General features: G+C 74.3%; 55 protein-coding genes and 2 pseudogenes (1 of these 57 running past the window's edge). 23 read left to right on the top strand and 34 right to left on the bottom strand.

The genetic code is table 11. The features are described from left to right. The 4 genes from ACOTKD_RS10045 to ACOTKD_RS10030 form a co-directional block, all read left to right on the top strand. A protein-coding gene (locus ACOTKD_RS10045; RefSeq protein ID WP_424888803.1) for a SpoIIE family protein phosphatase crosses the window boundary here: on the top strand, window positions 1-71 show its end. Its footprint begins 2,344 nt before the window's first position; only the last 71 of its 2,415 coding nucleotides appear in the window; the start codon falls outside the window, past its left edge; its stop codon occupies window positions 69-71. A gap of 134 nt (window positions 72-205) precedes the next feature. After that, the gene (locus tag ACOTKD_RS10040) at window positions 206-793 is read left to right on the top strand and encodes a carbonic anhydrase (protein WP_424888526.1); all 588 of its coding nucleotides are present in this window, start codon (window positions 206-208) and stop codon (window positions 791-793) included. A 101-nt stretch (window positions 794-894) separates the two neighbouring features. Then, on the top strand, window positions 895-1,365 hold the full coding sequence (gene cynS / locus ACOTKD_RS10035; protein WP_424888525.1) for a cyanase: 471 nt from the start codon (window positions 895-897) through the stop codon (window positions 1,363-1,365). A gap of 89 nt (window positions 1,366-1,454) precedes the next feature. After that, on the top strand, window positions 1,455-1,952 hold the full coding sequence (locus tag ACOTKD_RS10030; RefSeq protein ID WP_424888524.1) for a nucleoside deaminase: 498 nt from the start codon (window positions 1,455-1,457) through the stop codon (window positions 1,950-1,952). A 2-nt stretch (window positions 1,953-1,954) separates the two neighbouring features. Here the strand turns inward: ACOTKD_RS10030 and ACOTKD_RS10025 are convergent, their stop codons facing one another. The 8 genes from ACOTKD_RS10025 to ACOTKD_RS09990 all read right to left on the bottom strand — a co-directional run bounded on the left by ACOTKD_RS10025 (window position 1,955) and on the right by ACOTKD_RS09990 (window position 11,356). Then, window positions 1,955-3,247 (bottom strand): benzoate/H(+) symporter BenE family transporter, encoded by a 1,293-nt coding sequence (locus ACOTKD_RS10025; protein ID WP_424888523.1) that lies wholly within the window; start codon window positions 3,245-3,247, stop codon window positions 1,955-1,957. A 107-nt stretch (window positions 3,248-3,354) separates the two neighbouring features. Continuing rightward, window positions 3,355-3,564 (bottom strand): SDR family oxidoreductase, encoded by a 210-nt coding sequence (locus ACOTKD_RS10020; protein ID WP_424888522.1) that lies wholly within the window; start codon window positions 3,562-3,564, stop codon window positions 3,355-3,357. Window positions 3,565-4,341: 777 nt separating this feature from the next. Beyond that, window positions 4,342-5,004, bottom strand: a complete 663-nt coding sequence (locus tag ACOTKD_RS10015; RefSeq protein ID WP_424888521.1) for a lysophospholipid acyltransferase family protein — start codon at window positions 5,002-5,004, stop codon at window positions 4,342-4,344. A gap of 5 nt (window positions 5,005-5,009) precedes the next feature. After that, on the bottom strand, window positions 5,010-5,687 hold the full coding sequence (locus tag ACOTKD_RS10010) for an AIM24 family protein (RefSeq protein ID WP_424888520.1): 678 nt from the start codon (window positions 5,685-5,687) through the stop codon (window positions 5,010-5,012). Window positions 5,688-5,698: 11 nt separating this feature from the next. Then, window positions 5,699-5,920 carry a hypothetical protein gene (locus ACOTKD_RS10005; protein WP_424888519.1) on the bottom strand — a complete coding sequence of 74 codons (222 nt, stop codon included), beginning with the start codon at window positions 5,918-5,920 and terminating at the stop codon, window positions 5,699-5,701. A gap of 44 nt (window positions 5,921-5,964) precedes the next feature. Then, entirely contained in the window at window positions 5,965-6,660 is a 696-nt protein-coding gene (locus ACOTKD_RS10000) for a CHAP domain-containing protein (RefSeq protein WP_424888518.1), read from the bottom strand. A 195-nt stretch (window positions 6,661-6,855) separates the two neighbouring features. Then, on the bottom strand, window positions 6,856-10,743 hold the full coding sequence (locus ACOTKD_RS09995) for a helix-turn-helix domain-containing protein (RefSeq protein ID WP_424888517.1): 3,888 nt from the start codon (window positions 10,741-10,743) through the stop codon (window positions 6,856-6,858). 160 nt (window positions 10,744-10,903) lie between these two features. Continuing rightward, on the bottom strand, window positions 10,904-11,356 hold the full coding sequence (locus tag ACOTKD_RS09990) for a MarR family winged helix-turn-helix transcriptional regulator (RefSeq protein ID WP_424888516.1): 453 nt from the start codon (window positions 11,354-11,356) through the stop codon (window positions 10,904-10,906). Between the two features lie 123 nt (window positions 11,357-11,479). On the opposite strand from ACOTKD_RS09990, the gene ACOTKD_RS09985 reads away from it, so the two are divergent. Continuing rightward, the gene (locus tag ACOTKD_RS09985; protein ID WP_424888515.1) at window positions 11,480-12,520 is read left to right on the top strand and encodes a hypothetical protein; all 1,041 of its coding nucleotides are present in this window, start codon (window positions 11,480-11,482) and stop codon (window positions 12,518-12,520) included. 77 nt (window positions 12,521-12,597) lie between these two features. Here ACOTKD_RS09985 and ACOTKD_RS09980 read toward each other — a convergent pair whose 3' ends face one another. Beyond that, window positions 12,598-12,885 carry a dsRBD fold-containing protein gene (locus tag ACOTKD_RS09980; RefSeq protein WP_424888514.1) on the bottom strand — a complete coding sequence of 96 codons (288 nt, stop codon included), beginning with the start codon at window positions 12,883-12,885 and terminating at the stop codon, window positions 12,598-12,600. 143 nt (window positions 12,886-13,028) lie between these two features. Between ACOTKD_RS09980 and ACOTKD_RS09975 the strand changes: the two genes are divergently transcribed. From ACOTKD_RS09975 to ACOTKD_RS09960, 4 genes are all read left to right on the top strand, one after another. After that, a complete protein-coding gene (locus ACOTKD_RS09975; RefSeq protein WP_424888513.1) occupies window positions 13,029-14,048 on the top strand; it encodes an ABC transporter ATP-binding protein in 1,020 nt (339 codons plus the stop codon). Then, complete coding sequence (locus ACOTKD_RS09970) at window positions 14,045-14,878, top strand: ABC transporter permease subunit (protein ID WP_424888512.1); 834 nt, start codon at window positions 14,045-14,047, stop codon at window positions 14,876-14,878. The genes ACOTKD_RS09975 and ACOTKD_RS09970 overlap by 4 nt, the downstream gene beginning before the upstream one ends. 44 nt (window positions 14,879-14,922) lie before the next feature. Beyond that, window positions 14,923-15,729: an alpha/beta fold hydrolase gene (locus ACOTKD_RS09965; RefSeq protein ID WP_424888511.1), complete on the top strand. Its 807-nt coding sequence runs from the start codon at window positions 14,923-14,925 to the stop codon at window positions 15,727-15,729. Window positions 15,730-16,030: 301 nt separating this feature from the next. Beyond that, complete coding sequence (locus ACOTKD_RS09960; RefSeq protein WP_424888510.1) at window positions 16,031-16,156, top strand: DUF6126 family protein; 126 nt, start codon at window positions 16,031-16,033, stop codon at window positions 16,154-16,156. Between the two features lie 24 nt (window positions 16,157-16,180). Here the strand turns inward: ACOTKD_RS09960 and ACOTKD_RS09955 are convergent. The 5 genes and pseudogenes from ACOTKD_RS09955 to ACOTKD_RS09935 all read right to left on the bottom strand — a co-directional run. Next, window positions 16,181-16,468, bottom strand: a pseudogene (locus ACOTKD_RS09955) (PhzF family phenazine biosynthesis protein); the annotation flags it as partial. A gap of 54 nt (window positions 16,469-16,522) precedes the next feature. Further along, window positions 16,523-18,592 (bottom strand): xanthine dehydrogenase family protein molybdopterin-binding subunit, encoded by a 2,070-nt coding sequence (locus tag ACOTKD_RS09950; protein ID WP_424888509.1) that lies wholly within the window; start codon window positions 18,590-18,592, stop codon window positions 16,523-16,525. Next, a complete protein-coding gene (locus ACOTKD_RS09945) occupies window positions 18,589-19,590 on the bottom strand; it encodes an FAD binding domain-containing protein (protein WP_424888508.1) in 1,002 nt (333 codons plus the stop codon). The genes ACOTKD_RS09950 and ACOTKD_RS09945 overlap by 4 nt, the downstream gene beginning before the upstream one ends. Further along, window positions 19,587-20,120 (bottom strand): 2Fe-2S iron-sulfur cluster-binding protein, encoded by a 534-nt coding sequence (locus ACOTKD_RS09940; protein ID WP_424888507.1) that lies wholly within the window; start codon window positions 20,118-20,120, stop codon window positions 19,587-19,589. The genes ACOTKD_RS09945 and ACOTKD_RS09940 overlap by 4 nt, the downstream gene beginning before the upstream one ends. Before the next feature lie 166 nt (window positions 20,121-20,286). Next, window positions 20,287-21,213, bottom strand: a complete 927-nt coding sequence (locus tag ACOTKD_RS09935) for a LysR family transcriptional regulator (protein WP_424888506.1) — start codon at window positions 21,211-21,213, stop codon at window positions 20,287-20,289. Window positions 21,214-21,302: 89 nt separating this feature from the next. Between ACOTKD_RS09935 and ACOTKD_RS09930 the strand changes: the two genes are divergently transcribed. Next, window positions 21,303-22,223, top strand: coding sequence for a zinc-binding dehydrogenase (locus ACOTKD_RS09930; protein ID WP_424888505.1), 921 nt, complete (start codon window positions 21,303-21,305; stop codon window positions 22,221-22,223). Beyond that, entirely contained in the window at window positions 22,220-23,227 is a 1,008-nt protein-coding gene (locus tag ACOTKD_RS09925) for an alpha/beta hydrolase family protein (protein ID WP_424888504.1), read from the top strand. Before ACOTKD_RS09930 ends, ACOTKD_RS09925 begins: the two co-directional genes overlap by 4 nt. Window positions 23,228-23,351: 124 nt before the next feature. On the opposite strand, the gene ACOTKD_RS09920 is transcribed toward ACOTKD_RS09925, so the two are convergent. From ACOTKD_RS09920 to ACOTKD_RS09905, 4 genes are all read right to left on the bottom strand, one after another. After that, window positions 23,352-23,741, bottom strand: a complete 390-nt coding sequence (locus ACOTKD_RS09920; protein ID WP_424888503.1) for a VOC family protein — start codon at window positions 23,739-23,741, stop codon at window positions 23,352-23,354. A gap of 178 nt (window positions 23,742-23,919) precedes the next feature. Continuing rightward, complete coding sequence (locus tag ACOTKD_RS09915) at window positions 23,920-24,549, bottom strand: MBL fold metallo-hydrolase (RefSeq protein WP_424888502.1); 630 nt, start codon at window positions 24,547-24,549, stop codon at window positions 23,920-23,922. Beyond that, window positions 24,546-25,685 carry an S-(hydroxymethyl)mycothiol dehydrogenase gene (locus ACOTKD_RS09910; protein WP_424888501.1) on the bottom strand — a complete coding sequence of 380 codons (1,140 nt, stop codon included), beginning with the start codon at window positions 25,683-25,685 and terminating at the stop codon, window positions 24,546-24,548. Before ACOTKD_RS09910 ends, ACOTKD_RS09915 begins: the two co-directional genes overlap by 4 nt. A 98-nt stretch (window positions 25,686-25,783) precedes the next feature. Further along, on the bottom strand, window positions 25,784-26,665 hold the full coding sequence (locus tag ACOTKD_RS09905) for a LysR family transcriptional regulator (protein WP_424888500.1): 882 nt from the start codon (window positions 26,663-26,665) through the stop codon (window positions 25,784-25,786). A 313-nt stretch (window positions 26,666-26,978) separates the two neighbouring features. On the opposite strand from ACOTKD_RS09905, the gene ACOTKD_RS09900 reads away from it, so the two are divergent. After that, a complete protein-coding gene (locus ACOTKD_RS09900) occupies window positions 26,979-27,530 on the top strand; it encodes a hypothetical protein (protein WP_424888499.1) in 552 nt (183 codons plus the stop codon). A gap of 76 nt (window positions 27,531-27,606) precedes the next feature. On the opposite strand, the gene ACOTKD_RS09895 is transcribed toward ACOTKD_RS09900, so the two are convergent. The 3 genes from ACOTKD_RS09895 to ACOTKD_RS09885 are packed head-to-tail and all read right to left on the bottom strand — an operon-like array spanning window position 27,607 to window position 29,757. Then, a complete protein-coding gene (locus ACOTKD_RS09895) occupies window positions 27,607-28,344 on the bottom strand; it encodes a dienelactone hydrolase family protein (protein WP_424888498.1) in 738 nt (245 codons plus the stop codon). Between the two features lie 40 nt (window positions 28,345-28,384). Beyond that, window positions 28,385-28,624: a DUF6372 family protein gene (locus ACOTKD_RS09890; protein WP_424888497.1), complete on the bottom strand. Its 240-nt coding sequence runs from the start codon at window positions 28,622-28,624 to the stop codon at window positions 28,385-28,387. Window positions 28,625-28,638: 14 nt separating this feature from the next. Then, window positions 28,639-29,757: a GNAT family N-acetyltransferase gene (locus ACOTKD_RS09885; protein ID WP_424888496.1), complete on the bottom strand. Its 1,119-nt coding sequence runs from the start codon at window positions 29,755-29,757 to the stop codon at window positions 28,639-28,641. A 250-nt stretch (window positions 29,758-30,007) separates the two neighbouring features. Here ACOTKD_RS09885 and ACOTKD_RS09880 point away from each other — a divergent pair, with 250 nt between their 5' ends. Continuing rightward, window positions 30,008-30,211, top strand: a complete 204-nt coding sequence (locus tag ACOTKD_RS09880; RefSeq protein ID WP_424888495.1) for a cold-shock protein — start codon at window positions 30,008-30,010, stop codon at window positions 30,209-30,211. Between the two features lie 21 nt (window positions 30,212-30,232). On the opposite strand, the gene ACOTKD_RS09875 is transcribed toward ACOTKD_RS09880, so the two are convergent. The 3 genes from ACOTKD_RS09875 to ACOTKD_RS09865 form a co-directional block, all read right to left on the bottom strand. Beyond that, window positions 30,233-31,417: a MalY/PatB family protein gene (locus ACOTKD_RS09875; RefSeq protein ID WP_424888494.1), complete on the bottom strand. Its 1,185-nt coding sequence runs from the start codon at window positions 31,415-31,417 to the stop codon at window positions 30,233-30,235. A 61-nt stretch (window positions 31,418-31,478) separates the two neighbouring features. Beyond that, a complete protein-coding gene (locus ACOTKD_RS09870) occupies window positions 31,479-33,863 on the bottom strand; it encodes a glycoside hydrolase family 65 protein (protein ID WP_424888493.1) in 2,385 nt (794 codons plus the stop codon). Then, on the bottom strand, window positions 33,860-34,612 hold the full coding sequence (locus tag ACOTKD_RS09865) for an HAD family hydrolase (RefSeq protein WP_424888492.1): 753 nt from the start codon (window positions 34,610-34,612) through the stop codon (window positions 33,860-33,862). The genes ACOTKD_RS09870 and ACOTKD_RS09865 overlap by 4 nt, the downstream gene beginning before the upstream one ends. Window positions 34,613-34,761: 149 nt before the next feature. On the opposite strand from ACOTKD_RS09865, the gene ACOTKD_RS09860 reads away from it, so the two are divergent. Beyond that, the gene (locus ACOTKD_RS09860) at window positions 34,762-35,280 is read left to right on the top strand and encodes a hypothetical protein (protein ID WP_424888491.1); all 519 of its coding nucleotides are present in this window, start codon (window positions 34,762-34,764) and stop codon (window positions 35,278-35,280) included. Between the two features lie 223 nt (window positions 35,281-35,503). Here the strand turns inward: ACOTKD_RS09860 and ACOTKD_RS09855 are convergent, their stop codons facing one another. The 8 genes and pseudogenes from ACOTKD_RS09855 to ACOTKD_RS09820 form a co-directional block, all read right to left on the bottom strand. Continuing rightward, complete coding sequence (locus tag ACOTKD_RS09855; RefSeq protein WP_424888490.1) at window positions 35,504-37,726, bottom strand: HelD family protein; 2,223 nt, start codon at window positions 37,724-37,726, stop codon at window positions 35,504-35,506. A 176-nt stretch (window positions 37,727-37,902) separates the two neighbouring features. Beyond that, complete coding sequence (locus tag ACOTKD_RS09850; protein ID WP_424888802.1) at window positions 37,903-37,986, bottom strand: MFS transporter small subunit; 84 nt, start codon at window positions 37,984-37,986, stop codon at window positions 37,903-37,905. A 26-nt stretch (window positions 37,987-38,012) separates the two neighbouring features. Beyond that, the gene (locus ACOTKD_RS09845; protein WP_424888489.1) at window positions 38,013-39,383 is read right to left on the bottom strand and encodes an OFA family MFS transporter; all 1,371 of its coding nucleotides are present in this window, start codon (window positions 39,381-39,383) and stop codon (window positions 38,013-38,015) included. Window positions 39,384-39,438: 55 nt separating this feature from the next. Further along, window positions 39,439-40,620, bottom strand: a complete 1,182-nt coding sequence (locus tag ACOTKD_RS09840; protein ID WP_424888488.1) for a thioredoxin family protein — start codon at window positions 40,618-40,620, stop codon at window positions 39,439-39,441. A 61-nt stretch (window positions 40,621-40,681) separates the two neighbouring features. Beyond that, window positions 40,682-41,551, bottom strand: a complete 870-nt coding sequence (locus tag ACOTKD_RS09835) for a hypothetical protein (RefSeq protein ID WP_424888487.1) — start codon at window positions 41,549-41,551, stop codon at window positions 40,682-40,684. Further along, entirely contained in the window at window positions 41,548-42,165 is a 618-nt protein-coding gene (locus ACOTKD_RS09830; RefSeq protein ID WP_424888486.1) for an RNA polymerase sigma factor, read from the bottom strand. The genes ACOTKD_RS09835 and ACOTKD_RS09830 overlap by 4 nt, the downstream gene beginning before the upstream one ends. Before the next feature lie 277 nt (window positions 42,166-42,442). Next, window positions 42,443-43,459, bottom strand: a pseudogene (locus tag ACOTKD_RS09825) (chitinase); the annotation flags it as partial. A 163-nt stretch (window positions 43,460-43,622) separates the two neighbouring features. Beyond that, a complete protein-coding gene (locus ACOTKD_RS09820; protein WP_424888485.1) occupies window positions 43,623-44,042 on the bottom strand; it encodes a hypothetical protein in 420 nt (139 codons plus the stop codon). Window positions 44,043-44,333: 291 nt separating this feature from the next. On the opposite strand from ACOTKD_RS09820, the gene ACOTKD_RS09815 reads away from it, so the two are divergent. Further along, window positions 44,334-44,759 carry a DUF6542 domain-containing protein gene (locus ACOTKD_RS09815; RefSeq protein WP_424888484.1) on the top strand — a complete coding sequence of 142 codons (426 nt, stop codon included), beginning with the start codon at window positions 44,334-44,336 and terminating at the stop codon, window positions 44,757-44,759. Further along, window positions 44,752-46,128, top strand: a complete 1,377-nt coding sequence (locus ACOTKD_RS09810) for an LCP family protein (protein ID WP_424888483.1) — start codon at window positions 44,752-44,754, stop codon at window positions 46,126-46,128. The genes ACOTKD_RS09815 and ACOTKD_RS09810 overlap by 8 nt, the downstream gene beginning before the upstream one ends. A gap of 23 nt (window positions 46,129-46,151) precedes the next feature. Here ACOTKD_RS09810 and ACOTKD_RS09805 read toward each other — a convergent pair whose 3' ends face one another. Together ACOTKD_RS09805 and ACOTKD_RS09800 are read right to left on the bottom strand one after the other, a co-directional pair. After that, a complete protein-coding gene (locus tag ACOTKD_RS09805; protein WP_424888482.1) occupies window positions 46,152-46,466 on the bottom strand; it encodes a putative quinol monooxygenase in 315 nt (104 codons plus the stop codon). A gap of 34 nt (window positions 46,467-46,500) precedes the next feature. Continuing rightward, entirely contained in the window at window positions 46,501-47,511 is a 1,011-nt protein-coding gene (locus ACOTKD_RS09800; protein WP_424888481.1) for a hypothetical protein, read from the bottom strand. Window positions 47,512-47,882: 371 nt separating this feature from the next. Here ACOTKD_RS09800 and ACOTKD_RS09795 point away from each other — a divergent pair, with 371 nt between their 5' ends. The 7 genes from ACOTKD_RS09795 to ACOTKD_RS09765 all read left to right on the top strand — a co-directional run bounded on the left by ACOTKD_RS09795 (window position 47,883) and on the right by ACOTKD_RS09765 (window position 55,290). Continuing rightward, on the top strand, window positions 47,883-48,854 hold the full coding sequence (locus tag ACOTKD_RS09795; RefSeq protein WP_424888480.1) for a glycosyltransferase family 2 protein: 972 nt from the start codon (window positions 47,883-47,885) through the stop codon (window positions 48,852-48,854). Next, window positions 48,854-50,227, top strand: a complete 1,374-nt coding sequence (locus ACOTKD_RS09790; RefSeq protein ID WP_424888801.1) for an NAD(P)/FAD-dependent oxidoreductase — start codon at window positions 48,854-48,856, stop codon at window positions 50,225-50,227. Before ACOTKD_RS09795 ends, ACOTKD_RS09790 begins: the two co-directional genes overlap by 1 nt. A gap of 14 nt (window positions 50,228-50,241) precedes the next feature. Next, window positions 50,242-51,657 carry an aspartate aminotransferase family protein gene (locus ACOTKD_RS09785; protein ID WP_424888479.1) on the top strand — a complete coding sequence of 472 codons (1,416 nt, stop codon included), beginning with the start codon at window positions 50,242-50,244 and terminating at the stop codon, window positions 51,655-51,657. Next, window positions 51,657-52,025 (top strand): hypothetical protein, encoded by a 369-nt coding sequence (locus ACOTKD_RS09780; protein ID WP_424888478.1) that lies wholly within the window; start codon window positions 51,657-51,659, stop codon window positions 52,023-52,025. Before ACOTKD_RS09785 ends, ACOTKD_RS09780 begins: the two co-directional genes overlap by 1 nt. Further along, entirely contained in the window at window positions 52,022-53,506 is a 1,485-nt protein-coding gene (locus ACOTKD_RS09775; protein ID WP_424888477.1) for an FAD-dependent oxidoreductase, read from the top strand. Before ACOTKD_RS09780 ends, ACOTKD_RS09775 begins: the two co-directional genes overlap by 4 nt. Next, complete coding sequence (locus ACOTKD_RS09770) at window positions 53,503-54,750, top strand: MFS transporter (RefSeq protein ID WP_424888476.1); 1,248 nt, start codon at window positions 53,503-53,505, stop codon at window positions 54,748-54,750. The genes ACOTKD_RS09775 and ACOTKD_RS09770 overlap by 4 nt, the downstream gene beginning before the upstream one ends. Before the next feature lie 123 nt (window positions 54,751-54,873). Further along, window positions 54,874-55,290, top strand: coding sequence for a hypothetical protein (locus ACOTKD_RS09765; protein WP_424888475.1), 417 nt, complete (start codon window positions 54,874-54,876; stop codon window positions 55,288-55,290). Window positions 55,291-55,397 lie beyond the last annotated feature (107 nt).

Below are 55,397 nucleotides of genomic sequence, written 5' to 3'. Positions count from 1 at the left end.
TCACCGAGCGCTGGGGCACGCGCTACGGGCGCGAGGGCAAGACGGTCTGGACGGAGCAGCTGCTGCCGTGAGGGCGCGCCCGCGGACGCACCTATAGATGAGGTCTATAGGTTTCATGGGTTCCAACTCTTGGACTCTATAGAGCCTGGTCGTGCATGGTGGAACACGTCAGCCCACGGGGCCGGCAACCACCGAAGGAGTGACCATGCAGGACCTCACCCAGGGCGTCGCGCGCTTCCAGCGGGACGTCTATCCCGCCAAGGCCGGGCTCTTCGCCGGCCTCGCCACGACGCACCGGCCGACGACGCTGTTCATCAGCTGCTCCGACGCCCGCGTGGTGCCGGAGCTGATCACCCAGAGCGAGCCCGGCGAGCTGTTCGTCATCCGCACGGCCGGCAATCTCGTTCCCGCCTACGCGCCCCGTACGGACGGCATCGCGGCCAGCATCGAGTACGCGGTCGCCGCTCTGGGCGTCACCGAGATCGTCGTCTGCGGACACTCCGCCTGCGGCGCGATGACCGCCCTGGCCGAAGGCCACGACCTGGGCACCCTGCCGACGACCGCCGACTGGCTGCGCCACGCGGACGCCGCACGGGCCCGCACCACGGTCGCCGGGGTGGACGCTCTCGTGCGGAGCAACGTCCGCGCCCAGCTGGCGAATCTGGTCACCCACCCGTCGGTGGCCCGCGCCCTCGCGCAGGGCACGGTCACGCTGCACGGCTGGTGTTACGACATCGGCAGCGGAACAGTCGAGGAACTCGACGTCGCGAGCCCCTTCACCGCAGCGGCCTGACCGCTCGTCCATTCCCCTCCGCCGCGCATGACCCGTCATGCGCGACTCCTCACCCACGGATTCCCGCTCACGGACTCCCACCCACGGAAGGAACCCCTCCCATGATCCACGCCCAGTTCGACCCCGCCGCCCGTCAGGCCCTGGCCGCCAAGGCCGTCGAGGCCAAGGTCCGCAAGGACCTGTCCTGGCAGCAGATCGCCGACGCCGCGGGCCTCTCGGTCGCCTTCGTCACCGCCGCCGTCCTCGGCCAGCACCCGCTCCCCGCGGCCTCGGCCGAGGCCGTCGCCGGGCTCCTGGGCCTGGACGCCGACGACGCGACGGCGCTGCAGACCATTCCCACCCGCGGCTCCATCCCCGGTGGCATACCGACCGACCCGACCATCTACCGCTTCTACGAGATGCTCCAGGTCTACGGCACGACCCTCAAGGCCCTCGTCCACGAGCAGTTCGGCGACGGCATCATCAGCGCGATCAACTTCAAGCTGGACGTGAAGAAGGTCGCCGACCCCGAGGGCGGCGAGCGCGCCGTGATCACGTTCGACGGCAAGTACCTGCCGACGAAGCCCTTCTGACGGACCGGCCCTCCCGGCCGTGCGCCCCCCCCCGGCCCCCCGCCGGGCGCGGGCGGACCGCACCGCACCACTCCAGGAGCACGCACCCCATGGACTTCATCCAGCGCACCATCGACATCGCCCGCAGGAACGTCGAGGAAGGCGGCCGCCCCTTCGCGACCGTCATCGTCAAGGACGGCGAGATCCTCGCCGAGAGCCCCAATCTGGTCGCCCAGACCTCCGACCCGACCGCGCACGCCGAGATCCTCGCCATCCGCGAGGCCTGCACCCGGCTGGGCACCGAGCACCTCACCGGCGCCACGATCTACGTGCTCGCGCACCCGTGCCCGATGTGCCTGGGGTCGCTGTACTACTGCAGCCCCGACGAGGTCGTCTTCCTCACCGGGCGCGACGACTACGAGCCCCACTACGTGGACGACCGCAAGTACTTCGAGCTGAACACCTTCTACGCGGAGTTCGCCAAGGACTGGAGCGAGCGCCGCCTGCCGATGCGCCACGAGCCCCGCGACGCCGCCACCGCCGTCTACCGGGCCTGGCAGGAGCGCAACGGCGGCGAACGCCGCGTGGCCGGGGCGCCCACCGCCTGACGTCAGCGGGGCGCGCCCTCCGGCAGGGGTTCCTCCGCCTGCCGGGGCTCCCGCCCCCCTTCCCGTTCCTGCTCCGGCGCCGCGGTCCTCCTGCGGCGCCGTCCGCCCAGGACGAACATGGCCAGCACCCCGGCCAGCAGTCCCCAGAACGTCGAGCCGATGCCGGCCAGGGTGATTCCCGAGGCGGTGGCGAGGAAGGTGACGATCGCGGGTTCCCGCATGCGCTCGTCCGCCAGGGAGGCCGTCAGGGAGGAGCCGATCGTGCCCAGGAGGCCGAGCCCGGCGATGCCCATCACCAGGGCGGTGGGCATGGCGGTGAGCAGCCAGCCCACCACGCCGCCGAACAAGCCCACCGTCACGTAGAACAGACCCGCCCAGACGGACGCCAGGTAGCGCCTGCGGGGATCGCGGTGGGCGTCCGGGCCCGTGCAGATCGCGGCGGTGATCGCGGCCAGGTTCAGCCCGAAGCAGCCGAACGGGGCCAGCACCGCGTTGACGATCCCGGTCCAGGTCAGCAGCGGTGAGACCGGCGTGCGGTAGCCGGCGCCGCGCAGCACGGCCACGCCCGGCAGGTTCTGCGAGGCCATGGTGACCACGTACAGCGGCAGCCCCACGCCGATCAGCACCTGCCAGGAGAACTCGGGGCGCACGAAGACGGGTTCGGCGAGCGCCACGTGCAGCCCCTGCAGCCGCCATTCGCCCCGGACCGCGCTCACCGCGACGCCGGCGGCCAGCGCGCCGATGACCGCGTACCGGGGGAGCAGGCGCTTGCAGGCCAGGTACACCGCGAACATCGGGAACACCACGGCGAAGTCCTGCTGCATCTTCGTGAACAGACCGGTGCCGAACTGCACGAGGACACCGGCCAGGAGCGCCGACGCGAGGGGCACCGGGATCCGGTCCATGACGCGCTCGAACCAGCCGGTCGCGCCGCTGACGATCACCAGGACCGCCGAGAGCAGGAACGCGCCGACGGCCTGCGCCATCGACACGCCGTGCAGACCGGTCGCCAGCAGCGCCGCGCCGGGCGTGGACCACGCCGTGACCACCGGCGCCCGGTACCGCAGCGAGAGCCCGGCGCAGGTGACGCCCATGCCGATGCCCAGGGCGAACATCCAGGAGGTGAGCTGGGCGCTGGTGGCCCCCGCGGCCTGCGCCGCGGTGACGACGATGGCCACGGAGCTCGTGATGCCGATGAGCACGGCGAGGAAGCCCGCCGTGACGGCGTCCGCGGGAGCGGCGGAGCGTATGTGCCGGGAGAGCTTTGTGAGGGGGGTGAGTTGAGGGGAGTGCACGGTGGCGAATCCACTACACGGGTTGATCTTTGTCAACCGGATTGCGGATGCGCCGGGACCGGGGGCCGGTACGGCGACCGGGGCCACGGCCAGGACCCCGGTGAGGGTCAGCCGGCCGGCGAGACGAGGCCCCCGTTGACGTAGACGGTCTGTGCGGTCACCCACCGCGCCTCGGGGGAGGCCGGGAAGCGGACGACGGGGACGTCGTCGTCCGGGTCGCCGATGTCGCCGTTGACGCTCATGCCCTTGAGCCGGGCGATGTTCTCGTCGGTCTCGGCCGGGTGGAAGAAGCTGGTCTTGAGCGGGCCCGGTGCCACGCAGTTGACCGGTCGGCGCCGTCCTGGGCGAGGGCGGTGGCGAAACGCTTCCCGAGATTGGCCGAGCCGCCCGTCACGAGGGCGGCCTTTCCGTCCGGAACACCGGCCCCAGGGCCCTCCTCGCGCTCGTACGTGGCGTCCGGCCCGACGCCGGGGGCGGGGGCGGGCGACGGCGCGCATCCCCGTCGTGCCGGTGCGTGTCACTGGGCCGGGCGGCCGAAGGCGCTGCCGGGGCCCCGCGGGCCGCGGGAGGCCGGGCGGGGCGGCCGTCGCCGGTCGGCATCGCGCTTATCACACTTCGGGCGCGGTGTCTGGTGCCTTCGCTCCAGTTGGCCGATGGTGAAGGCACCAAGGCTCAACTACGGCCGGGCGACCGGCTTCTGACTGCTGCTCGGCAAGCGCCGCAGGCAGGAAGGGGGGTCATGAACTGTCCCGAATGTGGCGCGTCGACCATCAACGGTCCCGACGGGAAGTCCTCGTGCTCACAGTGTTCATGGCAGTCTGGGTGACATGGAAGAGCAGGCATGGCGCTCACACGCCGCACCCGGCGAGCCCTACTACACCACCAACACCTGTAGTGGCTGCGGGTCCGTCGTCCTCGGGGTACACGGCAGGTGGACGTGTGCCTCGTGCGGGACCTGCAGCCCGTACCAGGAGCCCCCCGAGGGCTGGGCCTCGGAGATCGCTCCGGAAGGGAAGGGCGGCACCGGCCAGGGGTGCGACGACCCCCAGGCCAGACGCTAGGCGAGACGCGGCCGGGCGCGGCCCGGGCGGCCCTCAGGCCGCCAGGCCGACCGGCTCTCCTATGCGTTCCGCGGCGGTGCGCCAGGCGCTGGTCACCGCCGTGCGGGCGTGCGCGGTGGCCGACGCCCGGTCACCGGTCAGCCGCACGGGTGCGCCGATGTGCACGTGCAGGGCGGGCCGGCGCACGGGCGCGGTGAGCAGTCCGGCGAGCTGCTTGGGGCGGCTGCCGCAGGTGACGCGCCGGGCCCCCGCCTGGCCGAGCGGCACGACGGGGGCGCCGGTGGTGAGGGCGAGGTGGGCGAGCCCGCCGCGGAAGGGGCGGGGCGCCGCCTCGCCGGCGTCCTTGCGGCGGGGGACGGCGCCCTCCCCGTAGATGAGCACGAGCCGCCCGTCCGCGAGCGCGGCCGCCGCGCCGTCGAGCGCCCGCACCGCCCGCGGGTCGTTGCGGTGGACGGGCACGTAGCCCTCGCGGGTGAGCATCCGTCCGAGCAGCGGGATCCGCCACAGGCCGGCGGCGGCCAGGGCGACCGGGGCGGCGCCGAGCCGGTGGAGCGCGGCGAGCACGACCGCGGGGTCGGCCAGCGAGGTGTGGTTGGCCGCGATGATGCTGCCGGGCGCCAGCACGGCGCCGGCGTCGGACGTGACGGTGAGCCGCCCGAGGGCGGGCACCACGGCGGAGGCGAGCCGGCCGAGCACCGGCCTCAGCCGTTCTGCGGCTTCTGCGGCTTCGCCTCGCTGGGCCGGACGATCACGAAGCCCTCGCCCTCCAGCTTGAGCTGGACGGCCTCGCCCGAGCCGCCGCGCAGCATCGAGCCCAGGCTCTGGGAGCGGTGCAGCGAGGTGCGCAGCGCGGTGGACCAGCCGACGACGGCGTCGGTGTCCACGTACACGGGGGCCTGCGCGGAGACGGGGATGACGATGGGGTTGCCCTCGCACATCACCCCGAGCTTCCCGTGGCCGCTGAAGACGGAGTTGAAGAGCCCGCCGCCCGTCATGCCCGCGCCCTTCACGGTCTGGATCTCGTAGGAGAGGGTCGGGTCGAAGCACAGCACGTTGCGGCCGTTGACGGTGAGGCTCTCGCCGGGGGCTATCTCGACGATGAAGCAGTTCTCGGCCTCGTGCGCGAACCAGACCTCGCCGCGGCCCCGCACGGCCATGAGGGCGAGGCCCTCGCCGGTCACGGCGCGCTTGAGGAAGTTGCCGACGCCCTGGCCGAGCTTCTCGAACTGCAGGTCACCGCGGAAGGCGACCATCGAGCCCTGGCGTGCGTAGCACTCGCCGTCGACCGCGTAGACGATGGACTTGGCGTTGTGGACGGCCATGCCGGGGGCGGCGGCCGGCTTGGCCATGTTCTGGTGGGCGAAGAGGTCGCTGTGCATGGACCGCATGATCACCCATGGACAGGCCGGGAGGCAACGGCGCGAACCGGCACGGACGCGGGCGGACACACCCCGGCGGCGCCGTCCGTGCCGCCGGTGGCCGTCGTCGTGGCCGTGACGGTCACGGTCGTCGTGCACGTGGCGGCGACGGCACCGCCGGCGAGCGTGAGGGCGGTGAGGAGCGCCGCGCCGGTGCGGCGGAGACCGGTGGGGGCGGAGGGGCGGGTGTCCATGGCGGTGTCCTTTGCGGAATCGCGGAATCGCGGGTCTCGGGGGATCAGAAGCGGGAGGCGAAGCCCTGGATGGTCTTGGTCCGGTCCTTGAGCACCGGCCCGGCGCCCGTCCACTCGTAGTGCCGCCGGGCGATGCTGTCGTTGTGGTAGCCGGTGTTGCCCTCGACGGTCGTGACCCGCGTGCCGGAGACGGCGGCCACGACGCCGACGTGCCCCGCGGTGCCCCGGCCGGCCCACATCAGCACGTCGCCGGGCTGCGGGAGGCGGTCGGCCGCGTACGGGTGCCAGCGGTTGCCGGTGCCGGTGCGCCAGGCCCGGCTGCTGCCCGGGTCCGCGGGGACGCCGCGCCGGCCCCACATGGCCGCCGCGAAGAACCCGCACCACTGGCGGGCGTTCGGGTTCCGCGCGAAGTCGTTGTACTCGTTCATGTTGGCGTTGCTGCGGCCCTTGCCCAGGTAGTTGGTGTCCCGGTCCGGGCGGCCCGGGACGCTGCGGAGGACGGGGCCGCCGCGCTTGAGGCGGAAGCGCTTGGGGGTGGTGAGGGCGTCGGTGGTGCGGTCGACGATCCGCCGCCGTTCGGCGGCCTCGTCCTCGGCGCCGGGTTCCGTGGCGGCGAGGGTACGGGCGTGGGGGTGGGGGCGGGCCGCGGAGGGTGCGGCGGCGAGGGCCGGACCGGCCGTGGCGCCGGCGAGGATCAGGAGCGCGGCGGTGACCGGAGCGACAGCGCGGCGGTTGTCCATGGCGGTTCCCTCTCTCGGACTCGGAGGAATGCAGTGCATGGGGTGGGTTCGTCCCGTTTCCCATGGTTCGAGTCTCGGAGCGGGGCAGCCGTACGGAACAGGGGTTGCCCGTTGCCTCGGTGGACGAGGGCGGCGGGCAACCGCCCGTCACCGGCCGTGATGCGCAAGTGGGGGAAAGCGCCGCCTGAGGGAGCGTCAGGGGCAGCCGGGGGCGTACGGCACGTCCGGCAGGAGGCGCTCCCAGAGCGGCCGGTCCGTGGCGCTGCCCAGCGCCCTGCAGGTGCGCGCGAGGACGCCGGGGACGTCCAGGTCCCACCAGCGCACCGTGCCGTCCTCCGCCACGGACACCACCGGCCCGTCGTCGCCGAGGAAGGCCGCGGACCGGACGCGGCCGGTGTGGCCGGTGAGCGTCAGCAGCGGCCGGCCGGTGCCCGGGTCCCAGATCCGCACGGTGTTGTCGCGGCCGGTGCTCACCAGCCGGGTGCCGGCCGGGTTGAAGGCCACCGAGGTGACGGGGCCGGTGTGCCCGGCGAGGGTGCGCAGGCTCCCGCGGCCCGCGGGATCCCAGAGCTTGAGGGTGTGGTCGCGGCTCGCCGTGGCCAGCATCCCGCGCGGGCCCGCGGCCAGGCCGAGGACGGTGTCCTCGTGCTCGGCCAGCCGGCGCAGCTCGCGGCCGTCGGAGAGCCGCCAGATCCGGGCGGTGTTGTCGAGGCTGCCGGTGACGAGCGTCGCCCGGTCGAGGAACAGCACGCGGTAGACGGCGTCGTCGTGGCCCAGCAGCGACTGCTCGGGCAGCGCACCGCTCCCGGCGAGCCGCCACACCTTCGCGCTGTGGTCCTCACTGGCGGTCGCGAGGGCCCCGGCGTCCCCGGGGCGGAAGGCCACCGAGGTGACCGCCCGGCCGTGGGCCCGCCAGCGGTGGACCGGCCGCCGGGGGTCGGCGGTGCGCCACACGGTGGCGGTGCCGTGCTCGTCGCCCGCCGCGAAGAGGGCCCCGTCGGGGCTGAACGCCACCGCCCGCACCGGATCCCGGCCCGCCGTCACCGTGCGCAGGCCGCGGTCGGCGGTGCGCAGCAGCCGCACGGTGCCGTCCCGGCCCGCGAGGGCGAGGAGGGAGCGGTCCGGGCTGAGGGCACCGTCCTGCCAGGCCGAGCCCGGGAGCGGGGTGGTGACGGCGGCCTGCGGGGTCCACAGGCGCACCGAGCCGTCCTCGCCGGACGTCGCCAGCGTGCGGCCGTCGGGGGCGTAGGCGATGCCGTGGACGGGGCCGATGTGGCTGGCGAGCTGGGCGACGCGGCGGCGCTCGGCGATGTCCCAGATGCCGGCGGTGTCGTCCTGGCTGGCCGCGGCGAGCTGCTTGCCGTCCGGCGAGAACGCCACGCCGAACACGGAGTCCGAGAGGCCGTCGAGGGAGGCCTCGCGCCGGCCCGTGCGGGTGTCCCACAGGCCGATCCGGTCCTGCCACTCGCCGGTGGCCAGACGGCGCCCGTCCGGTGAGAAGGCCAGGGCCCGGACGCGGCCGAACTCCCGCGTGCCGACGACCCTCGCGCGCCCGCCGGGCACGTCGAGCAGCCACACCCGCCCGTCCCGGCCGGCGGCCGCGACCTGCCTGCCGTCGCCGCTGACGGCCACGGCGTACAGCCACCCCAGGCCGGCGTCCCGCACTTCCGTACGGGGCCGGCCGCCGTCGAGACGCGTCAGCCGCACCGTGCCGTCCTCGCCCGCCGAGGCCAGCAGCTCCCCGCGGTCCGAGAGGGCCACGCCGCGGACGGTCCCGCGGTGCCTGCTCTCCGGGGGCAGGCCGACCGGTGCGGAGCGGCCGCCGGCGCGGTCCCGCAGCGTCACGGCGCCCGCCTCGTCGCCCCACGCGACCGTCCCGCGGACGCGGGCCGCGGCCAGCGCGCGGACCGATGCCCCGTTCGTCGTCACCGCCACCTGCCGGTGCGTACGGGCGTCCCACTCCCGTACGGTCGCGTCCGCGCCCGCCGACAGCAGCCCCTTCCCGCCGGGGAGCCAGGCCACGGCGAAGGCGCGCTCGCGGTGGCCGGTCAGCCGCCCGGCGTACGGGAGCGCCTGCGTGCTCAGCACGGCGCTGGCCGCGGCCGCGGTGTGGGCGTCGCGCCACGCGCCCGTCGCGAGCAGCATCGCCACCTCGGGGCGGGGCGCGCCGCCCGCGACGGCGCGGAATGCCAGCTCCTGGGAGTGGGCCACGTGCCGCTCGGCCTCGGCCCGCAGGCTCTGGTGCACCGCCGTCGCCCCGCCGGCCAGCGTGAGCGCCAGCAGCACGGCCAGGGACACCAGCAGCCGGTGCAGCCGCCGGGTCCGGCGGCGCTCGGTCTCCTGCTCGGCCGCCGCCAGCGCGGTCGCCGCCTCCAGGAACGCCCGCTCGGTCCGGCCCACGGCCGCGAGGGGATGCGCGGCCACCTCGCGGGCGGCCGCCAGCCTGCTGCCCCGCGGCAGCAGCGCGGGATCGCGCCCCTCCGCCTCCCACTGCCCGGCCGCCGCGCCCAGTTGCTGCAGGCCGTGCAGCGCCGCGGCGTCGGCCTCGATCCACCCGTGCAGCCGCGGCCACGCCCGCAGCACCGCCTCGTGGGCCAGCGTGACCCGGTCGGCGTCGACGGACAGCAGCCGCGCCCGGGTGAACGCCTCCACGACCTCCAGTGCCGCCCCGGCCTGCGCGCCGAGGTCCTGCGACAGCCGCTCCTGCGACACCCTCCGGCGCGCCGACCGACCGTCCTGGTCGACCCGCACCAGCTGCAGCAGGACGGCCCGCGCGGCCTCCCGGCAGCCGGGGGACAGCCTCCCGTACGCCCGCTCCGCCGTCGCCGCGACCGCCCCGGCGATCCCGCCGGCCTGCTGGTAGCCCTCGACGGTCAGCAGCCTGCCGCGGCGCCGCTGCCACGTCGCCAGCAGGGCGTGGGACAGCAGCGGCAGCGCACCGGGCTCGTAACCGCCGCCGGCCTCCCCGCCGTTTCCCCCGAGGCCGTCGCCGCCCGCCCCCAGGTCGCGCAGGATCAGCTCGGCCAGGCCCGGCTCCAGCTCCAGGCCCACCGCCTGCGCCGGCCGCACCACGGCGTCCCGCAGCTCCTGCGCCCGCATCGGCTCCAGGGGCAGCTGGCCCGTCCGCAGCGCGGCCGCCAGCTCGGGGAAGGCCAGGCACCTGCCGTAGAAGTCGGCCCGCATGCCCAGGACCACGAGCGCCGTGGAGCCGCCCCGGCCGCCGGCGGGCTCCGGGCCCGTCGCCAGTGCGTGGAGCGCGCGGACGAAATCCGTGCGCTCCCGGGGGTCCGGGCACAGCGTGAAGACCTCCTCGAACTGGTCGACGACCAGCACGGCCCGCTTGGGCGCCGCCGCCCCGTCCGGGCCCGCCCCGCCCGTGCGCCGCCCCGCCTGCCGGGGGCGGCGGTTGAGGGCGGCGTGCACGGCCCGCGCCAGCGCGGCCGCCCCGCCACCGCGCAGCGCCCGGCGGAAGTGGTCCGGGTCCGCCGCGGTCGCGTCCGCCAGCCGGGACAGGAGCTCCCCGACGGGCTGCTCGCCGGGGTGCAACGTCACCACCGGCCAGCGGCTCGACCCGGGCACCGGCAGCACGCCGCGGCGCAGCTCGGGCACCAGCCCCGCGCGCAGCAGCGACGTCTTGCCCGTGCCCGAGGCCGCGACCACGGCGGTCGGCCCGGAGCCGTCCAGGCGCTCGGTCAGCTGCCGGACGAGTGCGGCCGTCGCCCGGTCCCGGCCGAAGAACCAGCCCGCGTCGGCGGCGTCGAAGGCCGCCAGGCCGCGGTACGGGCACACCTCCAGCAGCCCGCCCCGCGCGGACCGGCGCCCGCCGTCCGGCTCCGGCACCAGCCGGGTCAGCACGCCGCCGGCCCCGAGGACGTCCTCGCACCGGCGGGCCACCTCGGGGGTCATCGGCTTCTCGCCGGTCTCGACCCGGCTCAGATAGCCCTTGGTGTAGTGCACGAGCCGGGACAGCCCCGCCAGCGACATGCCCCGCTGCTGCCGCAGCCGGCGCAGCTCCTCGCCGGGGCCGGCGGCCAGGGAGGGGGAAGGGCCGCCCTGGTCACGGTCGTCTCCGCGTGGGTGCACGGTCCCCCCACCCTTCCATCCGAGCCTGCCGGCAGGTCGTTCGCTCCAGGCCTGCATAGCGGGTCGGGGGAGGGCGGCTCACCCATCATGGCGACAAAACAGCCCAACGAGTGACTAAGTGCCTCGGTTCGGGAGGAGGTGTCGTTTCCGGGAGGGAGCGTCAGCTCTGCGGGGTGCCTCGGCCGGGCGTCCCGCCCGAGGCGTTGTAGCGCAGCAGGAAGGCGGCGAAGCGGTCGAGGTCGGCGTCGTCCCAGTCGCCGAGGCGCTCCCGGAAGGCGTCGCGGCGGTTGGCGGCGACCTGGGCGAGCGTGTCGGCGCCGCGGGCGGTCAGGTGCAGCACCTGGGCGCGCTGGTCCTCGGGGGCGGGCCGGCGCTCGACGAAGCCGAGCCGCTCCAGGGCCGCGATCTGCCGGCTGACCGTGGACTTGTCCAGCAGGTAGTGCACCGCCAGGTCCGTGGCGCGGCAGCCGCCCTGCTCCTCCAGGTGGGCGAGGAGGGTGTAGGAGACCAGCGACAGCTCGGGGTGGAGGCGGGCCGCGGCGGCCCGCGCGCGGCGGGCGAAGGCGGTCAGTTCGCGCTGGATGGTCTCCAGGGACGCGTCACGGTCGGGCACGGTGCTTCCTTTCGGGTCCTGGTTGTATAGTACAACTTAAAGGTAAAGTTGTAAAAGCCAACTATCTCCGAGCATTCGCAAGCCATCCGCAAGCCGACTATTTCCGGGAGCCGACGAAGCACCATGGGACCCGACACCCGCGGCGCGCTGCGCCACGTACTGACCCACCTGCTGACCCCGCTGCTGATGTGCATCGGCATGGGCCTCGCCTACCTCGGCGCGTTCTCGCAGCCCGAACCGCACGAACTCCCCGTCGCCGTCGTGGGATCCGGGCCGGGCGCGGACGCCCTGGCCCGCGGCATCGCCGACAAGGCGGGGGACAAGCTCGCCGTCCGCACCGTCACGGACCGGGACGCCGCCGTACGCGCCCTCCGCCACCAGGACATATTCGGCGCCTACGCACCCGACCGGCACACGCCCGAACTGCTGGTCGCCTCCGCCGGCTCCGACACCACCGCCGTGGCCGTGCAGAAGGTCTTCACGCCCGTCGCGGCCCGCACCGGCGCCCCGCTGAAGGTGACCGACGTCGCGCGGCCCGCCGACGGCGACCCGACGGGCCAGGGCATCTTCTTCCTGCTGGTCGCGCTCAGCATCGGCTCGTACGCCTCCGTCGCCGTGCTCGGCGCCGCGGGCGCGACCCTGCCGATGCGGCTGCGGGCCGCGCTGGCGGTGGCGACCTCGCTGGTCGTCAGCGTCCTCGGCGCGGTCCTGGCCGGGCCGGTCTTCCACCTCGTCGACCACGGCCTGGCCGGCCTGTGGGGCATGGCCTGGGCCTACTCGGCCGGCATCCTCCTCGTCGGCGTCGGCCTGCACACCTTCCTCAAGCGCTGGACGACCCTGGGCATGATGGTGCTCTTCGTCATGCTCAACTTCACCAGCGCGGGCGGCGTGTACCGGCCCGAGCTGCAGAACGGCTTCTTCGCCGGACTGCACTCCTTCTGGAACGGCGCCGGCTTCGTCGAAGGCACCCGCAGCCTCGTCTACTTCGACAGCAACGGACTCGGCGGGCACGTGCTCACGCTGGTGCTGTGGCTGGTCGCCGGCCTGGCCGTGACCGCCGCCGCGTGGTGGGCGGAGTCGCGGAGGAGCCGGCCGGCCGCCGCGGGGCACGGGGACGCCGGGCCCGCGGCGGAGGAGGAGATGGAGGAGGCGGTCGGCGTCTGAGGCGCCCCGGTCCCCGGGCCGGGCGCACCGCCCGCCCCGGGGACCGCCTCCCGGCCCGCCCCGTGCGGTCCGGGTGCCTACAACGGCCACCCGTACATCGGCGACCTCCGGGGCTCCGGCGCCGCGCCCACCGCGGCGACGTCGTGCTCCGCGGTGTGCAGCAGCTGCTCGCCGAGATCCCGCAGGGCCCGGCCGGCCGCGAACTCGTCGCCGATCTCCGGGATGTCCCTGTCGCCCGGCGCGCACATCGCCACCCCGCGGCCCGTGACGGTCGTCGTCCCGGTGTCGAGCGTGGCGCGGGCCTTCGTCGTGCCCTCCTCCTCGAACAGGTCGAGGTGAACGTTCCACTCCACTGTGTGCGGCATGGCCGGCTCCTCTGCCTTCAGCCCGCCCCTCTTCTGCTGGCTCCCCCTCCAGCTTCGCTCCTCCACGGACGCTTCCGCGAGCCCTGGCGGCCCGGCCCCCGCGGGACCAAGCTGGAGAGGAGCACGCCGCACGGGAGACAGCCTTGGGGACACCGATGGGCCATGCCGTCGACAACGCCGTCAACAGCGCCGAAGCCGTCCACAACGCCATCGACATCGTCTCGCTGACCAAGCGCTACGGCCGCACGACCGGCGTCGAAGACCTCGGCATCAGCGTCGCCGAGGGCGAGGTCTTCGGCTTCCTGGGGCCCAACGGCGCGGGCAAGACCACCACCATGCGCTGCATCGTCGGGCTGCTGCGGCCCACGGCGGGCAGCGTCCGCGTCCTCGGCCGCGACCCGGTCGCCGAGCACCTGAGCCTCGCCCCGTACCTCGGCTACCTCCCCGGGGAACTGCGCCTCTACCCCGAACTGACCGGCCGCGAGACCCTGCGGCTGCTCGCGACGCTGCAGGGCGCCCCCGCGCCCCGCCAGGCCGAGCTGTGCGCGCGCCTGAACCTCTCCGGGGCGGACCTCGACCGCACCGTGCGCGAGTACTCGCGCGGCATGAAGCAGAAGCTCGGCCTCGTCCAGGCCCTGCAGCACGAACCGGAACTCGTCGTCCTCGACGAGCCCACCGAAGGCCTCGACCCCCTCGTCCAGGAGACCTTCTACGCCCTCCTGGCGGAGCTCGGCCGCTCCGGCCGCACCGTCCTGCTCTCCAGCCACGTCCTGCCCGAGGTGCAGCGGACGTGCCGGCGCGTGGCGATCATACGGGCCGGCCGCCTGGTGACCACCGCGACCGTCGCCGCGCTGCGCGAGGCCCGCGCCCGCAAGGTGCGGCTGACCTTCACCGACGGCCTCGGCCGGCGGCCCCTCGGCGCCGCCGACCACTGGTCGCCCGACTGGCACGGTGACCAGGCCGTCCTCATGATCCCTCCGGACCGGACGGTCGCCGCGCTGCGCGAGCTGCTGGCGCTTCCGGTGCGGGACGTCACGGTCGAGGAGGCGGGGCTGGACGAGGCGTTCCTCGACCTCTACCGCGGCACGGCGGCGGAGGGACCGGGACCGGGGGAGTCGGAGGGGCCGGGAGAACCGGGGGAGCCGGGGGAGGCGCTCCCATGACCGGACGTTCCGCTTCCCGTTTCCCGCTCCTGCGGCTGGCCCTGCACCGCCGCCGCAGGATGATCGCCGCCCTGACCGCCGGCATCGTCGTCTTCGAGGCTCTCATCGTCGTGATCACGACCACCGTCTCGGCGGAACAGATCTTCGGCGCGGGCGGACGCAACCCGCCCGGCGCGTTCAAGGCGTTCAGCGGCTCGAACGGCGACGTGTCGATCGCCAGCTACCCCGGCCTGCTGGGCGCCGGGCTCACCCACCCGTTCTGGATCGCCCTGCAGCTGACCGCCGTCGGCTCACTCGCCGCCGCCGCGGTCGCCGCCGACGTCGAGGCGGGCACCGTGGAGCTGCTCATGGTCCGGCCGGTGTCCCGGGCCCGGCTGCTGGCCGAGCGGACCGGCGCGCTCCTCCTGGTCTCCCTGCTGCTCAACGCGGCCGCGACGCTCGCCGTGGCCGCCGGCGTGGCGCTGTCGCCGGACCTGCACGACGCCGTCCCGCTCAGCGGCGTGTTCGCGGCCGGCCTGCTGGGCTTCGGCTTCTCCCTGTGCCTGACCGGGCCCGCGCTGGCCGTCTCCGCCGCGGGACGCAGCCGGGCGCACGTCGTGGGAGCCACCATCGCCTTCGGCGCCGTCGGCTTCGCGGTCAACTTCGTCGCCCTGGCCTGGTCGAAGGCCGCCCCCCTGCGGTTCGTCAGCCCCTTCCACTACTACACGCCCGGTGACGCGCTGGCCCACGGCGCCGTCCCCTGGGGACAGCTCGCGGTCCTCGCCGGCACGGGCGCCGCGGGCATCGCCCTCGCCTTCCGCCTCCTCGCCCGCCGCGACCTCGCCCCGTGACGCACTCCTGGTGGAACGGGCCGCACAGCCCGCAGACTTGGCGCATGGAGCAGATGGTGTCGGTCAGAGACGGTGAGGTCTGGGCGGATGACGCGGAAGGGGCAGGGAAGAGGGAGGGAAGGGAGACGGGCGGCCTGCCGCTGGTGCTGCTGCACCCCGGCGTCGCGGACTCGAGGATCTGGGACCCGGTCCTCCCGCGCCTCGTGGAGCGGCACCGGGTCATCCGTTTCGACGTGCGCGGGTACGGGAACTCCCCGGCGCCCACGGCGAAGTTCTCGGTGGTGGAAGACCTGGTGGCGGTCCTCGACCACTTCGGCCTGAGCCGGGTCGCCCTGGCCGGCTCCAGCATGGGCGGTGCCGCCGCCGTGAACCTCGCGCTCGCCGACCCCGCGCGGGTCGCGGCGCTCGCGCTCCTGGTCCCGGGCGTGACGGGCTACGAAGGGCTCGCCGTGCCCGGCTTCATGGCCGAGGTCGAGAGGCTGGCCGCGGCGGGCGACATGGACGGCCTGGTCGCGCTCGCCCTGAGGACCTTCGGCGCCGCCGGCACGGACGGCGACGAGGAGGCCGCGGCGCACGTGCGGTCGGCGATCCGGGCGTGGCTCACCAATCACCCGCACCAGGTGCAGGACGCACCCGCCTTCGACCGGCTGGGCGAACTGGACGTGCCGTGCGTGCTGGCTCTCGGCGAGCAGGACCGGCCCGAGGTGATCCGCTGCAACGAGGAAATGGCAGCCCGCATCCCCGGCTGCCGCCTGGTCAGACTGGCGGGAAGCGACCACCTGCCGACCCTGCGCGAACCGGAGGCGGTGGCGAGCCTGATCCTGGAAGCGTGCGAGGGGCTGGTGAACTGAGGGTTCAGCTCACTCCTCGTCCGCCGCGGCGGAGATTCCAAGCCCGTGGGACGCCGGCTTTTCTTCCGCCGTGGTGGCGGATCCGAGGGCGTGGACCCTCGGCTTTCTCCCGCCGCGGCGGCGATCAGCCACCACGGCCGCACCCGGCGGTGCCGGACCGGCCCGTCCCGCGATCCCCCTCTCCGGCATCCCTCCTGCGGTCGCCCTCCGTAAAACCCCGGCCGTGCCCTACGCGTAGAATCGCGTTCCCCGAGCGGCGAGCGCCGACGCGGAAACCGCACAGGTCAGGAGGAGGCCCGTCATGAACGGCGAGAAGCGGGCGGAGCGCCAGATCGCCTTGCGGGTGCTGGTCTACGTGTTCATCACGCACCTCTTCGCCGGCTTCATCTGGCTGCTGTTCTACCTCGGCGGGCACGCCGACAAGTGATCGCGCGCCCCGCGGGCCGTCCCCTCACGCGGTGATCGGCACCGCCTGCCCGGTCACCCGCGTACGCGCGTCGGCCGGGTCGACGGCGATCAGCAGCTCGCTCGGCCGCCCCATGTCCTCGCCCTGCCGGATCCGCACCGTGACGGGCTCGCGGACCGCGCCGACGGCCCGCAGGTAGCCCCCGAAGGCGGCGGCCGCCGCCCCCGTGGCCGGGTCCTCCACGACCCCGCCGACCGGGAACGGGTTGCGCGCGTGGAACACCCGCTCGCTCTCCCTCCACACCAGCATCACCGTGGTCCAGCCGCGGGCGCGCCGTGCGTGCGGCCGGCCGGAACCCGGGCCCGGGGCCGCGCGCCCCCCGCTCGCTCAGCCCAGCACCTTCTCCGGCAGGATCGGCAGGTCCCGGACCCGGACGCCCGTCGCGTGGTGGACCGCGTTGGCGACCGCCGCGGCCGTGCCGACGATGCCGATCTCGCCGATGCCCTTGCTGCCCATCGGGTTGAGCAGGGGATCCGTCTCGTCGATCCAGTGCGCCTCGACGCCGCGGACGTCCGCGTGCGTCGGCACGTGGTACGAGGCGAAATCCCGCTCCGCGAAGTCGCCGAACCGCGGGTCCATGGTGCTGCCCTCCAGGAGCGCCATGCCCACCCCCATCGTCATGCCCCCGATGAACTGGCTGCGCGCCGTGCGGGCGCTGAGGATCCGGCCGGCGGCGAAGACGCCCAGGAGCCTGCGGACCCGTACCTCTCCCGTGTCGGTGTCGACCGTCACCTCCGCGAACTGCGCGCCGAAGGCCGCCTTCGCGTGCGGCGGGTCGGACGGGACGTCGCCCTCGGTGTCGGCCGTGGCGGTCAGGCCGCCGGGCGGCACGGTCCCGCCGCGCGCGTCGACCATCCCGTTCAGCGTGCGGCAGGCCTTGTGCACGGCCCACCCCCACGAGCCGGTGCCCGCGGAGCCGCCGGCGAGCGGCGCCGCGGGCAGGGCGCTGCTGCCGATCTCGACGGCGACCCGGTCGAGGGTCACGCCGAGCGCGTCGGCCGCGACCTGCGCGAGGACGGTGCGGGCGCCCGTGCCGATGTCGGTGGCGTTGATCCGCACGCGGTAGCGGCCGGTCTCGGTGACGTGCGCCTCCGCGGAGGACGGCATGAGGTAGACGGGGTAGTAGGAGGAGGCCACCCCGGTACCGGTGAGCAGCCGGCCCTCGGCGCGCGAGCGCGGGCGGGGATCGCGCGCGTCCCAGCCGAAGCGGCGCGCCCCCTCGCGCAGGCACTCCACCAGGTGCCGGCTGCTGTACGGCTTCCCGCTGTCCGGTTCGGCCGCGGTGTCGTTGCGCACCCTCAGCTCGACCGGGTCCACCCCGGCGGCACAGGCGAGTTCGTCCATCGCGCACTCCAGCGCGTACATCCCGGGGGCCTCGCCGGGCGCCCGCATCCACGACGGGCTCGGGACGTCGAGCGCGACGACCCTATGCGTGGTGCGGCTGTTCGGCGAGACGTACATGGCGCGCGACGGGACCGCCGCCTGCTCCACGAACTCGCGCACGGTGGAGGTGTGCGTGGTGACCTCGTGCGCGAGCGCGCTGATCACACCGTCCTCGCCCGCCCCGATCCGCAGCCGCTGCACGAGCGGCGCCCGGTGCCCGACGACCGCCGCGAGCTGGGCCCGCGGCAGCGCCAGCCTGACGGGGCGGCCGGTGTGCCGGGCGGCCATCGCGGCGAGGACGACCTGCGGCCGGGGCGTGCCCTTGCAGCCGAAGCCGCCGCCCACGTGCTCGGCGACGACCGTGATCCGCTCCTTGGCCATGCCGAACAGACCGGCCAGCGTCTCCTGCACGGCGTTCGCGCCCTGGCAGGAGTCGTACGCGACGAGCCGGCCGTCCTCCCAGCGGGCCGTCGTGGCGTGCGGCTCCATGGGGTGGTTGTGCAGGGCGCGCATCGTGTACGTGGCGTCGACGCGTACGGGCGCGCTCGCGTACGCGCCGTCGAAGTCGCCCCGCTCCCGGACGCCCGGGACGCCCGCGTTGGCCGTCTCGGGGACGTAGAGGCCCGGGTGGCCGGGCGTGAGCACGACGTCGTGCTCCTCGGGGGCGTACGAGATACGGACCGCGGCCGCCATGGCGCGGGCGGCCTCCGGCGTGTCGGCGACCGCCAGCGCCACGTACCAGCCGCGGTGCGGCACCCGGTCGTTCTGCAGCACCAGCAGGGTGCCGTCGTCCGTGTCCTTCAGCCGCGGCGCGTTCTCGTGCGTCAGGACGGCCACGGCACCGGGCTCGGCCAGCGCCGCGCCGGAGTCGACCGCCACGACCCGGCCGCGCGGGACCGCGGCGGGGACGGGCCACGCGTACGCCGTGCCCGGCGGGGTGTGCTCCGCGGCGTAACGGGCCGAACCGGTGACCTTCTCGCGGCCTTCGAGGCGTACGGGACCGGGGGTGCTCACGGTGCGGTCGCCTCCTCAGCGGGCGCGGCGAGGTCGCCGAGCACCCGCACCGCCAGGTTGCGGGCCAGCCGCACCTTGAAGGCGTTGTCGCGCAGCGGCTCGGCCGCCGCCAGCTCGGCCTCCGCGGCCCCTACGAACGACTCCTCGGTGGCCGGGGCGCCGCGCAGCGCCTCCTCCGCCACCCGCGCCCGCCACGGCTTGTGGGCCAGCCCCCCGAAAGCCAGCCGGACCTCCTCCACGACTCCGGCACGGACGTCGAGCGCCGCGGCGACGGAGGCGAGCGCGAAGGCGTACGAGGCGCGGTCGCGCGCTTTCCGGTACGCCGAGCGCCCCGCGGGCGGGGCCGGCAGCCCGACGGCCACGACGAGCTCGGCGGGCTCGATGACCGTGTCGCGGTGCGGCTCGTCACCGGGCAGCCGGTGGAAGCCGCAGAGCGGAACGGTGCGTTCGCCGCCGGGGCCGCGCAGGTGCACGACCGCGTCGAGCGCCGCGAGGGCCACGGCCATGTCGGAGGGGTGCGTGGCGACGCACGCCGCCGAGTGGCCGAGCACGGCCAGGTCGCGGTGGACGCCCTCGCGGGCGGGGCAGCCGCTGCCCGGCTCCCGCTTGTTGCACGGCTTGGACACGTCCTGGAAGTACAGGCAGCGGGTGCGCTGGAGGAGGTTCCCGCCCGTCGTGGCCGTGTTGCGGATCTGCCCGGAGGCGCCCGCCAGCACCGCCTGGGACAGCGCGGGGTAGCGGGCCCGCACGGCGGGGTGAGCGGCGAGGTCGCTGTTGCGGACGTTCGCCCCGATGCGCAGGCCGCCGTCGGGCGTCTCCCGGACCTCCGCGAGCGGCAGCCGGCCGATGTCCACCAGCAGACCGGGGGAGGCGACCCCCAGCTTCATCAGGTCCACCAGGTTCGTACCGCCGCCGAGGAACATCCCGCCGGGCGAGGCCACGAGGGCCGCGATCGCCTCGTCGACGCCCCCGGCGCGCGTGTACGCGAACGCCCTCACCGCGTCACGTCCTCGATGGCGGCGACGATGTTCCCGTACGCGCCGCACCGGCACAGGTTCCCGCTCATCCGCTCACGGATCTCCTCCGGAGTCAGGGGAACGGGCACGCCGGCGGCCGTTGCCCCGGGGCCCGTCACCACGGACGGCGCGCCCTCGCCCGCCTCGGCGATCATCCCCACCGCGGAACACAGCTGCCCCGGCGTGCAGTAGCCGCACTGGAACCCGTCGCGCACCAGGAACGCCTCCTGCAGCGGATGCAGTGCGTCCCCATCGGCCAGGCCCTCCACGGTGGTGACCTCCGCCCCGTCGTGCGCGACGGCCAGCAGCAGGCAACTGTTCGCCCGCCGCCCGTCCACCAGCACCGTGCACGCCCCGCACTGCGCGTGATCGCACCCCTTCTTGGCCCCCGTCAGCCCCAGGTGCTCGCGCAGCGCGTCGAGCACGGTCGTGCGGTGGTCGAGGCCGGGAAGACGATGCCGGACGCCGTTGACGCGCAGGGTCACGGCGGAGCTGGTCTGCGGTGGCTCCACGGCGCCTCGCTTCCCTGTATCCCGCCCGACACCGTCACGAGGTCCCCGCTCCACCCACCCGCAAACGCGCTCGCGCGGCGGTGCACCCGTTCGGTCCAGGCGGGCTCGGCCACCTGGATGTCCCTGGGAACACCGAGACCGGCCGTTGCCCGGCGCCGGCCGGTGTTCACGCCGGCGCCGGCGGCTCCGGGAGCCAGTCGCGGGCCGGGTCGTACTCCAGCCACCGGCTTCGTCCCGCTTCCGTGGCGCAGGCGGCGGTGAGGTCGTTCAGGCCGGGATGGCCGTTTCCGGTGCGCCACAGCAGGGACCACGCGTACAGCGGTGTCGGATCGACCAGGGGGACGGACCGCAGCCCGGGGATCTTCGGCAGCGGCACGTCGGCGGGCAGCAGTGAGAAGCGGGCCGCGGATGCCGCCACCTCGGTGAGGAAATGGACGAGGCCCAGGTTGACGCCCGCGGTCCTGTCCCGGATGCCGAAGCGCTCGGCGAACTGGTGGAGGAAGTCGAGCCGGTCCAGCGCCCCGGGTGACCACAGCACGCTGCCGCGCAGCTGGTCCGGCCGCAGTGCGGGCTCGGCCGCGAGCGGGTGGGCCGTGCTCAGGACGGCGTCCACCGGTTCGAGGCGGACGAGGCGGTGGGTGAGCCCGGCGTGCAGCGGGGGGTGGACCCGGCCGAAGGCCGCGTCGATGTCGCCGTCGATCAGCGCGGCCGTCACCGACGGCAGGTCGCGCCCGTGCCCCGGCACCAGCTCGCCGGCCCGTCCGGCGAGCTGGGCCAGGGTACGCATCGGCGCGTAGAGGTGCCCCCAGACGTCCACGCGCAGCGGGCGGTTCTCCCCGGCCACCGCCGCGACCGCGGCGTCGGCGGCGGCCACGGTGTGCCGGGCCGGCGGGAGGAAGCGGCGTCCGGCGTCGGTGAGGCGCACCCCGTTGCCGCCCCGCTCGAACAACGCGGTGCCGAGCAGGGATTCCAGCCGGGCGATCCGCTTGGACAGCGCCTGCTGGGAGATGGCGAGCGTCCCGGCCGCCCGCCCGAAGTGCAGTTCCTCCGCGGCGCGGACGAAGGCACGTACCTGCGCCACATCGAGATCCATGGCTCTCACCATAGGTGACAACCAAAGGTTGTCGGCCTCTCTGGTGGGTTGTTGGATCGCGGGGCGGTGCCCGGGGTTGCATGCCGGGCATGCAAAGACTGATTCCCACGGGGGAAGCGGCGCGTCCCGTCGCCTTCGCCGAAGCGCCCCAGCCCGTCCCGGGGCCCGGCGAAGCGCTGATCAAGGTCGAGGCGTTCGCGCCGAACCGGGGCGAGACGTTCCTCCTCGAAGACCCGCGGCCGGGACTGCTGCCCGGCAAGGACGTCGCGGGGCTCGTCGTGCAGGCCGCGGCCGACGGCTCGGGCCCCGGCATCGGCACTCGCGTGGTCGGGCATCCGGCGCTGGGCGGCTGGGCCGAGTACGCCGCCGTGCCCACGCACTCCCTCGCGGCGCTCCCGGACGGCGTCGACAGCGTACGGGCCGCGGCCCTGCCGCTGGCGGGGATCACCGCCCTGCGGCTGCTGCGCACGGCCGGTTCGCTGACGGGCCGGCGGGTGCTGCTGACCGGCGCCTCCGGCGGCGTCGGCCACTACGTCACCGAGCTGGCCGTCGCGGCCGGAGCCGAGCTGACCGCGGTGACGGCCACGCCGGCGCGCGGCGCGGCGCTCGCCGCGATGGGCGCGGAGGTGGTGCACGACATCGCCGCGGCACGCGGGCCGTTCGATGTCGTGCTGGAGTCCACGGGAGGCCCCGGCCTGCCGGCCGCCCTCCTCAAAGCGCGCCCGGGCGGCATGCTCGTGTGGTTCGGGCAGGCGAGCCGCGCCCCGGTCACCCTCGACTTCTTCGAGCTCCTCCAAGGGCCCGAGCGCGTCACGATCCAGCACTTCCACTACGCCGGCGCCCCGTACGGATCCGATCTCGCCGCACTGGTACGCCTCGTGGAACAGGGGCGGCTGCACCCGGAGATCGGCCGGATCGCCGGCTGGGCGGAGACGGCCGGCACGCTGGTCGACCTGAGGGAGCGCCGGATACGCGGCAAGGCCGTACTGCTGACGGGAGAAGGACGATGACCCCCTCCGAGTTCGCCGCCGCCCAGTGGACACGCGCCACCGGTGCGGGCGTGGACCCCCACGAATACCGCCGCGTCACCGGTGGCCTCACCTCCGTAGCCGACTGGGGGCCGTCCTTCCTGCGCACCGGACAGGCCTACCTGGAGCGCGCCGAGGACGCGGGATCGGCCGTGTCGGCGGGTGAGCACCTGCTGATGGCGGCCCGCTGGTTCCACCTCGCCACGCTCGCGCCGTCCGCGGAGGCGGACCGCGCGGCCGCCGCAGCGGACCGTGCCCTGGGCAGCGCCCTCGCCGCGCTGGAGCCCGGTGCGCGGCGCGTGAGCGGCGAGGGCTTCACCGGCTTGCTGCGCGGCCCCTCGGACGCGCCCGGCACCGTGGTCGTCGTCCCCGGCCTGGACTCGGCCAAGGAGGAGTTCCTGGATCTGGTGTCCGCGCTGCTGGCCAGGGGGCTGGCGGTGTTCGCGATGGACGGCCCCGGGCAGGGGGCGCTCGCGGCCACGTCCTTCCTCCGGCCCGACTACGAGCAGGTCGTGGGCCGGGTCATCGACGCCCTCGGCGTCCCACGCATCGGGCTCGTCGGCCTCAGCCTGGGCGGCTATTTCGCGGCCCGGACCGCGGCACTGGAGCCGCGGGTGGCGGCGGTCGCGACCGTCAGCGGCCCCTTCCGCCTCGACTGGGAGGAACTGCCCCCGCCCGTACGGGACATCATGGCCCGGCGCACCGGAGGCACCGACGCCGCCCGCGCGTTCGCCGGTCACGTGGACCTCGCCGCACTGGCACCCCGCATCACGGCCCCGCTGCTGGTCGTGGACGGTGGCGAAGACGTCATTCCCGGCGTGACGAACGGCGAGCCGCTGGCGTGTCAGGCACCGTACGGCACTTACCTGTCCGTCCCCCACGGTGACCACCTCCTCGGGAACGCCCGGCCCGACTGGCTGCCCCGCCTCACCGATCACATCCAGCGGGCACTGACGGAGGAGGCACCCGCCACCGGAATGAAATGATCAACGGTGGGGTCCGGCCGGGGCGGAGTCCGCGTCCCGCGTACCGGACGGCGGCTACGCCCTGCGCTGACGCGAAGGGGCCCCGGGGCCGTTCCCGGCCCGGGGCCCCTTCGCTCACGCGGTCCTACGAACCGCTGCCGTACGGGCGGGTGAGCACCTCGAGGTAGTGGCCGGAGGGGTCGGGGAAGTAGACGCCCCGGCCGCCGTCGTTGTGGTTGATCTCGCCCGGGCGGGTGCGGTACGGATCGGCCCAGTAGGGCAGGCCGGCCTCCTCGATCCGCGCGAAGACGGCGTCGAAGGACTCCTCCGGCACCAGGAACGCGTAGTGCTGCGGGACGATGTTCTCGGGCTGGTCGCTGGTGGCGAAGTCCAGCGCGACGCCGTTGCCGGTGACGACGGGGACGAACGGCCCCATCTCCGGCGCGACCTCCAGGCCCAGGATGTGCGCCAGGAACTCGGCGGACTCGTGCTTGTCCCGGGAATGAACGATGGTGTGATTCAGCTCGACTGACACGATGCAATGCCTCCACAGGCATCTCCCGGACGCCGGCCCCCCTCCCACCCGGATGGTGGAAGAGACCGATGTCCGTCAACGACCCTAAGCGGCCGCCCGGGAGATGTCATGGGGCTTCGGACCTACTCCGTGAGGACTGGTCAGGGGCCCTTCCGCCGGCTCCCGGCCGGCCCTGCCCTCAGTGCCCGCGCGCGATCCACTCCGGCAGGGCGGGCGCCTCGCCGCCGACCGTCGTGTTCTCCCCGTGCCCCGTGCGCACCACGGTCGCCGGCGGCAGCGACAGCAGCCGCTCCCGGATCGAGTCGACGATGGTCGGGAAGTCGGAGAAGGACCGGCCGGTCGCGCCCGGCCCGCCGTGGAAGAGCGTGTCGCCGGTGAACACGGTGCCGAGCTCCGGGGCGTGCAGGCAGACGCCGCCCGGGGAGTGGCCGGGCGTGTGCAGCACCGTCAGCGCGGTGCCCGCGACGGTCAGCACCTGGCCGTCCGCCAGCTCCCCGTCGGGGGCGGTGCCCGGGTGGGTCTGCTCCCACAGCTTGCGGTCGGCCGGGTGGAGGAGCACGGGCGCGCCCGTGCGGGCCGCGAGCTCCGGCGCCGCGTCGATGTGGTCGTTGTGCGCGTGGGTGCAGACGATCGCGGTCAGGCGGCGGCCGCCCACGGCCTTCTCGATCGCGGCCGCGTCGTGGGCGGCGTCGATGACGAGGACCTCCTCGTCGTCGCCCACGAGCCACACGTTGTTCTCGACGTCCCAGACGCCGCCGTCGAGCGCGAACACTCCCGACGTGACGAGGTGTTCGATGCGGGCCATCACACGGTCCCCGGCGTGGTCGTCGGCGTCGCGCGGGGCGAGGTCTCCGCTCCCGGCATCAGCACCACCGAGCGCAGCACCTCGCCCTTCTCCATGCGGTGGAAGGCCTCCTCCACCTCGTCCAGCGCGATCGTCTCGCTGACGAACGCGTCGAGGTCGAGGCGGCCCTGCAGGTAGAGGTCGATGAGCAGGGGGAAGTCCCGGGACGGCAGGCAGTCGCCGTACCACGACGACTTCAGCGCGCCGCCGCGCCCGAAGACGTCCAGCAGCGGCAGCTCCAGCTTCATCTCCGGCGTGGGCACGCCCACCAGAACGACGGTCCCGGCGAGGTCGCGCGCGTAGAACGCCTGGCGGTACGTCTCCGGGCGGCCGACCGCGTCGATGACGACGTCGGCGCCGAAGCCGCCGGTCAGCGAGCGGATCGCCTCGACCGCGTCCACCGAGGACGAGTTGACGGTGTGGGTGGCGCCCAGGCCCTTCGCCTGCTCCAGCTTGGCGTCGGAGAGGTCCACCGCGATGATCTTCGCGGCGCCGGCCAGCCGGGCCCCGGCGACGGCCGCGTTGCCGACGCCGCCGCAGCCGATGACGGCGACGGAGTCGCCCCGGCCCACGGCGCCGGTGTTGATCGCGGCGCCCAGGCCGGCCATCACGCCGCAGCCCAGCAGGCCGGCGGCGGCCGGCGAGGCGGCCGGGTCGACCTTGGTGCACTGCCCGGCGGCCACCAGGGTCTTCTCGGCGAAGGCCCCGATGCCCAGCGCGGGGGAGAGCTCCGTGCCGTCGGTCAGCGTCATCTTCTGCTGGGCGTTGTGCGTGTTGAAGCAGTACCAGGGACGGCCGCGCAGACACGCCCGGCACTGCCCGCACACGGCGCGCCAGTTGAGGATGACGAAGTCGCCCGGAGCCACTTCGGTCACTCCGGCACCGACCGACTCGACCACACCCGCGGCCTCGTGGCCGAGGAGGAACGGGAACTCGTCGTTGATTCCGCCTTCCCGGTAGTGCAGATCGGTGTGGCACACCCCGCATGCCTGGATCTTCACGACGGCCTCGCCCGGGCCGGGATCCGGGACGAGGATCGTCTCGACCCGTACCGGATCGCCCTTGCCTCGGGCGATGACACCGCGTACTTCTTGCGCCATGGGGTGCTGCCTTTCTCGGTGGTCGGATCTCTGCGTCGGACCGCCCTCCACTCTGCGCGGGAATCCGTGCGGTGTCCAACATCCCTTCCCGATCACATTCAGCAGTCCTGATGATCAATCATGGCGAGCAGGGCCCGGGCGGCGGCCGTCGGCTGACCCGCCGCCGGCACGGCGACGGCCACCTTCCACCGCGTGGGCCCCGCCAGCGGTACGGCACTGAGCCCGCGCGCCTGCTCCTTGAGCGTCACCGGGCGCGGCACGACCGCCGCGCCCAGGCCGCGCGAGACCAGATCGAGCAGCGTGTAGACGTCGTTGACCTGCAGGGCGACCTTACGAGCCACGCCCGCGTCGGCGAACGCGAGGTCCGCGGCCCGGCGCGCGCCCCAGTCCGGGTGGAGGTCCACGAACACCTCGCCGGCCAGCCGCGCCGCCGGCACCGGCCCACCGGTCCCGGCCAGCGGATGATCCGCCCGGCAGAGCAGCATCAGCGGCTCCTCCGCGACCCGCCGCAGCCGCACCCCCTCGTGCAGCCCGTCGTGCACGACGAACGCCACGTCGAGCTCGCCGCGCCGCACCTGCTCCAGCAGCCGGCCCGAACCCGCCTGCTCCATGTGCACCTCGACCTGCGGGTGGCGCGCGTGGAAGGAGGCCAGCAGCGCGGCGGCGTCGACCGTGCCCATGCACTGCTCGGTGCCCACCGACAGCGTGCCGCCCATCAGCCCCTGCACCGCCGCGACGGCCTCCCGGGCGGCCGCGGCGCACGCCAGCGTCCGCCGCGCCTCCACCAGCAGCGCCCGCCCGGCGTCCGTGAGCCCCACCCGCCGCGTCGTGCGCAGGAACAGCTCGGCGCCCAGCTCCCGTTCCAGCGCCCGCACCGAGGCCGACACCCCGGACTGGGCCACGCGCAGCCGCTCGGCCGCGTGCGTGAAGTGCTGCTCCTCGGCGACCGCCACGAAGTGCTCAAGGTGTCGGAGTTCCATGATTCAGCATCGTAGGTGCTGGATGAGAATTCCCTCCCGCCCACCGGGAACCGCCCGGCGCCGCCGTCGCGTCTCTCCCTCCGGACCGTTCCCGTCCCTGGCCGATACGGGGCCTTCCGGCGCCGCGAGTCGGCCATCCACAACCCCTGCCACACCCGTCCCGAGGATCTTTCCCGGCCAACTACGTCACTGGCGGAACCACGGCCTCACGGCTCGCACCTGGTCAGGAGGGCGCGGCGGGCGTTCCGGCAGTGGCCAATCCTCTACCTGTGGTGCAGTCAGGACGCGAGGTGTCTGTCTAATCTCCCTCGCCATGCGCAGACACACGTTCGGACGCCTCGGGCTGTCCGCCACTCTCGCCTCTGTCGTCGCCCTCATGGGCATGGCTCCGTCGGCCTCCGCCGCGGACACCCCGCCGATGACGGTCACCGCCGACAAGGCGTCCGCCTCGCCGGGCGACACGGTCACCATCACCCTGAAGTTCACCAACGACCAGACCACGAACACCCAGTTCGTGTACCAGTCGATACAGCCGACGTGGAACACCTCGCAGGACCCCGCGCTCAAGTACGCGTTCGCCTCCTGCACGGGTGACGTGACCCGCTGCGACGTCACGGGCAAGCAGAGCGGCTCCATGAACTACAACGTGCCGGTGCTCCCCGGCGCCAGCCGCACCGTGACCCTGAAGTACAACATCGCCGCGGACTCGGCGTGCGGCCCGAGCCGGCGCATCGAGTTCTACACCTACCTGTACTACGAGTACCAGGGCGGCCAGGCCAAGAAGGACGGCGTCAGCTCCATCGGCACGGACATCGCCTGCAAGACGCCGGCGGCCCCCGCGAAGGCGGCCCGCGCCGGGCACTGACCCACGCTGGACCACCGCAGCACCACGCCGTAGGTCCGGCCCGGCCAGGAGCGCGCCCTGGCCGGGCCCGGTCCGCTCAGTCCGCGGCCAGGTGCCTGCCGAAGAACGCCTCGATCCGCTGCCAGGCGTCCGCGGCGGAGGCCGGCTCGGGGCCGATGCCCATGACGGCGCGCATGACCGGCCGCAGCGCCGGCGGCACGTTGTCGGCCTCGTTGAAGAACGAGTGCCCGGCATCCGGGTAGAGCTTGACGTCGTGTTCGACGCCGGCGCGCTCCAGCGCCGTCCGGATCGTGGCCGCGTAGCCCCGGAAGGCCCGGTCCTTGGCGCCGTAGCTGGCGATCACCGGGCAGGCGCCCTTCATCGCCCCGTCCGCGTCCGAGGGCGCCCGGCCGTAGTTGGCCGCCGCCGCGTCGTACCGCCCCTGACCGGCCAGCACGAGCGCGAAGCCACCGCCCATGCAGAAGCCGATGACCCCGACCTTGCCCGTACAGCCGGGGTCGGCCAGCAGCCACTGCCGGGCCGCCTCGATGTCGCCGTAGACCCGGCCGCGGCCGGAGAAGACCGACCGCATGGTCGGCACCAGACAGCGGTACGGGGACCGGCCGTGGTAGAGGTCGGGCATCAGGGCCAGGTAACCCGCCTCGGCCATCCGCTCGTTGAGCCTCTTGTTGACCGCGTCCGCGCCCGACGCCTCGAAGAGGACGACCACTCCCGGCCGCGGCCCGTCCCCCGGAGGCCGCGCGAGAAAACCCCGGAGACCGGGGAGACCGCCGTACCGGGTGCTGAACTCCGACAGATCGACTTGTTCGGTCATTCCTGAACCGTATGTCAACAACGGCCGGAGCGGGGGCGGTTCAGGACCGGTGGTGCCAGCGCGGCGACGCCGCGTCGTAGCAGGCCTCGCAGACGGGGAACGACACGCTGCCCAGGGCGGGCACCCGGAGGGTCAGGGCGAGGTCCGGATAGGCCTCCTCGGAGCAGATGTGCGTCATGCCGTGGTGCGCCAGGGTGCACACGCAGTGGCACGGCTCGACCTGCTCCACCGAGCCCATGGAGGGGACGGGCGCCCGTTTCAGACTCCCGAAAACTGACATATGGGTATTTTATCTCAGGTGGTCCATGACGGCCTTCCCCACGCCGACGGCGACTGCGGCACCGGCCCGTCCGCCTCGGGCGCCGGGTCCGGCAGGTTCAGGGCCCGGGCCGCGAGACCCTCGCGCGCCAGGTCGCGCACCCGGCCCGCCTCGGTGACGGCCACCGTCCACAGCGGCTCCAGCCGCGCGCCGCGCCGCGCCTTGGCCCGGGACGTGCCGATGCCGAGGTGCACGGCGCGGGCCCCCAGCTCGTGGGCCAGCCGGAGCGGCTCGTAGAACATCAGGCCGAAGTAGCAGCCGCGCGTACCGGGACGGCTCTCGTCCACGCCGATCAGCCGCACCCACAGCACGTCGCGGTAGTGGAAGACCAGGTGGCAGCCGACCGTGCGGCCGGCGAGCCGCGCCCGCACGACGTACGCGCCGGGGAGCTCGGCGCAGCGGGCCAGATAGCGGGAGAAGCGCCCGCCGGGACGGTCGTAGACGGTGCCGTACATGCGCTCGTGCAGCACCAGCAGGTCGCCGATCTCGTCGTCGGGTCCGGTCAGCGGGCGGGTGGAGAAGGCGACGCCCGCCATGGTGTAGCGCCGCAGGTCGTCCTTGACCTGGTTGCGGTGGGTCTTCTCCAGGCCGGCGAGGTAGCCGTCGAAGCCGGTGCCGGGCACGTCGAGCCAGGCGTCCCACGCGATCAGACCGGCCGGGTGGCCCGCGGTCTCGAAGGCGGCCGCGGGCCCGCTCGGCAGGTACGGCAGGAGGGCGACGCCCGGAGGGCGTTCCCGGTGCTCCCCGGCGAGCAGGCCCTCGGCGACCTCGGCGGCCGGCAGCCGCTCCGGCCCGTAGCGGAGTTCGTTGAGATAGCCGGTGCGCGGCCCGGCGACGACGCAGCGCTCGGCCGGGAGCCGTTCGTCGAGGAGGAACCCCGGGCGGTAGCGCCCGGCCTGCACGGCCGGCCCGTCGGTGACCGGGGCGAGGGCCGCCGCGCGCTCCCGCGCGCACATCAGCAGCCAGCGGTACCGGTGTCCGTGCTCCCGCAGCAGCTCCAGCCAGGAGTCGCTGCTGTACAGGCCGCGCGCCGGGGCCAGGGGATGGCGCGCGGTCGCTTCCGGCAGTGATGCGTACGCGTACGAGCCGATCACTTGGTCCTTTCCGCCGCTCCGCGGTCACGGACACCGTCGAATATAGCGGCGGCGCGCCGCCAAATGGGGGCAAACGAGGGCGGGAGCCGGGAAGCGGCGGCTTTCCCTCCGAAGGGGTGAAGAGGGGAGTACGGAGGGCATCTCCGCCCGCACGGCGGGGAAAGGTGAGGGACCGGGCCGGCCGTCACCGGTCACGGCCGGCGCGGCGATCCCGTCGCGCCGCGCGAGAAGGACGAAGGACTGGAAGCACATGGCAACAGGCACGGTGAAGTGGTTCAACGCGGACAAGGGCTTCGGCTTCATCACGCAGGACGACGGCGGCCCGGACGTGTTCGTCCACTTCTCCGCCATCCAGACGACGGGGTTCAAGGAGCTCTACGAGGGGGACAAGGTCTCCTACGACGTCACGCAGGGGCCCAAGGGGCCCCAGGCGGAGAACGTCGTCCGCCAGTGACCCCGGACGCCCCCGGCCGTCCTACGGCAGGGCCGCCGCCATCCTGCGCACCCCTTCGGTGAGCAGCTCCGGCGAGGTCGCGAAGTTCAGCCGCACGTGCCCCGCCCCGCCCGTGCGGAACGGCAGCCCGCCGGTCAGCGCGACCCTGCCGCGCTCCAGGAACACGGCGGCCGGATCGTCCCCCAGCCCGAGCGCCCGGCAGTCCAGCCAGGCCAGGTAGGTGCCCTCCGGCCGCAGGCAGCGGACGCCGGGCAGGTGACGCTCCAGCAGCTCGCCCAGCAGCCGCCGGTTCTCGTCCAGCCCCGCGAGGACGGCGTCGAGCCACTCGCCGCCGTCCCGCAGCGCCGCCGTGTGCGCGAGGACCCCGAAGTGGCTCGGGCCGTGGCTGACGATCCCGGGCAGCCGCGCCAGGTCGTCCGCGGCGGCCGGGCCGGCGACGGCCACGGCCGCCTTGAGCCCGGCCAGGTTCCAGGCCTTCGACGCGGAGAGCAGGGCGAAGGCGTCCTCCGCACCGGGCACCGACAGGTACGGCACGTACTCCGCGCCCGGCAGCACCAGCGGGGCGTGGATCTCGTCGGCCACGACCCGTATGCCGTACGCGCCCGCCAGCTCGGCCACGGCCGCCAGCTCCGCCCGCGTGTGCACCGTGCCGGTCGGGTTGTGCGGGTTGCACAGCAGGTACGCGGCCCGCCGCCCGCCCGCCGCGGCCTGCCGGAACGCCGCCTCCAGGGCCGCTGTGCCGAGCCGCCCGTCCGGACCCAGCGGGGCCTCGACCACACGCCGGTCCTCGTGCTCCAGGAAGCCGAAGAACGGCGGGTACACGGGCGGGTTGACGACGACCGCGTCGCCCGCCCCTGTCACCAGCTTCAGTACCTCGACCGAGCCGCGCATGACGTCCGCGACGGTCGCCGTGCGCTCGACCGCCACGCCGTCCCAGCCCCAGCGCTTCCTGGCGAACGCGTCCAGCGCCTCCGCGTAGGCCGTGCCGGAGGCGTAGCCCGTGTCGCCCAGGGCGACCGCTTCGGTGAGCGCCCGCGCCACGGGCGCGGCGGGCATCACGTCCATCTCGGCCACCCACAGCGGCAGGACGTCCGGCGGGTAGGCGCGCCATTTCGCGCTCGTACGGCGCTGCAGCTCGCCGAGGGAGAGCCTGCGCAGGGGATGCGTCCCGCCGCCGGACACGTCGTCGTATGAGTCGTAGGACATGGGGGTCATTGTGCGAACGCGGGTGCGGCACCGGTAGAGGGGCGGCGCTCGTGCCGCGTGCTCACTCCGCCGTCCCGCTCTCGCGGCGTCCCGCCGCCGCCCAGCCCCGGTGCGCGGGGTGCCGTCCCGCGGGCTGCCCCACCGCCGGGGGCTCGGGGACCTGCGGCACCTGCCGGGTCACCACCGCGCCCTGCTTCAGCGTCACCGGCTCGCCGTAGTGCTCGATGTCCAGCGTGTCGCCGTCCACCAGCTCGTACGTGGCCTCCGGTCCCGTGATCTCGACCCGCAGCCGGCGCTCCAGCACCTGCACCGTGAACGCCAGCCGGCCCAGCTGCTCCGGGAGCTTCGGCGCGAAGCCGACCGAGCCGTCGCAGTGGCGCAGCCCGCCGAAGCCCGCGACCAGGGCGATCCACGCGCCCGCGAGCGAGGCGATGTGCAGGCCGTCGCGCGTGTTGCTCTCCAGGTCGGACAGGTCCATCATCGCCGCCTCGCCGAGATAGTCGTACGCCAGCCGCAGCTGGCCCACCTCGGCGGCCATGACGGCCTGGACGCACGCCGACAGGGAGGAGTCGCGCACCGTCAGCGGCTCGTAGTAGGCGAAGTTGCGGGCCTTCTCCTCGGCGGTGAAGGCGTCCCCGCGCAGGTACATGGCCATGACCAGGTCCGCCTGCTTGATCACCTGCTTGCGGTAGATGTCGAAGTAGGGGAAGTGCAGCATCAGCGGGTACTGCTCGGGGCGGGTCCCCGCGAAGTCCCACAGCTGGTGGCCCGTGAAGCCGTTGGACTGCTCGTGGACGCCGAGCACCTCGTTGTACGGCAGGTTCATCCGCTCCGCCGCGTCCCGCCACTCGGCGGTCTCCTCGTCGTCCACGCCGAAGTCCAGGGCCAGGTCCGGGTGGCGCTCGGCCGCGTCCGCCGCCGCCCGCAGGTTCTGCTGGGCCATCAGGTTCGTGTAGACGTTGTCGTCGGAGATGGCGCTGTACTCGTCCGGGCCCGTCACCCCGTCGAGGTGGAACCGCCCCTGGTGGTCGTGGTGGCCCAGGGAGCGCCACAGCCGTGCGGTGTGGACCAGCAGCTCCAGGCCGACCTCCCGCTCGAAGGTCGTGTCGCCCGTGGCGTGCATGTAGCGCACCACGGCGTCCGCGATGTCCGCGTTGACGTGGAACGCCGCCGTGCCCGCCGGCCAGTACGCCGAGCACTCGTCGCCGTTGAGGGTCCGCCAGGGGAACGCCGCCCCCTTCAGGCCCAGCTGCTGGGCGCGGTTGAGCGCGGCCGGCAGGGTGGCGTGGCGCCAGCGCAGCGGCTGCGCGGCCGCCTGCGGGGCGGTGCACGTGAGCACCGGCAGGACGAACGTCTCGGTGTCCCAGAAGCTGTGCCCGTCGTAGCCCGGGCCGGTCAGCCCCTTGGCCGCGATGGCCCGGCACTCCGCGCGCGCCCCCGCCTGCAGCACGTGGAACAGCGCGAAGCGCACGGCCTGCTGGATCTCGGCGTCGCCGTCGACCTCCACGTCCGCGCGCTCCCAGAACTCCCGCAGGAACTGCTCCTGCTCGGCGCACAGCCCCTGCCAGCCGGTGCTGGTCGCGCCCGCCAGCGCCGCGTCCACCTGGTCGTGCATCGCCGGCAGGGAACGGGTGCCCGACCAGCCGTAGGCAACGGTCTTCTCCAGCCGCAGCCGCTGCCCGGGGCGCAGCACCGACGTGACCGTGTACCGGCTGAGGTCATCGGTGCTCGTCGCGTACGTGCGCGTGTCCTGCGGGCCGTCCACGGCGTGGACGGCGGCGGTCGCGATCCGCAGCCCGCTGCGCTGGGTCCGGTGCACCAGCCGCAGCACGTCCCCGTCGGCGGAGTGCTCCTCCGCCACCAGCGGGGACTCCAGCACGGCCGCCACCCGGGGGTCCCCGGCGGCCCTGGGCAGCTGCTCGTTGGCCACCAGCTCCGACTGCAGGACGATCCGCGCGTCGCCGTTGACCGGCTCGACCTCGTAGGCGATGGCGGCGACCGCGCGCTGGGTGAAGGACACGAGCCGGGTGGAGCGCACCCGCACCGTGCGGCCGGAGGGCGAGGTCCACTCGACGGTGCGGTCCAGCAGGCCGGTGCGGAAGTCCAGCACCCGCTCGTGGTGGAGGAGCCGGCCGTAGCGCAGGTCGAAGGGCTCGTCGTCGACGAGCAGCCGGATCACCTTGCCGTTGGTGACGTCGATGACGGTCTGCCCGGACTCCGGATAGCCGTAGCCGGCCTCGGCGTACGGCAGCGGCCGCAGCTCGTACACCCCGTTCAGGTACGAGCCCGGCAGGCCGTGCGGCTCGCCCTCGTCCAGATTGCCGCGCCAGCCGATGTGGCCGTTGGCGAGGGCGAAGACGGACTCGCTCTGCGGCAGCACCTCCAGGTTGAGCGCGGTCTCGCGCAGGCACCATGGCTCGACGGCATAGGCCGGATGGGTGATCACGTGTGCTCGCCCGCCTCTCCCAGCAGTTGCTCCAGGTCCTGGACCACCACGTCCGCACCGTGGCTGCGCAGGGCCTCGGCCTGGCCGACGCGGTCGACGCCGACGACGTAGCCGAAGGCGCCCGCCCGGCCCGCCTCCATGCCCGCCAGCGCGTCCTCGAAGACCGCCGCTCGCCCCGGCTCCGCCCCGAGCTCCCGGGCCGCCTCCAGGAAGGTGTCCGGGTGCGGCTTGCCGGGCAGCTTGCGCTCGGCCGCGACCACGCCGTCGATCCGCACCTCGAACAGGTCGTCGATGCCCGCGGCGACGAGCACGTCGTGGCAGTTGGCGCTGGAGGAGACGACGGCCCGGCGCAGCCCGGCGGCGCGGGCCGCGTGCACGTAGCGCACGGAGCCCTCGTACGCCTCCACGCCCATCTCCTTGATCTTCTCCAGGACGATCGCGTTCTTGCGCGTGCCGAGGCCCTGGACGGTGTCCCGCCCGGGCGGGTCGTCCGGGGCCCCTTCGGGCAGACGGATACCCCGCGAGGCGAGGAACGAACGCACGCCGTCGGCCCGCGGCATGCCGTCCACGTACTGGTCGTAGTCCTCCACCGCGTCGAAGGGGCGGAAGCCCTCGCCGTCCCGCGCTCTCAGGAAGGCGTCGAACATCTCCTTCCAGGCGGCCGCGTGCACGGTCGCCGTCCGGGTCAGCACCCCGTCGAGATCGAACAGGCATGCGCGAATGGACTCGGGAAGGCCGAGGCTCGTCATGCGGCCATGATGCCCCGTCGGGCGGGCGTGCGCCCGGCGCATACACTCGCTTGCGCCCGTCGCCCACCAGCCGCCCCGTCCACCCAACGGCCGCGCACGCCCGGGCAGGGGCGTGCGGAGTGCTCCGTTCAGACCCGTAAAGTGATCAAATGACCCATCCTGTTGATGCTGTCGATGCCGCCGCGGTCGCCCTGGGCGAGCGTGTCTGGATCCCCCATGACGACGAGGTGGCCCTCGGCCGCACGTTCCTCTCCCACCGTGACGCGCTGGAGCCGCGCCTGCTGCCGGACATGCCGCGCAGCACCGACCCGCAGGGCTGGATCACCCAGCACGTGCTGTGGCTGGAGGACGTGGCGGCCCTCGCCGAGAACCTCCGCAACCAGTGGTACGGCCACCTGCCGGTCAGTCATATGACGGCCCTGATCTCGGCCTACGCCGAGCACGCCCGCGCCGTGACCCCGCTCGCCGCCCACCTGCGCGAGGCATGGGCCGCCGAGTCGCCCACGCCGCGCACCCAGGAGCAGGTCACGTGGTGGGAGGACTGGCACCTCCCGCCCGCCCAGCGGCAGCAGCTCGACGCACTGACCCACCGGCTGATCGTCATCGGCTCGGTGGTCGTCGCGGCGGTCACGGGCGCGTGGCACGAGGCTCCTGCGGAGGGCGCCTGACGGCGAGCGGGGCGGCCCGGCGCGCGGCACCTCGGCTTTCCGGTGCCGCGGCACCCGAGTCCGCCGCCGTGGTGAGCAACCCCCGCGGTGGTGTCCGGCGGTGCCGGGGCGGCCTCGGCCGGGGCTGATCACAGCTCGGCACCGCCGGTCCGCTCCGCGGGGGTTGATCGTTGCGGCGGGGGAGGGGCGGGGCACCCGGTCTGCTGACGCACCGGCCCGGTGGTCAGTGCACGGGCGTCACGGCCTCCAGCCCCGCCGGGAGCGTTCCCGTGTGGACGATCCCGAGCGACTGCGTCGCGCGGGTCAGCGCCACGTACAGGTCGCTCACGCCGAATTCCGCCGGTTCCGCCACGACCACCGCGTCGAACTCCAGGCCCTTGGCCTGCCGGGGGTCCAGCAGCACGACCGGCCGGGTCAGGTCCGGTGCCGGGCCGTACGACGCGCCGGGGAGCGCGGCCGCCAGGGCCGCGTGGTGCGCCCGCGGGGCGATCACGGCCAGGCGGCCGTCCCGCGGCAGATCCCGGGCCACGGCCGCGGCGACCGCGCCCGGCAGGTCCGCGGCACGGTGCGCCCAGGGGCGCACGTCCGTGGAGCGGATCGAGCGCGGCGGCTCGAACGACGGGTCCGCGGCGCGCAGCACGCCCGCCGCGACCTCCATGATCTCGGCCGGCGTGCGGTAGTTGACGCCGAGCCGCACGTGTTCCCAGCGATCGCCGACGTAGGGCTCCAGGATCGGTGCCCACGCTCCGCAGCCGCCCGGCTCGGACGTCTGCGCCGGGTCGCCGACCAGCGTCATGGAGCGGGTCGGGCACCGGCGCATGAGCAGCCGCCACGCCATCGGGGACAGCTCCTGCGCCTCGTCCACGATGATGTGGCCGAACGCCCAGGCGCGGTCCGCGGCGGCGCGCTCGGCGGCGCTGCGGTGGTCCTCCTCCTCGTGCCGCTCCGCGAGCCGCTCGGCGTCGACGAGGTCGTGCGCGGCGAGCACCTCCGAATCGTCGTCCTCGCGGTCCTCGAACTCCTGGGTGCGCGAGCCGTACGACAGGTCGAGCACGCCCTGGGCGTACGCGACCCGCCGCTGCCGCTCGGCCTCGGCGGCGGCGCGGGCGGCCGAGTCGTCCTCGCCGAGCAGTTCGGCGGCCTCGTCGAGGAGCGGGACGTCCGCCGGTGTCCACGGGCCGCCGGTGCGCAGGATCGCCTCGGCGTCCGCGGCGGGCAGGTGGGCGGGTTGGGTGAGGAAGTCCGCGACCAGCTGACGGGGCGTGAGCTGCGGCCACAGCTCGTCGATCGCCGCGTGCACCTCCCGGCTGGCCGCGACGGCCTTGCCGAGCTGGGCGATGTCGTCCGGGCCGAGGAAGTTCGGCCCGCCGTAGGGGTCCGCGCCTATGCGGTCGGCGAGCTGCCGGGTGAGGGCGTCGATGACGTGGAAGGCGAAGTACGGGCGGGCGAGGTTGTGCGGCAGCTTGGTCTCGCGGGCGTGGTGGCGCGCGTCGGAGGCGATGTCGGCGTCCAGCAGCAGCTCGCCGTCCTCGTGGTCGATGACGATCGCGGGGTCGGGAAGGGTCTGCCGGTCGCGGACGTACGCGGCCAGGGCGTCCGCCATCGCGGCGGCGCCCTTGACCTCGGCGGCCCGCGGCGTGTCGGTCCCGGTCGCCGTCACGCCGGGGAAGAGCTCGCCGGGTGTGGCGAGCAGCACGCCCGTCTCGCCGAGCGAGGGCAGCACCTCGCCGATGTAGCCCAGGAACGCGGGGTTGGGGCCCACGATGAGCACGGCGCGCCGGGACAACTGCTCGCGGTGGGCGTACAGCAGGTAGGCGGCGCGGTGCAGGGCGACGACGGTCTTCCCGGTGCCCGGCCCGCCCTCGACGACGAGGACGCCGCGCTGCGGTGCGCGGATGATGCGGTCCTGCTCGGCCTGGATGGTCTGGACGATGTCGTGCATCCGGCCGGTGCGGGCCGCGTCGAGCGCGGCGAGCAGCACGGCGTCCGCGTCGGAGCCCTCGTGCCCGGTGCGCTCGGTGTCGGTGAGGTCGAGGATCTCGTCGTGCAGGGCGGTGACCCGGCGGCCCTCGGTGGTGATGTGGCGCCTGCGCCGCAGCCCCATGGGCGTGTGCCCGGTGGCGAGGTAGAAGGGGCGCGCCACTTCGGCCCGCCAGTCGATGACCAGCGGGGTGCGGTCAGCGTCGTCGCGCCGGATGCCGATGCGGCCGATGTGGTGGTCGCGGCCGTCGCGGAACGCGAGCCGGCCGAAGCACAGGCCGCGCTCGCCGGCGTTGAACGCGGAGAGGAGCCCGGACTGCTCGGCCACCATGACGTCGCGTTCGAGCCGCGCCTGGAAGGTGCTGCCTCCCCGGGCCAGGGCCTGCGCCACCGCCGCCTCGGCTCCGGCGCGCAGTTCGGCGAGCCGCTCGTGGAGCAGATCGATGAATTCTTGCTCGTTGCGCATGTCCGCGATTGACAATTCAGCTCCCGCCGGGATATGATGGCCTCATAAAGCTTCCCCCTGCCCTGATTTGCGAAGGCAGGGAAACCCCCAATATACGCAGAGAAATACCCCGGACGTCAATATGTCCGGGGTATTTCTCGTGCGCCGGAGCACCTCTGCTTCAATTCCCGGCCCGCTCACCCGGTGAACAATTGCCGGAGCCTTAGGGTGAGTTCGTACACTCCGTACGCGAAAGGCGCTCCCACCCACAGCCAGCTCACCACGAGCACCGCCTTGCGGACAGGGGTCACGCGCCCGCTCCCTTCTCCGGTACGGCGGCCGCCTGCCGCCCGTCCCCGCCGCCGGCCGGCTCGTGGTGGCGCGGGTGCACCGGCCGTACGAGCTCGTTGGCGGCGAAGCCCACGGCCAGCAGCCCGATCATGACGAGGAACGACGTGGTGTACAGGCCGGGCCCCGTCCGGCCCGCGGACTTCCCGGCATCGGCGACCGCGTTGACGATGAGCGGCCCGAGCACCCCGGCCGTGGACCAGGCCGTCAGCAGCCGGCCGTGGATCGCACCGACCTGGTAGGCCCCGAACAGGTCCTTCAGATAGGCGGGCACGGTCGCGAAACCGCCGCCGTAGAACGACAGCACCATCGCAGCGCACGCGATGAACAGGGGCTTCGCGGAATCACCCGCGAGGGCGAGCAGGAGATACATCAGCGCACCCGCCCCGAGATACAGACGGTAGATGTTCTTCCGCCCCACGGCGTCGGAGACCGAGGACCACACGATCCGCCCGAGCATATTGGCGAGCGAGAGCAGACCGACGAAACCCGCGGCCGCGGCCGGACCGACGGGGGAGGAGGAGTCCGCGAAGAAGTCGGTGATCATCGGGGCGGCCTTTTCCAGAATGCCGATGCCCGCGGTGACGTTCGTGCAGAGGACGACCCACAGACACCAGAACTGCGGTGTGCACAGGGCGTTGCGCGCCGACACCTGCCCCGTCGTGACGAACCCGCGGGACGGCGCGCCCGCCGCGCGTCCGGCCGCCGCCTCCGGGGAATCCGGCGGCACCCGGACCAGCAGCACGCCCGGTGTCATGAAGACGGCGTACGCACCGCCCATCACCAGGAACGTCCGGGCGATCCCCGGCGCGTCCGTGCCGAAGGCCGACAGCAGCTCCGCCGACCACGGCGAGGCGATCAGGGCGCCGCCGCCGAATCCCATGATGGCGATGCCCGTGGCCATGCCCGGACGGTCGGGGAACCACTTGATGAGCGTGGACACCGGCGAGATGTAGCCGATGCCCAGGCCCGTCCCGCCGATGAGGCCGTAGCCCGCCACCACGAGCCAGTACTCGCGCGTGGCCGCCCCCAGCGCGGCCACCAGGAAACCGGACGAGAAGCACGCGGCCGACACGGCCATCGCCCGGCGCGGACCCCTGCGCTCCACGAACGTGCCGCCGAACGCAGCCGACAGGCCGAGCATCACGATGGCCACCTGGAACGGCAGCGCCGACGCCGTGCCGGACAGGCCCAGCGAGGACTCCAGCGGCGGCTTGAACACGCTCCAGGCGTAGGCCTGGCCGATGGCCAGGTGGATGGAGAGCGCGGCCGGCGGGACCAGCCAGCGGCTCCACCCCGGCGGGGCGACGACACCGGATCGGGCAGGCATGCCCGGACGCTACAACGCCCGGCGGCTTCCGGACAGACCGCGCGCGGCCCAGGGGTCAGCGGGCGGCGACCCCCGCCGTGGCCAGCCATCCCTCGAGCTGCCGGCGCGAAGCGACACCGCTGAAGCGGAAGACCTCGCGGCCCTCGCGGAGCAGCAGCACCGTGGGGACGCCCAGGACATCGAAGCGCTCCTGTGCCCACGCGGCCCGGTCGACGTCGACCTTCACCCCGGTCAGGGCGGCTCCGCGGGCCTCGACCGCGTCCTCCAGGACGGGCGTGAGGAAGGCGCAGGGGCCGCACCACGGAGCCGTCAGGCCGACGAGTACGGGCACGGGTCCGGCCAGCAGCCGCTCCAGTTCGTCCTCCGCCACGACCTCGCGCAGGACACCGCGCTCCTCCGGAGCCTCATCGCCGTCCTCGCCGTCCTCGCCGTCTTCGTATTCCTCATCGTCCTCGTCGTCCTGCCCGGCGGCGGAGGAGGGCGTCGCGGCCTCGGCGGCCGCACCGGCGAACAGGGCCGCGTTCTGGGGCGGCGCGGAGATGCCGTTGACGCACAGCCCGGCGGCCAGCAGCCGCTCCAGCACCGCCGGGTCGAGCGCGTGCCCGGGGCGCTCGGCCACCGACACCTCGGCCAGCTGCGGGAGGTGCGTGAGCACGGCGCCGGCCAGATCGTGGCCGAAGGGCATGCCGTCGAAGGCGAGGGTCGTCAGGTGCGGCGCCTCCGCGAGCGCACGGAGGTGCTCCGGCCGGAAGGCCGCCGCCTCGCTGAGGACGAGGGAGTCCAGGGACGCGGCCGTCTCCGAGCCGGCGAGCGCGGCCAGCCCCGCGCCGGTGAACCGCGCGGACTCCAGGACGAGATCGGTCAGTTCGGGCATGCCGCCCAGCGCGGCGACCCCCTCGTCGGTGAAGTCGCCCGCCAGCACGAGCGTCCTGAGCGCCCGCTGCCCCGCGATCGCCCGGACCAGGGCGTCCGTCGCCCCGGCCAGGTCGGCGACGACGAACGCGTCGGACGGCAGCTGCGCGAGGGCGGTGGCGAGGGTGTCCGCGTCGAAGGTCTCCCCGCTGCCGTCACCGCCGTCCGCACCGGTCGCGTCCAGCACGTAGACGAGCCGGGAGCCGGACGACAGCGCCACCGGGCCGCACGCGTCCAGCTCCACGGGCTCGCCGCCGCCCTCCGTGTAGCGGACGAGGGTGCCGGGGATGCCTCGCGGGGGGAACTCGATCACACGTGCGCTCATGCCTCCATGCTAGGCGCGGCCCGGTGGCGCGGAGCCGGCCGTCCGCCGCGGGCCGTACGGCTCAGGCCCGGGTCCCCGCGCAGTCCTCCAGCTCCGCGGCGAGGTACGGCGCGGGCTGCGGGACCGTGCCGTAGTCGGCGTCGCTGTGCGCCTCCAGGTTCCGTACGGCGGCGGTGAGATGGGTGGTCACCGCACGCCACCAGCGCTCGTCGGGCGAGGGCGCGGCGGGGGCACCCGGGCCGGCGGGCCGGTCCGGGCCCTCCTCGCCCTCCTCCCAGAAGAAGCGCGCCGAGGACTCGACCACGCCGTAGCGGCTCGGCCGCCGGTCGCCGCGGATGGGGGTGGGCGGCGTACCGAGGATCCGGTCGCCGTCCTGCGCGTACAGCCCGGCGGCCTGCTGGAGCCACCACTGCGCGGCCTGCCGCTCGCTGTGCTGCAGGTGGTGCAGGTACAGGCAGCGGGCCGCCGTCGCGGAGCCGGCGCCGGCGGCGAACCGCCACCAGAACGCCGCGCCTTCGTGGCGTCCGGCGAGGTGCAGCAGGCAGGCGAAGGCCAGCGCGCCGCGCGGCTCGATCGCCGGGTCGTCGACCAGCCGGGCCATCGCGGCGACCGCGGAGCGGTCGTGGACGACGCGGGCCGAGAGCGAGCCCAGCTCCGTGGCCGCCCGCTCGTGCAGGGCCGTGCGCCTGGCCGTGCCCAGGGGCGGGGCGGCGGGCACCGCTCGGCCGGCGCGGTCGTGGTCGTGGCGGATGCTCTGGGCGCGGCGGTCCATGGCGTCCGCCCGGTTCCACACGACGCGGCCGGCGATCCGCGCGAGGGCGGCCCGCTCGTTGTAGCCGTCGAACGTGCCCGTCGGCACGGCGGCTTCCGCGAGCACCCCGTCGATGCCGGCCGGCCGGTCGCTTCCCTGTTCCTGGCGCATGTGGTTCACGCCTCCTCTTCTCCTTCCCGGGCTTCCGGAGCGTCAGGGGCTTCCGGAGTCCATGCGATCTCCAGATCGCGGGCCAGGCGCCGTCTCGCCCCCCGGACGTGCGAGCGCACCGTGGCGGGCGAGATGCCCATGATCCCGGCGACGCGCTGCACGGGATAGCCGAGCACGTAGCGCAGCACGACCACGTCGAACTGGCGGTCGGGGAGCCGGGTGATGGCCGCGTACAGCCCGAGCCGCGACTCCAGCACCTCCAAGCGGGCGCGGCTCGCCTCCCGGACCGCCGCGAACGCCGCCGTCTCGACGAGCGCCGTGGCGCCGCGCCGCCTGGCCGCCAGCAGCTTGGTGATCTTCTCCTTGAGGGCGGCCAGGGCGTACGCGGCGGGGTTCGGCTGCCGCCGCACCTCGCCCCAGGCCAGCGCCAGCTGGCAGAAGACCTCCTCCACGACCCACTCGGCGTCCGGCTCGCTGTCCAGCTGGAGGTGGGCGTAGCGGAGGTAGGGCCGGTGGTGGAGCGAGAAGAAGGCGACGAAGTCGGCCGGCAGGCCCTCCGACAGGTCCTCCCGCAGTGCCGGCCAGGGCCGGGGCCCGGTCCGCCGCCCGGTGATGCCGGTCATGCGGCTCCCTCCCCGGGCCCGGGCGGCCGACAATCGCATGCCTGTACCTGCACCTGCACGTCCTCTCGCCGATGGACGGTGCCGTCCTCTCGGCACCCGGGGGCCACAGGGCCCTCACCCATCAGCCAAGCGAAACGGGGCCCCTGGCGTGCAGGCCGATCGTCCGAATGTCGTGCGGAGGGGGGGACAAGGGAGACGCGGTGGGCGCGCGGCGCCGGCCGCGCGCCCCCGGGGCGATCGGACGGGACGTCAGCCTCCCTGACCGGCCGGGAGGTCAGCCTCCGCTCGTGAACGGTGCGAACGTCCGGCTGAAGTACCACGTGTCCTGCTCGATCCCCGAGCAGGAGTCGGACCCCTTCGTCCCCGGGCAGCCGCCGTTGTCGCGCTGCAGCGCCCAGAACGAGAGGGTGCCGATGCCCTGGGAGACCGCCCAGTCGCGGACGCGGACCGCGTCCTGCGCGGTGAACGTCTCGGCCGGGCCGTAGTCGTCGATGCCCGGCATCTCGGTGACGCCGGTCATCGCCCACAGCTCCGCCGGCGTCTTCGCCGGGTAGAGCCGCGCGAGCTGGGCGTGGAGCCCGTTCGCGGCGCTCACGGTGTCCGCCGCCATGTCGTGCGCGGCACCGTCGTAGTAGTCGAACGTCATGATGTTGACGACGTCGACGCGCGCGCCGTTCGCGACGGCGTTGCGCAGCACGGCCAGCCCGCTGTCGGCCAGGCCGTGGGTCGTCGTCGGCAGGGTGTAGGAGAACCGCACGGTGCGGCCGGTGCTCGCCGCCCAGTCCTGCACCTGCTTGACGGCCTTGTTGCGGCGGTCGATCCCGGCGGTGTTCGTCAGGGAGTTGTCCTCGATGTCGAGGTCGATGCGGGTGACGCCGTACGTGGTGACGACGTTCTCGAACGCGGCGGCGATCCGGGCGGGGTCCGGGCAGCTGTCCGCCAGCTCCGTCCCGCCGTTGTCGGCGGCGTATCCGCCGAAGGAGGGAATGACGTCGCCGCCGCGGGCGCGGATGGCGGTGATGTCACTGCCGAAGACGGACGCGGAGACGGGCTTGCCGGTGTTGCCGTTCCAGTAGGGCGTGCAGGAGCCCGGAGCCTCGGTCTGCAGGAACGCCATGGTCAGGTGCTTCGCCCCGGACCGCGCGGCGAGGTCCGCCGGGCTCTCGGGGCTGTAGGTCTCGAAGTAGGGTGCGAAGACGTGCGGTGGCAGGGGTGCCCCGGCGGCGCGGGCGCCGCCGCCCCCGCCCAGGACGAGGCCGGCGGCCGTGGCCGCGGTGGCGAGGGCGGACAGCAGGGCACGGTGTATTCGGCGGGTTCGGCGGACTCGGTGTCGTCTCACGGAAGCTCCCGATGGTCCGGGCGGGGCCGGACGCGCGCGAGGGGCGGGGGACCGGTTGCGCGCTGAACATCGTTGGTCTGGACCAGAGTTGTGTCAAGGCTTCCGGCAGGGTTCGGGGCTAGTGGATGCGGACCATGCGCACGGCGGAGCTGCGCACCACGTCCGGGTGCGGGTCCCCCGGCGCGTCGAGGCCGTAGAGGACGCCCCGGAGTTGCAGCGCGCCGCGGCGCCGGGCCCGCACCAGCGCTTCGACGGTCGCGCCGTCGCCCGAGGCCACGGTCCGGCCGCAGCCCACCGTGCGCCAGGCGCCGGCGCCGAGGGTGCGTTCCTGGACGCAGGCGCGCAGGTACCGCGCGGTGTCGTCGTCGCCGTCCCCGCTGATGCGCAGGGCCTGCCCGGTGCGGACGGGATGGCCGGGAGCGGTGATCTCCATCGCCCCCTCGGCGGCCGCGGGGACGGCGAGGAGGGACACGGCGGCGGTGGCGAGGAGTGCCGCGGCGGCGGCGCGGGGGAGGCGGCGCTTGCGGTCGAGTGTCATGGCCCGCCCTTCTGCGGTTCCGGTCTGCGTCGGTTCCGGTCTGCGTTCCGGTCTGTGGTTCCGGTCGTGCCGCCGATTCCGTCGTGCACATGGAATTTTTCCGGGGAATTCATATTTTCCGCGCCAACTCCCCTTTGAACCACTGTTATTGGTACGGTCCCGGCGAATGAGACGATACGCCCCCGGGTGCCGCCGGCCGGGGACGTCTCGTCACACTTGCTATATTGCGCAACTGTGAAAGTTGCCAGGTTGCCGTGGACGTGCGGCGGCCGGATCCGATGGGGAGCACGTATGGGCCGTAGGCGGACCGGGACACCGGGGAAGGCACAGCAACGGGCGCGGCGCGCCGGAGCGGCGGCGTCCGCCCCGGCGGCGCTGCTCGTGGCGGGCGCCGGCGCGGACGAGGCGGCCGGAGCCGGGCTCGGCCTGGTCTTCGTGCTCACCGCCGCGGCCGCGGCCGCCCTCGCCGCGGGGCTCTGCCCCCGCGGCCGTACGTGGTGGGTGCTCGCCGCCCCGCCCCTGGTCATCGCCGTCGTGGCCGTCGGCGCCCAGCTCGCCGCGGGCGCGGGCAGGAGCGGTGGCAGCCTCGTGATGGCCGTCGTGCACTGGGCCCTCGACACGTTTCCCGCCATGGCGGCGGCCGAGGCCACGGCGGCCGTCGTCCTGGCCGGGCGCGCGCTGCGCCCCGGCCGGGGGAGGAGGGCCTGCCATGCCTGAGCCGTACCACCGCAACCGCAATCGTGACCGCGACCGCAACCGCGGCCGCGACAGCCGGCACCCCGGAGCCCGGCCCCGTGCGCAGGGCACCGGCCGCGGCCGCCCAGGCGGGCCGCGCCCCCGCGGGCGCCGCGCCGGGGGACCCTCCCTCACACCCGGGCGCGCGGCCCGCATCGCGGTCTGCCTCACCTCCGCGCTCGTCATGCTCACCAGCGGCGTCGGCTGGTGCGCCTACCACTGGCTGGACCGCGGCGTGAACACCTCCAGCGCGCTGGACGCCCTGCGCGACGGCGCGCCGCCGGGGCGTGACGGCGCCGTGAACCTGCTGTTGATCGGCCTCGACAGCCGCAAGGACATGAACGGCAACGACCTGCCGAAGGAGTTCGTCCAGGACGAACTGCACGCCGGCTCCAGCGACATCGGCGGCTACAACACCAACACCCTCATCCTCATGCACATCCCGCCGGGCGGCGGCAAGGTGACGGCCTTCTCGATACCGCGCGACGACTACGTCGAGATCGCCGGCGGGCGGGGCGAGCACAAGATCAAGGAGGCGTACGGGATCGCCAAGGCCGAGGCCGAGGAGAAGCTGTCGGCCCGGGGAGTCAAGGGCGCCGAGCTGGAGCACCGCGGCCGCGAGGCCGGCCGCGAAGCCACGCTGGCCACCGTCCAGCGCTTCCTCGGCGTGCCCATCGACCACTTCGCCGAGCTCAACCTGCTGGGCTTCTACGACATCGCCAAGGTGGTCCAGCCCGTCCCCGTGTGCCTGAAGCACCCCGTGCGCGACCGGTACTCCGGCGCCGACTTCCCCGCCGGACCGCAGCAGCTCGACGCCCGCCAGGCGCTGTCGTTCGTCCGGCAGCGGCACGGCCTGGCCGGCGGCGACCTCGACCGCACCCGCCGCCAGCAGGCGTTCCTGTCGTCCGTCACGCACAAGCTCCAGGAACAGGGCGTGTGGAGCGACCTCGGGAAGCTGCAGGGGCTCTTCGACGTCATCAAGAAGGACGTCGTCATCGACAACCGGTGGAACATCCTGGACTTCGCCCGGCAGGCGCCCAACCTGACCGGCGGCAACGCCGAGTTCCACACCCTCCCCATCGAGGGCTTCGCCACCCGCAAGGGAGAGGCCGTCAACCTCGTCGACCCGGCGAAGGTCAAGTCCCTCGTCCAGGCGATGACGGGGCCGAAGACGGAGCGGAAGGACCCGGGCGGAGGCGATGCCAAGCCTGGTGACGCCGAGCCGGGCGGTGCCGAGCCGGGCGGTGCCGAGCCGGATGGCGACGCCAAGCCCGGCGGGTCCGATCCCGTCTCCTCCGGCTCCTTCCAGGGCCCGCCGGTCAAGATGGGCGGAGTGCCCTGCGTCGACTGACCCCCGGAAGGGTCCTTAAGACCTCAGACCCTTCCCTTGGCGACGACGAGGAGCCGTTCGTAGTGCTTCATCTCCTCGATGTCGCCCGCGAACGGGCGGAGCTCCGCGAGGAACGGCCGGAAGTGCGGCCCCTCGCGGAAGCCCTGCTCGTGGTCGTGCACCGACGTCCACTCGATCCGCAGGACGAACCGCTCCGGCTCCTCCACCCCGCGCGCGAGCTCGTAGCCCAGGCACTGCGGCGCCGCGTACAGGTGTTCGGCGGCGGCCGCGCAGGCCTTCTCGAAGGCGGCGCGCCGCTCCGGGCCGGCGATGCGGTAACGGATGTACTCGACGGTCACGGGGCCTCCTCACGGCGCCCTGCGGTCGGCCGGCTCAGCTGCCGAAGCCGACGTGCACGTGGTCGTGGTGGGTGTCGTCGGTGAAGAACTGCGGCCCCGCACCCGCCCCCGGCGGCAGGAGCGGGCCCCCGACGTTGTACGAACCGGCGGCGGCGTCGCGCATGAACGCCTCGACCAGCGCGCGCGGCGTCGCCCGGTCGACCACCGCGCGGCCGTCGATCCGCCACACGTCGAAGGCCCGGCCCGGCGGGTGGTCGCTGGGCCGGCCGGTGCCGAAGACGTTCAGAGGATGGCCGGAGCGCACGACGCTGACGTCCATGCGGTAGCGCTCCGCGAGCCGGAGCATCGCCCGCAGCACGCTCGCGTGGACGCCGCCGCCCCGGACGTCGGCCTCGGCGGCCACGGGCAGCCGGATCCGGTCCTCGTCCAGCACCCGCCGCGCCGCCTCCGGAAGGCTGTCCGCCGCGGGCCCGGGGGCGGCCGGGCGCAGCTCGCCGACCGACCAGCGCGGCGCCCCCTCGGCCAGGCGCACGTCCACGGTCGTCCCGCCCGCCGCCACGGGCCCGTCGCCCGTGCGCGTCCACTGCCGGCAGACGACCAGGACGCTCGCGGAACCGGCCAGGATCCCGCCGTACTGGGCGTCCGTCACCTCGACGACGGCCGCGTCCGCGCCGGACAGCAGCGGTCCGGCCTGCCCGGCGAGCGCGGCCGGCAGGCCGAGCGCGGCCACCCGCTCCCGCGCCTTCGCCACGCCCCCGGCGCCGTCGCGCCAGGTGCCCAGGGCCTCGACCAGTCGCACGGCGCGCAGTTTCACGTCCGGCCGGATGTCGGAGGGATCGGGGCGCCACGCCGCCGGGCGGGGGAGCCCGGCGGGTGACGGCGGCGCGCTGCCCAGGGCGTTGCGCGGGGGCGCGGTCCCGCACCCGGACCCGCCGAGGGCGAGGCCCGCGGCCCCGGCCAGGACGGCCCGGCGGCCCAGCACCGCGGGCCTCGTGGGAGCGGCCGCGGGGGCCTCCGGGCCGCGGGGCACGCCGTGTCCGGGCACGCGCGTCCCCTTCCTCCAGACGTCCGGGTCATGCCCGGTCCGGGGCCTGCTCCGCCCGGACAGGGGGCGGCGGCCGGCCGGGGCCCGCGTCCAGTCTCGGCCCCCGCCGCCGGTACCGCACGCGGCACTGAGCCACCCGGGAAATACGGTCCGGAAACCGGTATTCGCAGGGCCGCGGTCCCCGGCTGCAGGGATCTTGCCCGCCCGCTCGGCCGTCGGCTACCGTCGATCGATGCAAGGGGAAAGTATCCGGAATGCGCGGCAATGAAGGCAGCGCGGAGAAGCCGTCACGGCAAAAAGCGGCCAGGAGACAAACCCTTGCGGCGACAATCCCGCACGGCGACAACCGGCTCCCGGCACAGGAGAGGCCCATGCCTGCCAGCCAGACCAGCCCACCGTCCCCGACCACCCACCTGATCAGCGTCGTCCTGCCCTGTTACAACGAGGAGGCGGTGCTCGCCCGCACCCACGACCGCATCGCCCGGGCCCTGCACCCCGTGGAAGGCGTCCGTTACGAGGTCATCTACGTGGACGACGGCAGCGCCGACGCCACCTGGAACCTGATACGGACCTTCACCCGCGAGTCCCCGATGGTGCGGGCCGTCCGCTTCAGCCGCAACTTCGGCCACCAGGCGGCCTGCCTGGGCGGGCTCAAGGAGGCGCGGGGCGACGCGGTCGTCGTCATCGACGCCGATCTGCAGGACCCTCCCGAAATCATCCCCGAAATGGTGGCCCGCTGGCGCCAGGGATGGCACGTGGTCTCCGCACGGCGCACCGCCAGACACGGCGAGACCGCCTTCAAGAACTTATCGGCGTTCGCCTTCTACCGGCTCCTCGGCAGGATTTCCGACCACCCCGTCGCATTCGACACGGGAGACTTCCGGCTGCTCGACCGGGAAGTCGTGGACCTGCTCACCGGACTGACGGACCGGGAGCTCTTCCTGCGCGGCGCCGTCAGCTGGGCGGGCTTCCCCGAGACGACCATCGAATACCAGCGGGACCCACGGGCCGCGGGCGAATCCAAATACACCCTTCCCAAAATGCTCGCCCTCTCCCGCAGCGCCTTCCTCACCAGCGGCTCCGTCCTCCCGCTGCGGCTTCCCCTGTGGACCGGCACCGCCTCCCTCGCCGGGGCCCTCGTCATGGCGCTCACCCGCCGCGGCCGTGCCGGGGCCCTGCCGCTCGCCCTGTTCGGCCTGGAGTCGCTGGCCGTCGGCACCGTGGGCGAGTACCTCCACGCCGTCCTGCGCCAGGTGCAGGGCAGGCCCGCCTACGTGATCAGCGAACGGTTGCGGAGCACGATTCCCGGGGCCGTCCTCGCCTCGGTCGAGGAGGTCGCGTGATGCAGCACCCGGACGTCATCGTCGTCGGCGCCGGCTTCACCGGCCTCTCCGCCGCGCTGGAGCTCGCGGAGCTCGGCCACACCGTACGGCTCCTCGAACGCGAACCGGACGTCGGCGGCCTCGCGGGCAGCTTCACCGTCGGGGACCGCCGCCTCGAACGCTTCTACCACCACTGGTTCGCCTCCGACGAGGAGATGCTGCGGCTCTGCGCCCGGCTCGGCATCGCCGACCTGATGGAGCCCCACCTGACGCGCACCGGTATGTACTACGCCAACTCCGTCTACCGCCTGTCGAAACCCCTCGACCTGCTCCGCTTCGCCCCGCTGCCCCTCCTCGACCGGCTCCGGCTCGGCCTGCTGACCGTACGCGCCCAGCGCGTGCGCGACTGGCGCCTGCTGGAGCACCGCACCGCCGAGGAGTGGCTGGTCTCCCTCGGCGGCCGCCGGGTCTACGAGGTCGTGTGGCGGCCCCTGCTGGAGGGGAAGTTCGGCGACCACGCGGCGGAGGTCGGCGCCACCTGGATGTGGACCAAGCTCCACCTGCGCGGCGGCAGCCGCACCCGCTCCGGCAGCGAGACCCTCTACTACCTGCGCGGCGGCAGCGACGCCCTCCTCACCGCGCTGCGCAAACGCCTCGCCGACCACGGCGTCGACATCCGCACGGACACCGCCGTGCGGTCCGTCGTCACCGACGGCCGCCGGGTCACCGGCGTCCGCACCGCGGACGGCGAGCTCCACCCCGCCCGCCAGGTCCTCCTGACCGTCGCCCCCGCACTGGCCGCCGGCATGCTGGAGGACCAGAGCGACACCCACCCCTCCGTGCCGCCCCTCCTGCGGCAGCTCCGCAGGATCCGCTACCTCGCGAACATCTGCCTGGTCCTGGAGAACAACCGCCGGCTCTCCGACACCTACTGGCTCAACGTCAACGACCCGTCGTTCCCCTACGTCGGCGTGATCGAGCACACCAACATGGACGACCCGGCCCGCTACGGCGGCCGGCACATCGCGTACCTCTCCAAATACCTGCCCGCCGACGCGGAGCTGTACCGCATGGACGACGAGCAGGTGTTTGAACACAGCCTGCCGTACCTGCAGCGGATGTTCCCCGGCTTCGACCGCACCTGGGTCGACGCCTACCACGTCTGGCGCGCCGAGCACGCCCAGCCCGTCATCACCCCCGGCTACACCCGCGTCATGCCGCCCGTGCAGAGCCGCGTGACCGGCCTCTACCTCGCCGGGATGGCCCAGGTCTTCCCCGAGGACCGCGGCACCAACTACGCCGTGCGGGACGGCCGCCGCGCAGGCCGCCTCATCGCCGACCGGCTGCGCACCGAACCCGGCCGCCGGAACTCCCCCGAGGACTCCCACGCCTGAACCCGAGGACCCCCATGCCTGAACTCATCACCCTGGACCAGGCCGAACACCTCGGCATCGACCAGATCCACGACCTCTACGAGAAGCACGTCAGCCGCAGCCAGGTCTCCCTCATCGGCTCCTTCGGATTCGGCCGCGACCTCGTCGAGCGCGCCGAAGGAGCGTGGATCACCCTCCGCGACGGCCGGCGGATCCTCGACTTCACCGGCGGCATCGGCGTCCTCAACCACGGCCACAACCACCCGCGCGTCCTCGCCGCCCGCGACCGCTTCCGGCAGCACCGCCGCATGGAGGTCCACAAGAACTTCTTCTCCCCCTACGTCGCCGCCCTCAGCCACAACCTGGCGGCGCTGCTCCCGGGCGACCTCGACGTCTGCTACTTCCCCAACTCCGGGGCGGAGGCCGTCGAGGGCGCGGTCAAACTGGCGTACAAATACCACGGCGGCCGGCGCGGCACCGTCCTCCACACGGACATCGCCTTCCACGGCAAGCTCCTCGGCGCCGGCAGCCTCACCGCCTCGCCCGAGATCCACTTCGAGTTCCCCCGCATCCCCGGCACCGACTCCTTCGCCTACGGGGACCTCGCCTCCTTCGCCCTGGCCCTGGAACGCCACCGCGACGCAACGGGCCGCAGCGACGTCTACGCCGTCGTGCTCGAACCCTTCAGCGCCTCCGCCCTGCGCGAGTGCCCGCCCGCGTTCCTGCGCGAGGTCCGGCGGCTGTGCACCGAGCAGGACATCGTCCTGGTCTTCGACGAGGTGTACACCGGCTGGGGCAAGACCGGCGAGCTCTTCCACTTCATGCGCTGCCCCGGGCTCGTCCCCGACGTCCTCACCATGTCGAAGTCCTTCGGCGGCGGGAAGTCCTCCATCTCCGGGTACGTGGCCCGCGGACCCGTCTTCCGCAGGGCCTACGACAACCTCACCGACGCCACGCTGCACAGCACCACCTACTACGGGTTCGGCGAGGAGACCGCCACCGCCCTCGAAGCGGTCCTCGTCGCCGTGGAGGAGGACTTTCCCGGACGTGCACGGGCCCTCGGCGAGCAACTGTCCGCGGGCCTCACCCGCATCGCCGCGCGCCACCCCCGCCTCGTGGCCTCCACCACGGGGCGCGGCGCCCTCCACGGCCTCTTCCTGCGGCCCGGCCCGGAGCTCCCGGACCGCGTCCGCACCCTCCTCCCCGCCGCCGCCCGCGACCCGCAGGCCGTACCGAAGCTGCTCACCGCCGCCGTGATCGCCGCCCTGTACCGGGAGCACGGGATCCTGACCTTCTTCGGCTCCAACCGGGACATCGCCCTCATTGTCTCCCCGCCCCTGGTCGCGGGCGAGGAGGAGACGGCCCTCTTCCTGCGCGCCCTCGACGACGTGCTCGCCAAGGGCGCGACCCGCCTGCTGGCCGCGTTCCTCAAGGAAAAGGTGACCGCCTGATGCGCGGCGCGCTGCGCGCGAGCGGCCTGCGCTCGTACTGGCTGCGGCAGTACGGCTGCCTGCGCACCCTCCAGGCCCGTACCGCCGCCGAAGCCCACGTCACCGGCACTCTGAACACCCTGCCGCTTCCCTACCGGGCCGCGTACGCCCTGACGCTGCGCCTGCTCCCGGCGGCCTTCCTCCTCGTGTCGGGACGCGGCCTCCGCAAGGCCTCCGCGGCCGAGGGCCGCCGCGGCATGCGACGGCTGGCCGCCCTGCCCGGCTTCGGGGACGTCGTCCGGGCGAGCACGGCCCTCGCCCTGCTCGGCGCCCTCGACGGCCGTCCCGGGCAGCCGCCGCCGGTGCCGCACCGGGGAGCGGACCGGTGAGCCCGGTCCGCAGGGAGCGTGCCCCCGACAGCGACGTCCTCGTCGTCGGATCCGGCGCCGGCGGCAGCGTCGTCGCGCGGGAACTCGCGGCCGCCGGGCTGCAGGTGACCGTCCTGGAGGAGGGCCCGCGCGTCAGCACCGACAGCATCGCCGCCGCCACGCCCGCCGAGAACATGCGCCTGCTCTACCGGCAGGGCGGCCTGACCCCCGTCTTCGGCACCCCCACCCTCGCCTACGGGGAGGGGCGCTGCGTCGGCGGCACCACCGTCGTCAACGGCGGGCTGCTGTGGGAGCCCCCGCCCGCCCTGCTGGGCCGCTGGGCCGCCGAGTCGGGCGTGGCCGGATACCGCGCCGCCGACCTCGCCGCGCACCTCGCCCTCATCACCCGCCGCCTCGGTGTCGCCGCCCAGCCGCACGGCGCCGGCAACCACGACTCCCGCCTGCTCGCGGCCGGGGCCGAGCGGCTCGGCTGGCGCTGGCAGCCCGCCCGGCGGGCCCTCCTCGGCTGCCGCCACAGCAACCGCTGCACCACCGGCTGCCCCACCGGCGCCAAACAGAGCATGGCCGTCAGCTACCTCCCCGAAGCCGAGGCGCTGGGCGCCCGGATCGTCCCCGGCACCCGCGTCCTGCGGATCCTGCACGAGGACGGCACTGCGGTGGGCGTCCTCGCGGCGGGACCCGGCGGGCGGACCGCCGTCCACCGGGCCCGCGAGGTCTTCCTCGCCGCCGGCCCGCTCCGGACGCCCGCGCTCCTGCAGCGCAGCCGCATCCACCGCCGGACCGCGGGCCGCGAGCTGGCCCTGCACGTCAACCTCCGCACCGTCGCCCGCTTCGACGAGCCCGTCCACGCCGACCGGGGCACCATCTTCACCGCACAGGTCCACGAATTCGCCGGCGAAGGGGTGCTGATGATGCCGTCCAACGTCACGCGCGGCACGCTCGCCGCCGCCCTCGCGAGCCACCCCCCGCAGCTCCTCGACCGGCTGCTCGCCTCCTTCGCGACGCTCGGGTCGTACACCACCCAGGTCCGCCTGCAGGGCAGGGCGCGGGTCCTGGCCACGCCGCGCGGCGGGCTCCTCCTGCGGCACGGCATGACGTCCGCCGATCACAGCAGGCTGCGCGAGGCGTTCCGGCGCACCGGCGAGGTGCTGTTCGCCGCGGGGGCCCGGGAGCTGATCCCGCCGGTGGCCTCGGCGCGCCCGCTCCACTCCCGCGCCGAGACCGAGGAGTTCTGCCGCCGCGTCCGGCCCGGCGACTGGGAACTGGTGTCCGTGCACGGCATGGCGTCCGCCCGCATGGGCCTGCCGGAGCGCGGCGGCACCTGCGACGAGCACGGCCGCCCCCACGGCTTCCGGGGGCTGCGCGTGTGCGACGCGAGCGTCCTGCCCGGCGTCACCGGCATCAGCCCGCAGGGCACCGTGATGGCCTTCGCGCACGAGATCGCCGAACGCTTCCTGAGCACGGCGCCGGGGCGCCCATGACCGACCCGATCACCGGCGTGCGCGTCCCCGCGCGGCCGGACAGTCCTCCCGGCGGCCTCTTCACGCGCACCGCCGTCGCCGCCTCCTGCGTGGGGTTCGTCCTCATCGGCGCCCTCCAGTCCCTCTACGGGCCCGCGATCCCCGCGCTGCGCGAGGAGTTCGGGCTGTCCCCCTCCGCCGCGGGGCTCGGGCTGAGCGCCCACTTCGTCGGCGGCGTGACCGGCGTCCTCGCCTTCAACCGCATCCACGGCCGCGCCGGCAACCGCGTGCTCCTCGGCTCCTCCTACGCCCTCATGGCCCTCGGCGGCATCGCCTTCGCTTTTGCCCCCGCCTGGCCGCTCGCCCTGGCGGCCGCGCTCGTGGCGGGGTTCGGCTTCGGCGGCATCGACTACGGGCTCAACCAGCTGTTCGCCACCGGCTTCGGGCGCCGCAGCACCGCCATGCTCAACGTCCTCAACGCCCACTTCGGCATCGGCGCGGTCGCCGGCCCCGCCCTCATCGGTCTCCTCGGACCGGACCGCTACCCCGTGGCCTTCCTCGCCTGCGGAGCCCTCGCGGCGGCCCTCCTCCTCTTCCTGAAGGGAGTCCGCGACCAGGAACCGGCCGCGTCCGCCGAAAGCCCGGCCGGGCCGCCCGCGCCCCCGCCGCGAGCCGGCCGGACGGTGCTGCTCCTGGGCGCGTTCGTCCTGCTGTACGTCGTGCACGTCGGCGTCGAAGCGGGCGTCGGCGGCTGGGAGCCCACCCATCTCGAAACCATCGGCTACACCACCGCGACGGCCGCCTCCGCCACCTCCGTCTACTGGCTGATGCTGACGGCCGGCCGGTTCCTGGTGGTGCCGCTGGCCGTACGCCTGACCGAGCCGGTGATCGTCGCCGTCAGCTGCGCCGGCATGCTGCTGTGCACCGGTGCCGCGGCCGTCCCCGGCCTCGCCCCCTACGCGTACGCGGGCGTGGGCCTGTTCATCGCGCCGGTCTTCCCCACCGGCCTGCCCTGGCTCCACCGCACCGTCCCCACCGCCCGCCGCGCGGCCGCCTACGTGATCGCCGCGTCCATGGTGGGCGGCGTCGCAGCGGGTCCCGCGCTGGGCAGGGCGATCGAGCTGTCGGGCGTACGGGCGGTGCCGGTGGTGCTGTGCGCGATGACGGCGGTGTGCCTGCTCGCGACGGTGTGGCTCACCTGGGCGACCCGCCCGCCGATGCCCCCGGGCCCGCGGCGTCAGCACCCCGCTCGCCCGTGCGAGTGATATATCGCCGACCGGTGACGGTGGAGAGCGCTGGTCGGCCCCGCGGCGCGCGACGATGCCGGGGCGGGGGTTTCGTACGCATCCACCCCGGCCTTGAACCGTTTCCCCTTGCGTGGAGGTGCCGTGTACACCACCGAGCCAGTCGCCAACACCCTTGCCCCGTCCCCCCAGGAGGACCAGCTGGCCGAGGACTACGCCAGCATCCTCGGCACCCTCTCCCGCATTGACGAGGCGGTGCGCGAAGGCGCCTGGCAGGGGGTGCGCGACGAACTCGACCAGCTCATCAGCGCGGCCGAGGACATGTGGTCGACCCTGACCGACCCCGACCCCAGCGCGGACGACGCGGACGCCGACCGCCGCCGCTTCCCGGTGACGGCCGACGCCGCCACCGTCCGCCGCCTGGTCACCACCTACGCCGAGCCCTATCCCCTCGGGCGCCTGCTCTACCCGTCGAACGGAGCCGTCCCGCCCGAGCTCCGGGACCGTCCCGCCCCCGAGGACCCGGCCCTGCACGACCCGCGGCCGGAAACGTGGACGTGACAGCCCCGAGCGTCCGGGTCTGACCCGGACCCGTCCGGTACGTGAGCGGCGGCGGCCCCCCGGGGGCCCCCCCCCGGCCCGGGGTGGCGCCAGTAAAAACAATTTGG

The sequence above is a fragment of the Streptomyces sp. XH2 genome, from assembly GCF_049725035.1.
Lineage (GTDB): Bacteria > Actinomycetota > Actinomycetes > Streptomycetales > Streptomycetaceae > Streptomyces > Streptomyces roseoverticillatus.
Note: the sequence above shows the minus strand (reverse complement) of the source record. Positions and strands in the feature narration are given on the sequence as shown.

Bases quoted from the DNA above. Each gene is read 5' to 3' on its own strand.
- cynS (WP_424888525.1), top strand. From the start codon at position 895: ATGATCCACGCCCAGTTCGACCCCGCCGCCCGTCAGGCCCTGGCCGCC.
- ACOTKD_RS09935 (WP_424888506.1), bottom strand. From the start codon at position 21,213: ATGGATCTCGATGTGGCGCAGGTACGTGCCTTCGTCCGCGCCGCGGAG.
- ACOTKD_RS09910 (WP_424888501.1), bottom strand. From the start codon at position 25,685: ATGGCGCAAGAAGTACGCGGTGTCATCGCCCGAGGCAAGGGCGATCCG.
- ACOTKD_RS09895 (WP_424888498.1), bottom strand. From the start codon at position 28,344: ATGACCGAACAAGTCGATCTGTCGGAGTTCAGCACCCGGTACGGCGGT.
- ACOTKD_RS09875 (WP_424888494.1), bottom strand. From the start codon at position 31,417: ATGTCCTACGACTCATACGACGACGTGTCCGGCGGCGGGACGCATCCC.
- ACOTKD_RS09855 (WP_424888490.1), bottom strand. From the start codon at position 37,726: ATGCGCAACGAGCAAGAATTCATCGATCTGCTCCACGAGCGGCTCGCC.
- ACOTKD_RS09830 (WP_424888486.1), bottom strand. From the start codon at position 42,165: ATGACCGGCATCACCGGGCGGCGGACCGGGCCCCGGCCCTGGCCGGCA.
- ACOTKD_RS09970 (WP_424888512.1), top strand. From the start codon at position 14,045: ATGACCGGACGTTCCGCTTCCCGTTTCCCGCTCCTGCGGCTGGCCCTG.
- ACOTKD_RS09980 (WP_424888514.1), bottom strand. From the start codon at position 12,885: ATGCCGCACACAGTGGAGTGGAACGTTCACCTCGACCTGTTCGAGGAG.
- ACOTKD_RS09900 (WP_424888499.1), top strand. From the start codon at position 26,979: ATGCGCAGACACACGTTCGGACGCCTCGGGCTGTCCGCCACTCTCGCC.
- ACOTKD_RS09795 (WP_424888480.1), top strand. From the start codon at position 47,883: ATGCCTGCCAGCCAGACCAGCCCACCGTCCCCGACCACCCACCTGATC.
- ACOTKD_RS09890 (WP_424888497.1), bottom strand. From the start codon at position 28,624: ATGTCAGTTTTCGGGAGTCTGAAACGGGCGCCCGTCCCCTCCATGGGC.
- ACOTKD_RS09965 (WP_424888511.1), top strand. From the start codon at position 14,923: ATGGAGCAGATGGTGTCGGTCAGAGACGGTGAGGTCTGGGCGGATGAC.
- ACOTKD_RS09960 (WP_424888510.1), top strand. From the start codon at position 16,031: ATGAACGGCGAGAAGCGGGCGGAGCGCCAGATCGCCTTGCGGGTGCTG.
- ACOTKD_RS09865 (WP_424888492.1), bottom strand. From the start codon at position 34,612: ATGACGAGCCTCGGCCTTCCCGAGTCCATTCGCGCATGCCTGTTCGAT.
- ACOTKD_RS09925 (WP_424888504.1), top strand. From the start codon at position 22,220: ATGACCCCCTCCGAGTTCGCCGCCGCCCAGTGGACACGCGCCACCGGT.
- ACOTKD_RS09790 (WP_424888801.1), top strand. From the start codon at position 48,854: ATGCAGCACCCGGACGTCATCGTCGTCGGCGCCGGCTTCACCGGCCTC.
- ACOTKD_RS09820 (WP_424888485.1), bottom strand. From the start codon at position 44,042: ATGACACTCGACCGCAAGCGCCGCCTCCCCCGCGCCGCCGCCGCGGCA.
- ACOTKD_RS09815 (WP_424888484.1), top strand. From the start codon at position 44,334: ATGGGCCGTAGGCGGACCGGGACACCGGGGAAGGCACAGCAACGGGCG.
- ACOTKD_RS10040 (WP_424888526.1), top strand. From the start codon at position 206: ATGCAGGACCTCACCCAGGGCGTCGCGCGCTTCCAGCGGGACGTCTAT.
- ACOTKD_RS10005 (WP_424888519.1), bottom strand. From the start codon at position 5,920: ATGGACACCCGCCCCTCCGCCCCCACCGGTCTCCGCCGCACCGGCGCG.
- ACOTKD_RS09860 (WP_424888491.1), top strand. From the start codon at position 34,762: ATGACCCATCCTGTTGATGCTGTCGATGCCGCCGCGGTCGCCCTGGGC.
- ACOTKD_RS09810 (WP_424888483.1), top strand. From the start codon at position 44,752: ATGCCTGAGCCGTACCACCGCAACCGCAATCGTGACCGCGACCGCAAC.
- ACOTKD_RS09785 (WP_424888479.1), top strand. From the start codon at position 50,242: ATGCCTGAACTCATCACCCTGGACCAGGCCGAACACCTCGGCATCGAC.
- ACOTKD_RS10030 (WP_424888524.1), top strand. From the start codon at position 1,455: ATGGACTTCATCCAGCGCACCATCGACATCGCCCGCAGGAACGTCGAG.
- ACOTKD_RS09840 (WP_424888488.1), bottom strand. From the start codon at position 40,620: ATGAGCGCACGTGTGATCGAGTTCCCCCCGCGAGGCATCCCCGGCACC.
- ACOTKD_RS09845 (WP_424888489.1), bottom strand. From the start codon at position 39,383: ATGCCTGCCCGATCCGGTGTCGTCGCCCCGCCGGGGTGGAGCCGCTGG.
- ACOTKD_RS09780 (WP_424888478.1), top strand. From the start codon at position 51,657: ATGCGCGGCGCGCTGCGCGCGAGCGGCCTGCGCTCGTACTGGCTGCGG.
- ACOTKD_RS09930 (WP_424888505.1), top strand. From the start codon at position 21,303: ATGCAAAGACTGATTCCCACGGGGGAAGCGGCGCGTCCCGTCGCCTTC.
- ACOTKD_RS10010 (WP_424888520.1), bottom strand. From the start codon at position 5,687: ATGCACAGCGACCTCTTCGCCCACCAGAACATGGCCAAGCCGGCCGCC.
- ACOTKD_RS10000 (WP_424888518.1), bottom strand. From the start codon at position 6,660: ATGGACAACCGCCGCGCTGTCGCTCCGGTCACCGCCGCGCTCCTGATC.
- ACOTKD_RS09770 (WP_424888476.1), top strand. From the start codon at position 53,503: ATGACCGACCCGATCACCGGCGTGCGCGTCCCCGCGCGGCCGGACAGT.
- ACOTKD_RS09985 (WP_424888515.1), top strand. From the start codon at position 11,480: ATGGGACCCGACACCCGCGGCGCGCTGCGCCACGTACTGACCCACCTG.
- ACOTKD_RS09880 (WP_424888495.1), top strand. From the start codon at position 30,008: ATGGCAACAGGCACGGTGAAGTGGTTCAACGCGGACAAGGGCTTCGGC.
- ACOTKD_RS09905 (WP_424888500.1), bottom strand. From the start codon at position 26,665: ATGGAACTCCGACACCTTGAGCACTTCGTGGCGGTCGCCGAGGAGCAG.